We start from the raw sequence: 50,370 nt of genomic DNA, 5'->3' as shown, positions 1-50,370 counted from the left end.
CGCCCCGCCGAGGAGCTGACGCGACCCGTGACGCCCCCGGCCGCTCCCGTCCACGTGGGCATGCCCCGTCGTAGGTCGCCGGCGGGAACGGTGCGGTCGCCCGCCCGGCCCGGGACCGTCCCTCGATGCCGCGGACCGCGCCACGGCCCACCTCGACCCGTCCGAGCCACTCCCCGCCCGACAGGAAGGTCGTCATGTCACCGAACTCCGCGCTCTCGAGCCTCGTGCCCACCGCCCCGGCGGACGTCGGTCTGGGTACGGAGCACCTGGACGCGGCGCGTTCGGTGCTCGACTCCGTCTTCGCCGACCGCTGGCCACGTCTGGTCTTCGTCAGCGGCTCGCTCGCCGCAGGGCTGGGCCATGCGTGGTCGGACGTCGACGTGTACGTCGTCGACGACACCGGAGACATCGAGAGCCGCGCGTACCGGCGAGGTCCGCACACGGTGCAGATCAACCTGATGACTCCCGCCGCGGCAGCCGCGGCGGTGAGCACCTGCACGGCCTTCGTCGCCCGGTCCGACGACCGGACGCAGCTCGAGCAGACCGAGGACGCCGTGCGTGTCGCGGTGCGCCTCGCGATCGCCGAGATCCTCCACGACGCCGACGGCGTGGTGCCCCCCGTCCACCAGCGCCGGACGGCGGCCCGCCGACTCCTGCTGGGCCGGCACGCCCTCATGGTCGGTTCGTACTCCGAGGACGTCCTGGGAGCGCTCACCTCACGGGACCCGTGGACGGCGCTGCGCTCCTCGGAGCTTGCGCTGGAGCACGGCATCGAAGCGCACCTGACGGCGCACGACGACCTCTACGTCGGACCGAAGTTCCTGTACCGCCGCCTGGCGCGCACGGCGGGGGTCGGCGCGGGCGTGACGGCGGCGTGGGACCTGCTCGCGCGCGGCGGCGTGCCCACCTCTCCGGGGGACGTCACGCACGTCGCCGTCCGGCGTCTGCGGACCGCGACGCTGCTCATGGCGGACGCGATCCTCACCGGGTTCGACGAGCCGTCGTCGTCGACGCTCGACGGCACGACGACCGACGTGGAGCCGGGCACGCTCGTCACCAGCCCCTGGTTCTGCCCCATCCGCTTCTCCAACGGGTGGGGTCTGGCGGGACCTGATCGCGGCTTCCGTGTCTCCGGCCCCGTCGTCCGTATCTGGTCGGCCTTCGACGGATCGTCCACGGACGCCGTCCTCGCCCGCCTCGGCGCCGAGGACGAGGCGTTCGCGGCGATGCCCCAGGCCGACTTCCACGCTGCGGTCGAGCACCTGCGTTCCATCCAGGCGCTCACCGTGGACCCCTGGTCGCTGCTCGAGGAGAGGAGGTGATGGTGATGGACCTCGAGATCCAGGTCGACGACGAGATGGCGATGGAGAAGTGCTGACCTGAGCCCGCGGCGTGCCCGGGGCCGAGCCGAGGCTCCCCCGGGCACGCTCGCGGGAGCGTCGCGGAGGCGTCATCGACCGCCTTCGCGACGTCACGCCGTCAGGCGCCGTGCGTCAGCTCTCGACCGGATACCGCTGCCTGCAGGACGTCCGAGAGCCGAGCCCCCAGCGAGCGGGCGTCGGCGAACTCCACCTCGACCCGCGGGACGTCCCCGGCGAGACGCGCGAGCGTGCTCGCGGCCTCGTGCGCGACGTCGGTGACGGATCGGGTCCGCAGCCCGAGCCAGTCCGGGTAGGCGTCGTCGTCCGGGGTGAAGGCCTGCTCGAGCAGGAGGTCGACGGTCCGCCCCAGGCCGGCTCGCCGCGCTGCCACACCGATCGCGCGACCGTCACGCCTCGGCATCAGGAGCCCCGCGACGGGGCCCCCCGCCGCGGCCCCGCAGCCCATCGTGGCGACGAGCTCCGCGGTGGTCAGCTCGACCTTGGGCCCGTCGCGCGCCGGGATCATCTCGGCGAGGTCCGCGTCGGTGAGACCGGTCACGGGGTCCCACCCGGTCTGCGGGTACACCGGCTGCGTCGTGGGGCGCAGCCACGGCCTGAGCCGCGCCGAGTCGTGGCAGGTCCCGAGCCCGATCCGTGTCGTCATGGGCCACGCCGCGACCACGTACCCGCCGTCCCGCGCGGAGACGTGGACCCGGTCGTTCGCGACGAAGTCCGCCCCGGCGTGCTCGAGCATCGCGCACACGGTCGTGGTCTTGCCGGCGCCCTTCGCGCCCGGGATGACCCAGACCCGCCCGTCGAGGCGCACCGCTCCGGCGTGGATGGTCACCTCGCCGCGGTCCTCACCCTGGCGGCGCAGCACCTCGCGGACGAGGCGCGCGGCCTCGAACCTGGCGTCGGAGAGGTCCGGCGTCACGTAGCGCACGCGTCGGCGGGCGAGGTCGACGGCACAGACGCCTGGGCCGTCGACATAGGCGAGCGCGACGCGCGCGGGGCCGAGATCCGTGCGCCGCACGCGACGACCCTCGTAGGTCGAGGCGGTCGTCGCCGGGAGTCCGGCGAGGAGCCCGCGGAGCCGCCCGTGCAGCTCGTGGTCCACGACGCAGACGACGCCCGTCGCCGCCCGGCTCACGCCCTCCTCGAACGTGCACGCGGGAGCCAGGTACGACACCGGCCAGTCGACGACGCGGTCGTCGTTGCTCGACAGACCGACCGTCAGCTCGCCACGACGTGCCGTGAGCTCGCGGCGAGCCACGTCGTCCACCTGGCGGAGCAGCTCGAGCGTCGGCGGCACCAAGGTCTCACGCATAGACGACCCGCCCGGACGCCTCCACGGGCGTCACCTCCCCGATGCGCCACGCCGCCAGACCGTGGCCGTGGAGCGCCTGGACGACCCCCGCCACGTCGGAGGACGTCACGACGACGACGTAGCCGATGCCCATGTTGACGCTCCGGCGCAGCTCCGGGAGGGCGCAGCCGAGGTCCTGCAGCCGCGACACCCAGTCCGGCACGGGCCATCCTGCGGTGTCGATCCGGACACCGAGGTGCGCGGGCAAGCCGCGCACGACGTTCTCGGTGAGGCCGCCGTCACAGATGTTGGCCAGGGCCCCGACCACGCCCTGCTCGCACAGGTCGGCGACGGCGGTGCTGTAGATCGTCGTGGGCGCCAGGAAGTCGTCCGGCACGGCGGCGCCGGCTCGCGCGTGCGCGTGCCTGATGAGCGAGAAGCCGCTCGCGTGCGGTCCCGCCGAGCCGACGCCGACGAGGGCGTCTCCCGGCCGGCACCGGTGCCCCGTGACGAGCCGGTCGCGGGTCGTGATCCCGAACGCGAACCCGGCGAGGTCGATCTCCGAGGGCGACTGGATCCCGGGGTGCTCCGCGGTCTCTCCTCCGAGGAGGATGCAGCGCGCGTCCAGGCACGCCGTGACCATGCCCTCCAGCAGGTCCTGCGCCCACTCGAGCCCGAGCGCCCCGCACGACAGGTAGTCGAGGAAGGCCAGGGGCCGCGCACCCAGTGCGGCGACGTCGTTGACGTTGTTCGCGACGAGGTCGCGGCCCAGGTCGCGCATGCGGCCCCGCATGAGGCTGCGTTTGGTGCCGACCCCGTCGGTCGTGGCCACGATCACACGGTCCCCGATGCTCACGGCCGCCGCGAAGGGCGGCGCCTCGACCACGCGCTGCTCGGTGTCGGTCGAGGCCAGCATGGGCATGACCCTGGCGAGCAGCTCGTCCGCACGTGAGCGGCTGACGCCGGCTCCCTCGAGCGTGAGCTCGGCGGTGTCGGGCGTCATCGCGCGACCACGCTCCCCCGCTCGAGCGCCACCAGCTGCTCGGGCGTCAGCGTCACGGACCCCGCTGAGACGTTCTCGAGGATGTGCGCGGGATTCCGCGAACCGGCGATGACACCCGTCACCCCGGGCTGGGCGAGCAGCCAGGCCAGGCTCGCCTGCGCGGCCGTCAGCCCCAGCTCAGCCGCTCCGGCCTCGACCCGGGACACGGCGAGGCCGACCTCGGCGGTGACGTCGTCGGCGAAGAACCGGTGGAAGTTTTCCTCCACGAAGAAGTCGTCCATGCCGTATCCCCCGGAGCGCCAGTCCGTGTACCCCCCGCGGTGGCCCCCGAGGAGCCCGTAGGCCAGCGGTCCGTAGCAGATCACGCCCGTGCGCAGCTCCGCGCACCGCGGGAGCGCCCAGTCGAGCTCCGAGCGGTGCAGCAGCGAGCCCTGGATCTGGAGCGAGTCGACGTGCCCGATCCGCGCGCAGGCGTCGAGGTCCTCACCGGTGACGTTCGAGAGGCCGACCCACCGGGCGAGGCCACGGTCGACGAGGCCGAGCATGGCCGTCCACGTCTCCTCGATGGGCACCTCGTGGTCGCGCCAGTGGACCTGGTAGAGGTCGAGGACGTCGCGCCTCAGCCGGCGCAGGCTCCCCTCGGCGGCACGCACCACCTCGGCGGCCCGTACACCGGTGCCGTCCGGCCGCGGACCGACCTTCGTGAAGACGCGCACGTCCGGGTACGGCGCGACGGCGCGCCCGACGATCTCCTCCGACCGCCCCTGGGCGTACACCTCCGCCGTGTCGATCCAGTCGGCGCCTGCGTCGAAGCCGGTCTGCAGCGCCGAGACCACCTCGCGGTCGCTCGAGTTCGGCCCCCACGTGCGACCACCCCCGGCCTGCCAGCCGCCGAGCCCGACCGGCGAGATCGTCGGCCCGTGTGCTCCGAGTGTTCTCACGATGTACCTCCTGGCTAGAGAAGCAGCGGGACCGGGAGCGCGCCCGAACGCTCCCACGAGTCGACGGGCGCGAACGCGAGTCCCTGGGAGCCGACGTAGTCGATGTGCGACTGGTAGACGTCCCGATGGTCGTCGAGGTGGGCCCGCAGGGCGCGTGACCACTCCGCAGCGGTGGCCGCGCTGACCGGGTCCACCAGCGCGCGTTGCACGAGCCGGCGACCCCATCCGTTGAGGCGGCACTGATGCTCGCCTCCGTACGTACCGCGGAACTTGAACGCGACGGGGAACCGGTAGATGAGCTCGAGCGACTGCGCCTCCAGGAGCAGCCGGTCCAGGTGCTCCGCCGACGGCTCCTCGAGCCCGGCGTGCACGTGCAGGCGCCCGACGGCCGTCTCGGACGCGAAGTACACGCGCCCGGTCATCAGCCCTGTCTCGCGGACGAGGTCGTCCCACACGCTCATCAGGCACAGGAGCGCGAAGAGGTCGGGGGCCTGGGTGCGCAGGTTGCCGGCCTGGAGCCACGCCTCGAACGCCGTCGTCACACCACCGACGCCCACGCCCTGCGGGACGCGCAGACGCGTCGTGCGATCCCACATCACGAGGTAGGGAGGGACGGCGACGCGGGGCTCGACCGGCGCGACGACACCCAGCCCCTCGAACTCGGTCGGTGTGCCGTCCCGCAGGAGCGGGAGGCACGCGGCGCGCAGGTACGGAGGTTGGCTGTGCAGGCCGATCGTCGCGGACGGCGCAGTGCCGTGCTCCTTCTCGGAGCCGGGATCGTCCGGGGACGTCGCCGCCTCGTCGGACATCGCGGCGCACGCACGCAGCAACGCGGACAGGTCACCCGTGCCCTCCGACGAGCGGGCGCCGACGATCACCTCCAGCGAGCACTCGTGCAGGACCCGGACCTCGTCGAGCTGGTGGGCCTGCGCCGTGCTCCCCGTCTCGACGCAGTCCACGACGGCGTCGGCCAGGCTGGGCGCGAACGCCTCGGCCGAGCCGTAGACGTGCAGGATCGTGAGGTCGTCGACCAAGGGCCGCAGGTACTCCTCGGCGATCCGGGGGAACTCCGTGGCGACGCACAACCGGTCGACGGTCCCGCCGGCCAGGTCCAGACCGGCACCGGCGGGCTCGAGGAGGCTCACGCGCGCCGAGTAGCCGGAGACCGTCGCCACCGCGCGGCAACCTGCCCCCGTCTCCCGGGTCAGCTCGGACGGTGCGACTCCTGCCGTGAGTCGTCCCGACGCCACCAGCGGGGGGATGTCGCGCGCCTTGAGCAGCAGGACGTCGCACCCGGCAGCCCGGAACCGCAGCGGCGAGGAGTCGTCGCCGCTGACGCCGAGGTTCGCCATGAGCCGTCGGCTGAGGGCCTCGAAGCGCCCCTTCGGCAGACCGATCCTCATCGTCGTGACCCATCTTCTCGAAGTAGCAGGTCCAGGCCTCGTCCGGGTCGACGTGCACTGAGCCCGAGCGATGTTCCGTCCGGGACGACCGCGGTCACGCGGAGGCCGCCGGACTCGTGCGCGGCCCGGCGGGCACCGGCACCCACGCGGGGTGCGCCAGCGTCATGCGTCGCACCTCCTCGGCGAGGTCCGTGCGCAGAGCCAGCGGATGGTCCGTGCCGACGTCGACGCGGATCCCGGCGTCGAGCCACCGTTCGACGGGGACGTCACGTACCGGGCGCCCGGACCGTCGCACGAAGGCGGTGGGGCAGACCTCCACCGTCGCGTGCACGTCGGCCAGCCGGGCGTCCCACTCGACGCGGTCGACCAGGGGCGACCCGTGACCGATGCGACGGACACCGGCTGCCAGGAGAGGACCGAGATCGTCCGCGTCGTCGTACCAGCCGAGGTGGGCCGCGGCCTCCAGCCCACGATCGGTCGCCTCGCGCACGAGCCCGAGGAGCCCACGCGTCAGCGGCGCGGGTACCGGCCGCGAGCCCGAGTCCGTCACGTCGTACGACCGCGAGACGTCGATCCCCCGGAACGCGACCGCCGCGCCGGCGAGAGCCGTCTCGACGTTCTCCCGCAGCTCGCGTTCCCCGGACTCGCGCTTGAGCGTCGCGTACACGTCGAGCCGGACGCCGTGATCCCGCGCTGCCTCGTCCGCTGCGCGGCGGAGCACAGCGAGCTGGGCGTCGCGGTCCACACCACGCGACGCCCAGCGGCTGGGGTTGTACCGGAGACGGACCCGGTCGGCGCCACTCCGAGCCGACTCGGTGAACAGGTCCGTCAGCAGCGACTGGAGCACCTGCTCACCGGCGTCGCTGCCCGTCCGCTCGCGCTGGAGCCGGAGGGACGCCTCGAGATGTACGTGTGCGTCGTCGGTCACAACTCGTTGGCGCGGATGGACACCGCGACCTTCGAGCTGTCGCCCACCGCTTCCTGGATCGCCTTGGCGAGCTTCGCGTTGAAGCCCGAGCAGAGGTCGATCTTGTTCGCACCCTCGAACGCGAGCCGCTTCGCGACCGCGATCGCCTGCTCGAGGTTGGGTCCGTCCTCGTCACCGCTCACCGGGCAGACCGTCATCTTGCCGTCGGGCGTGGTGAGGGTCGTGAGGTGGAGCACGGGGTGGATCGTGCTCGAGCACCTGAAGATGAAGGCGTGGTGCCACCAGTACTTCTCGGCGTCCGGCGTGCCGAACTTGTCGTTGTTGATGTGCTCGACGATCGGATCACCCATGGAGTCGCACCTTTGCATTGTGGGGAAAGTGCATGAGAAAATCGTGAGAAGAGCGCTGCTTCCGCGGACCAGGGACAAAGATCGCCCAGGTCGGATTTCGCCCGATTTGGAAGCACCCCGAACCTAGAACCGCCGCCCTCGACGAGTCAACCCTTCTGCGACAGTTTGAGTGATTTCGATGACACCAGTCGCAGCGCCATAGCAAACGACGTTCGTGGCGCGCAAGGGTCAGGAGCGGACCGCTCCGTCGCGGTCATGAGGAGAAGGCACCGCGGCCGGTCGTCCGGCCCCGTCGGTCCATGGCGTGGTAGGTGAACGCGGCGACCAGCGCCCACCCCGCCGCCACGGCCATCTCGGCGAGCAGGTAGGCACCCCATGGCTGCCCGTCCATCGCGGCCCGGCTCCCGGCGATCGCGTGGTGGAGCGGCAGCACGCCGCCCAGGGCGTCCAGGACGCCGTGGCGGCCGGTCGGGATGAGTGCCCCCGAGAAGACCACGATGAGCGCGGTCATCGTGTTGTAGGTGAGCGCGTCGTACCGGGTGCCGATCGCCGGAGCGATGACGAACAGCCCGACCGCGCCGCCGCTCACGCACGCTGCGACCAGCAGCGGGACGCCCGGTGCCATCGCGACGAGGATGTCCAGGCGACCGGTGACCGCGCCGACCACGACACCCGCCACCACCGCGGCGACCGCACCGGCACCGACCACGGGCAGGCTCCGCACCACGAACGTCAGGTACGGCGGGCGACCCGCACGCGAGAGCTGCGGATACGTGCCCTCCATCCGGTCACGCATCGGGACGTCGGAGATCATGGACACGGTGTAGTAGGTGCTCGCGAGGAACACCGCGCCGACGAAGGAGTAGTCGCCGCCCGCCCGTCCGCCCGCCACGACGCCGAGGAGCGTGAACAGCAGGCACTCCGCCACGATGCGGAACTGGCTCGTCACCACCACCGGGCGCCAGGGGTTCTCACGCATGAACAAGAGCCATCCCACCTGCAGCGTGGCTCCGAGCCAGTCCCCAGCGGGTGCACGCCGCGCACCTGCCGGGCCGGCGGCCCCCGCGACGGGGTCCGCGACTGCCGAGCGCCGGTCAGAAGAGGTCAAGGGTCGCCTCCCTCCGCGCGCGGTCGACCATCGTCGTGAGCAGCCTCCAGCCGAGGACCGCGTACACCGTGGTCGTGACGGCGGCCCCGCCCAACGCCCACCAGGCCACGGGCCCCGTCGCCGCCGAGGCAAGGAAGTCCTGCAGCCACGACAGGCTGATGGTCCGGGAGAGCCACCTCGCCGGCGGCACGAGGAACGTCAGGGGCAGGATCGTGCCGCCCAGCAGCATCACGGGCGTGCTGATGGCGTTCGAGAGCGCGACGCCGTACCGCGTCACCACGAGCAGGGAGCCGACGAGCTGCGCGGCCGCAGTGCCCGAGACCACCGTGGCCGCGAAACCGAGCAGGAGGGCAGCCGGGTGCTCCACCTCGGGGCGGAGGCCGAGGACCAGGCTTCCTGCGGCGAGGCTCGCGAGGACCACGACGAGGTTGAGGGCGGTCGCACCGGCGACCTTTCCGAGCAGCACCCAGCGCGCGTCCTGCACCGCGGTCACCGAGCGGTAGAACGTCCCGCTCCAGCGCTCGCGGCGCAGGATCCCGACACCGCCCCAGACGCACGCGGCCCAGAACGTGGCCAAGGTCACCCCGGAGAGCACGGCCGTCACGTCGGCGCCGGCGAGGCGCTCCTCGCGCGGGACGACCACGATCGCGAGGAACATGAGCGGGTTCAGCACGCCAGCGGCGAACGTCATCGGGTGGACCAGGTTCTGCCGGACCTGCATCGCAGCCGACGCGACGACGGCGTCCGGCGCCGACGGCCTCCTCGGCACGAGCCGCTGCGCTCCATCGCCGAGATCGGGGCCGCTCACCCAGTGACCTCGCTCATCGCCGCGAACGCCTCGTCCAGGCTCGCCTCCCGCACCGTCATGTCCACGAGCTCAGCGCGGCCCAGTGCCGCACCCAGCGCGGTGAGCACGAACGGGTCCCAGCGCTCGACGAGCGCGGTCAGCACCGTCTCCCGGCCGTCGGGGGACGGCTCCCCGGATGCAGCCTTGACCCCGGGCACCGCCGAGACGGCGTCGACGAGCGACGTCGGCAGGTCGCCCGCCACCGTCATGCGCACCGTCGCCGCGTAGCCCACCGACTCGGCGAACTCGCGCACCCCCATGTCATGGGTGAGGCGTCCCGCGCTCACCATGAGGACGCGCTCCGCGAGCCGCTCGACGTCCACGAGGTAGTGGCTCGTGAGGAGGATCGTGACGCCGTCCACCCGCAGCGCGGCGATCTGCTCGCGCAGGCGGGCAGCCTCGTTGGGATCGAGACCGACCGTCGGCTCGTCGAGCAGCAGGACGCGCGGCTCGGCGATGAGGCCCGCCGCGATGTGCAGACGCTGCTTCATGCCCTTCGAGTACGTCTCGACCCGGCGGTCCGCCGCCTCGCTCAACCCGACCTCACGCAGGAGCGCGCGGACCCGGGACCGCCGCTCCTGCCGGCGGACACCGGCGAGCATCCCGCAGTACGCGAGGTTCTCCGCGCCCGTGAGCATCGAGTAGAGCCCGCGGTCACCGCCGAGCACGACGGACACCAGCCCGCGCGCCTCGGCGGTGCGGGCGACGACGTCGTGCCCGTGCACGAGCGCCCTGCCGGACGTCGGCAGAAGCAGTGTCGACAGGATCTTGGCGAGCGTCGTCTTGCCCGCACCGTTGACTCCCAGCACGGCGACGCACTGGCCCGCGGGCACCGAGAACGACACGTGGTCGAGCGCACGCACCGTCCCGCCCGCGACCGTGAAGTCACGTGTCAGATCGACGACCTCAATGGCCGGTATCGCCTGATCCGGATTTTCGCCCTGCACGCTGCCCCCTTTTTCAGCTCCGCCCGCCCTGACTTCCCGGGCGGCTATTCTCCGGCCGGTCGTCGCGACGCGGTCACAATGGCTTGAGACGTCCGGGATCGGGCCGGAGAATGGTCCGTGCACCACCATAGAGGCCGCGATACCGGTATGTGCGTGATTCTTTCTCGACCTCCCGCACGGCTGCCAGGACGTCGAGAACGGTCGCGGACCACAGGTAGCGCGCCGGCGCCTCGGCAGCATCCGCACCAGTCGTCGTGCCTCTCAGCTCGAACATCGCGGCGTCGGAGGCGACGTCGGCCACCCCGTGCAGCACCGACAGCTCGTCGACGACGAGTCCTCGACCGCGCGGGACGACGAGCCGCTCCGTCGTCGGCGACAGTCGGCAGAACGCCGTAGCCGCCGTCAGGTTCTCCCCCCGCACCGCGCTCGACGTCGACTCCTCGCCGACCGGCGACGCGCGGAGCCCGGTGCGGAACACGCCACCGGACACGAGCTCCACCACTCGTCCGGGGATGCCGAGGTCGTCGAACGCGTGCCCGTTCGGGTGGTCGCTGCTCTGGTCGTCGACGATCGCCAGACCCAGCTCGCCGACACGGGTCCCGGGCGCGACCCCGGCGTCCTCGAGCGTCGCGAGGACAGGGACCACCCACGAGAGCAACCGCGCCGCCGCGCGGGGGGCGAGGAGCACCCACTCGACCGCCTCCCCCGGGTCCGCGGACGTCGACCCCCCGGACCTGGCCGGCTCGGCGCCGCCGGCGGTGCGCCTGCGCCGGGCGTCATCGAGCGCGTCGCGCAGGGCCGAGACGTCGACCTCGGCGAGCGACCTCGTCACGGTCGCGGTCTGCGCACCGGCTGCGGCCCCCGACGTCACCACGAGATGCGTCTGGACCTCCCGCGTGGCGTACGACGCGCCGCCCTGCGCCGACAGGGTGCGGCGCACGTGGCGCGACGTCTCGCCCACCGTGACGCGCACGTCGTCGTCGGCGAGCTCGCGTGCGAGCGCGTCAAGGCGCTCGAGCTCGCTGGGCGCGTCGGTGACCGAGACGAAACCGGGGGCCGCCACCGTCGGCGAGGGCGGCGGAGCGGGCAGGTCGCACACCGTCCGCGCACGTCGGGCATCGCCGAGCACCTCCCGGAGCGCTCCGAGGTCCAGGCCGTCCGTCGAAGCGGCCCCCGCCCGTCCCTCGGCGTGGCTCACGACGTCGACGCTCGCCGTGACGAGCTCCTGGGTCGAGAGCGCCCCCGCCCCTGTCCGCACCACGACACGCATGGCCACGACGCGCGCGAACGCCTCGATCACCTCGCCGAGCCGGGCGTCGGCGACGAGGCCGTCGAGCGCGTCGAGGGCGGGGGGCCAGGCGAGGGGTCCGTCAGGCATCTGCGTCACCCACCACCGAGAGCGCTCCCAACCGCAGGGTCGGGGCGCTGTAGGACACGGGGACCCAGTGGCCGCCCCGACCGCACATCCCGCGGTCCACGGAGACGTCCGACGCGAGCGCCTCGACGTGCTCGAGCGCGGCCACGGAACCACGCAGGAAGTGCGTCCGCAGCGGCGGACCGAGCACGCCCCGGTCGATGAGCCGCGCGCGCTCGACACGAAGACTGAAGTCTCCGGCCCGCGGGTCCGCCGACGCGTAGTCCACCTCGTCGACGTAGATCCCGGTACGGACGGACGCCGTCACCTCATCCGCGTCGTCGGCACCGGGCGCCAGGATCGTGTGGCGCATCCGCGGACGGGCTCCCGACAGGCCCGGACGCCGGGCGTTGCCACCGCGGTGCGCGCCGCTCAGGGAGCGTTCGCGCGACACCGTCAGCGTGTCGACGACCGCGCCCTCCGCGACCAGGACCACAGGCCCTGTGGACGTCCCCTCGTCGTCGTACCGGGCGGGAACCCATGCCTGCGGAGAGCGCGCGTCCTCCACCACCGTGAGCTTCGGGTCGAGACGGCGACCGCCGGCCCGGCGCAGCACGTGGCCGGCGCTCGCCCGGGTCCCCTCGAGCGCGTGCCCGATCGCCTCGTGGACCAGGTAGCCCGCGGCTCGCCCGGACAGCACCACGTCGGTGCGGGTCGTCGGCACCGCCACCGCGTGGGCGAGGTCCGAACGTCGCGCGACCGCCGCAGCCCCGAGGCTCTCCGCGGTCCCGACGTCGGGGAGCCCGTCTCCGCTCCAGGACTCGACACCGCTCACGCCGCCGCCGTGGACCGTGACGCGGACCCGGCAGAACGGCGTGGTCACCGTCCTGAAGACGCGGCCCTGGATCGACCACGCGAGTGCCCGGCGCACGCCCACGAGCGTCGTGACGCGGAGCTCACCGTCGCGCCGTCCGTCCGCGCCCCTCCCGACGGCAGCCATCACGGCTGCGGTCCCCGCGACCCACGCCTCGACGACCTCGGGAACGACCGGCGGTTCCAGGTCCTGCGCGGCAGCCGCTGCCCGCACATCGGTCAGGCCCGGACCGGACGGGAGCAACCCCAGGAGCAGGTCGCACGTCAGCGGTCCGGTGCTGGTCCGCTCAGCCGTCCGCACTGCGTCGACGACCGTGCACAGGGCACCCCCCGACCGCCTGACGCGCACGCGGGAACCTCGCCCCTCGACCGTGCCCTCGACCACGACGGTCGACTCGCCGTACAGGTCGAGCCCTCGCTCGTCTGCGGTCACCTCGGACACCCTGCCAGATCTCACCCGGCCCCGGGGTCGAAGCGGACCTGTGAATCGGCTGCTCCGTCGTGCCGATGTCCCGTGTCGTGGGCGGCGACTCCGCACACGGCGTGCACGCAGCCGGCCACCGTCGACGCGGACGCACAGCAGGCCGACGCGGCTCGGCAGGGCCGGCGGCGCAGCAGCTCGGCGAGGCCCCGGCCACGCAGCGACCCGCAGGAGGGTGCGCCGCGCGAGCGAGGGGCGCCGTCAGTGGGCGTGCTGCCCGCGGGAGAACTCGAACACCCAGCCCACCAGGCCGATGACCCCGAGGATCGCGCCGATGATCGCGACCCACCAGCCGATCGCGAGGCCGAGGAACATGACGGCCGCGGCGGCACCGATGACGAGCGGCCACCAGCTCCACGGGCTGAACACGCCCTGGTCGCCCGCGCCCTGCTCGATCTCGCCGTACTCGTCGTCCTCGGGCCGCGGGTCGATGCGCCGCGCGAGGAGCGCGAAGTAGGCGCCGATCATGCCGACCAGGCCGCCGACGAGCGGGATGCCGACCGTGCCGACGGGCTCGCCGTCGCTCCAGAGCGCGTAGATCAGCCCGACCGGGATGAAGAACAGCAGGCCGTAGAGGAAGAGCTTCGCCTCGAGCCTCACCGGTCACCCTCCTTGTCGCTGCCGGGACGGTCCTGCGGACGGTCCTCGACGATCGTCGTGGACGACTGCTCGGGCTCGCCCTTGCCCTCGACGACGCGGTCGACGGCGACCTCCGTCTCGCCGCGGCGGTCCGACTCCCAGTCGAACGGACCCGGGTTCGGCTCGACGTAGTCCATCGCCGCGACCTCGGGGTGGTGCAGGTCGAACGCGGGACGCTCGGAGCGGATGCGCGGCAGCGACGTGAAGTTGTGCCGCGGCGGCGGGCAGGACGTGGCCCACTCGAGCGAGGCGCCGTAGCCCCACGGGTCGTCGACGGTCACCTTCGGCGCGTTGCGCCACGTGGTGTAGACGTTCCAGAGGAACGGCAGCGTCGACGCCGCGAGCACGGCCGCACCGATCGTGGAGAGCTGGTTCATCCACGTGAAGCCGTCGTCGGGCGAGTAGTCCGCGTACCGGCGCGGCATGCCGATGACGCCGAGCCAGTGCTGCACGAGGAACGTCGTGTGGAAGCCGATGAACAGCAGCCAGAAGTGGATCTTGCCGAGGCGCTCGTCGAGCATCCGGCCCGTCATCTTGGGCCACCAGAAGTAGAAGCCCGCGAACATCGCGAACACGACGGTGCCGAAGACGACGTAGTGGAAGTGCGCCACCACGAAGTACGAGTCGGAGAGCTGGAAGTCGAGCGCCGGGCTGGACAGGATGATGCCGGTCAGGCCACCGAAGAGGAACGTGACGAGGAAGCCGATCGTCCAGAGCATCGGCGTCTCGAACGTGAGCTTGCCGCGCCACATCGTGCCGATCCAGTTGAAGAACTTCACGCCGGTCGGCACCGCGATGAGCATCGTCATGAACGCGAAGAACGGCAGCAGGACCGAGCCGGTCACGTACATGTGGTGCGCCCACACGGTCACCGAGAGGGCGGCGATCGCGATCGTCGCGTACACCAGGCCCTTGTAGCCGAAGATCGGCTTGCGGCTGAACACCGGGAGGATCTCGGTGACGATGCCGAAGAACGGCAGCGCGATGATGTAGACCTCGGGGTGGCCGAAGAACCAGAACAGGTGCTGCCAGAGGATGGCGCCGCCGTTCTCCGGGTTGAAGACCTGCGCGCCGAGACGGCGGTCGGCACCCAGCGCGAACAGCGCGGCGGCCAGCGGCGGGAACGCCATGAGGACCAGGAGCGACGTCACCAGGGTGTTCCAGGTGAAGATCGGCATCCGGAACATCGTCATGCCGGGCGCGCGCATCGTGACGATCGTGGTGATGAAGTTGACGGCACCGAGGATCGTGCCGAAACCACCGAGCGCGAGGCCGAAGACCCACAGGTCACCGCCGACACCCGGCGAGTACACGGTGTTCGACAGCGGCGCGTAGGCGAACCAGCCGAACGACGCGGCACCCTGCGGCGTGAGGAAGCCCGCGGCGGCGATCAGTCCGCCGAAGAAGAACAGCCAGTACGCGAACATGTTGAGCCGCGGGAACGCCACGTCGGGCGCGCCGATCTGCAGCGGCATGATCACGTTGGCGAAGCCGGCGAACAGGGGCGTCGCGAACAGCAGCAGCATGATCGTGCCGTGCATGGTGAACGCCTGGTTGTACTGCTCCTTGGAGGCGAACACCTCCATGCCCGGCGTGAACAGCTCGGCGCGGATGAGCAGCGCGAGGATGCCGCCGATCGCGAACCACACGAACGACGTGATCAGGTACATGTACCCGATCGTCTTGTGGTCGGTGGAGGTGATCCACTTGATCACCGTGCGCCCGAGCGTCTGGCGCGAGGGCGCCAGTCCGGGGATCTTCTCCACGGCGGTGGCCATCAGTCGTCGCTCTCTTCCTGCGTGGTGCTGCTGCTGACGCTGTCGACGTCCTGCAGGCGGCTGTACTCGAGCCCCAGCGAGCCCTCCTGGCCCTTGTCCTTGAGCTCCTGGATGTGCGCGTCGTACTCCTCGCGGGACACGACCTTCACGTTGAACAGCATCGACGAGTGGTACTCGCCGCAGAGCTCGGCGCACTTGCCGAGGTAGGTGCCCTCCTCGGTGGGGGTCACCTGGAACGTGTTGGTCTTCCCCGGGATCATGTCCATCTTGTAGAGGAACGACGGGATCCAGAACGAGTGGATGACGTCGCGCGAGTCCAGCGTGAACTCGACCCGCTCGTCGACCGGGAGGTAGAGCGTGACCTGGTCCGCGAGGGCGCCCGAGCTGCCGCCGACGTCCTGCGCGTGCTGGCCGGTCTCGTACGCGCCGTCGTCGAGGTAGTTGAAGTCCCAGCTCCACTGCTTGCCGATCGCCTGGACGTGCAGGTCGGCCTCCGCGGAGGTGTCCTGGATCGCCGTGACGTCACGGTTCGTGTAGTAGAAGAGCACGCCGACCATGAAGATCGGCAGGATCACGTACATGACCTCGAGCGGCACGTGGTAGCGCAGCTGCACGGGCAGGACGTCGTCGCTCTTGCGCTTCCGGTAGACGGCGACGCACCAGAGGATCAGGCCCCAGGTGATGAGGCCGACGATGAGCGCGGCGATCCACGAGCCTCGCCACAGGCTGACGATGCGGGCGGTCTGGTCGGTGATCTCGGCGTCCGACGAGCCGGGCAGCCAGCCTCGCTGGACCTCATCGGAGCAACCGCTCAGGGCGACCACGACGACGGCCGCGAGACCTGCCGTCAGCAGGGCCGGGCGGCGCGTCCGGCGGGGGTGTTCCGGGTGCACGGGGGACCTCTCACTCACGTCCCGTCAGCGCTCGACCCCGCTGCTGGCGGTCGTCACCCGGGACCTTCGTCCTCGACCCGTGCAGCCTAGCGCGCCGACCACGACGTTTCGTCCTCGCGACGCCGGATGACGACACGGTGTCAGCACCGTCACACCACGCCTCCTGCGCAGGTCCGCCACGTCGGGCGGGACCGTCGACGGCGGACGACCGGGCCGGTCAGGGCTACCGTGCACCGGTGAGCCCTCGTGACGACGCCCCCGCGGCACCGACCGTCGACGACGGCGGTGTGACGCACACCACTGCTCCTGTCGGGGTCCGCCGGGTCGTGCTCGACGCGGGCGGACGTGCACCTCTGCTGCCGCAGGCCCGGGCCGCGTTCGTCGAGGCGCTCGACCAGGGCTGGGCGGACCCGCGGCGCCTGCACGCCGAGGGACGACGCGCCCGGCTGCTGCTCGACGGCGCACGCGAGGCGATCGCCGGCGTCGTCGGGGCCCGGACGGAGGACGTCGACCTCGCGCCGTCGCACACCGCGGCGCTCCACACGGCGGTCCTGACCGTCGCGCGCGGACGCCGGCGGACGGGCGCCGACGTCGTGACGCCGACCGTCGAGCGCGCCGCCGTGCTGCACGCCGCCGACACCGCGGTCGCGGCGTCGGGCGGGCGTCGCGTCGACGTGCCGGTCGACGGTCTCGGACGCGTCGACCTCGCGCGCATGGTCGAGGCCGTCGGCGCGCCCGGGGTCGCGCTGGCCGCGCTCCAGCACGCCAACGGCGAGGTCGGGACGCGGCAGCCGGTCGCAGAGGTGCACGCCGCGGCACGCCGCGCGGGCGTCCCCCTGCTGGTCGACGCGGGGTCGAGCCTCGGGCACACCGACGTCGGCGACGCGTGGGACGTCCTGGCCGCCGACGCGGGCGACTGGGGCGGCCCCGCGGGCATCGGCGTGCTCGCGACCCGACGCGGCGTGCGGCGCTCGCCCGTCGCCCCCGAGGACGAGGACCGGTGGTTCCCCGGCGGTGTCAGCGTCCCTGCTGCGCTGGCCGCCGCGGTCGCCCTGCAGGTCGCGCACGCCGGGCGGACCGCCGCCGACACCGGTCGTCGCGCGCTCGTCGACCGGGTCCGCGCACGTGTCGCGGCCGAGGTGCCCGACACCGAGGTGGTCGGCGACCCCGTCGACCGTCTTCCCCACGTCGTGACCTTCTCGTTCCTCTACGTCGACGGCGAGGCCCTCGTCACGGCGCTCGACGCCCTGGGCTTCGCGGTCGCGTCCGGATCCGCGTGCACGTCGAGCTCGCTCGAGCCGAGCCACGTGCTCGCCGCGATGGGAGTCCTCACGCACGGCAACGTGCGCCTTGCGCTCCCCCGCGGCACACGAGGCGAGGACGTCGACCGGTTCCTCGACGTGCTGCCCGGGGTCGTGGCCCGCGTGCGGGCCGCCGGCGGGGTCGACGGGCTGTGACCGACGACGCGCCCCCGCCGGTCGTCGACGCGCGCGGCCTGCGGTGCCCGGCGCCCGTCATCGCGCTCGCGAAGGCCGCGCGCACCGCGGCACCCGGCAGCGAGCTCACGGTGCTCGCGACCGACCCGGCGGCGCGCCACGACGTCCCCGCCTGGGCGCGGATGCGCGGGCACGCGATGGTGTCGAGCACCGAGGACGACGGCGTCTGGCACCTCACGGTGCGCCTCGGGGACGCGCCCGTCGCGTGAGGCACGCGGACGCCCCGCACGTGGCGTGACGCACGAGGGCGCCCCACGAGGGCGGCAGGCGCGAGGCCGCGGCACGAGCCCGTGACGCACGAGGGCCCGGCACCGGGACACGGTGCCGGGCCCTCGTCAGGCGTCGGGGATCAGCTGAACGAGCCGCCGCACGCGCAGGCCGAGCCCGCGTTCGGGTTGTCGATCGTGAAGCCCTGCTTCTCGATGGTGTCGGCGAAGTCGATCGTCGCGCCCTCGAGGTAGGGGACGCTCATGCGGTCGACGACGACCTCGACGCCGTCGTAGTCGCGCGTCACGTCGCCGTCGAGCAGGCGCTCGTCGAAGTACAGCTGGTAGATCAGGCCCGAGCAGCCACCGGGCTGGACGGCGACGCGCAGACGCAGGTCGTCGCGGCCCTCCTGCTCGAGCAGGCTGCGGACCTTGTCCGCCGCCACGTCCGTGAGCAGGACGCCGTGCGTCTGGGTCTGCGTGGTCTCGCTCATCGTCTCTCCTGGTGCCGGGGAACTCACGTCAACGGTGCGCAACAACGTCGCGCGCCGCGTTGTTCCCGACCAGGGTACGACTGTCGGACGGCCTCGTGGTACGCGGCCCGCGGGCAGCGCACGGCCGCCGCCGCCGAGGTCAGCGGGACCACGTCCGGGCGACCCGCTCGGCACGCGCCCGCAGGGTCGTGACGGGGTCCGCGAGCGCGGCCCGCACCTCCTCGGGCGTCTCCCCCACGGCGTACGCAGCCGTGATCCCCGCCGCGGAGAGCTCGCGCCGCCCCACCTGCACCTCACCTGCCAGCACGACGGTCGGGATGCCGTGGCGCAGCGCACGCTCCGCGACCCGCGCCGCGACCTTGCCGTGCAGGCTCTGCCAGTCGAAGCGGCCCTCGCCGGTGACGACGAGGTCGGCGGCGGCGAGCCGGTCGTCGAGGCCGACGTGCTCCGCGACGAACGCGGCGCCGGGGACGACACGCGCGCCCAGGAGGGCGAGCCCGAACCCGAGCCCGCCGGCGGCGCCGGCCCCCGGTGCGGAGGTGAGGCGTGCGGCGGCGGACGACGGGCGGGCGCCCGCGAGCAGGTCGGGGCGCAGGTCGTCGGCGAGCGCGGCCGTCGCGGCGTGCGCGAGGTCGCCGAGCGCGCGCTCGAGGTCCTGGGCCTGCTCGGGCGAGGCGCCCTTCTGCGGTGCGAAGCCGGCGCTCGCACCCTGCAGCCCGAGCAGCGGCACGTCGACGTCGGTCGCGGCGACGAGCTCGACGTCGACCCACGCGGCCCGCAGCGCCCGGAGGCCGGCGAGCTCGTCCGCACCGACGCCCGCGAGCGCGCCGCCGCCGGAGTCGAGCCGTCCGGGGGTCGCGGCGAGGCCCGCGCCGACGAGCATCCCCGCCCCGCCGTCGTTGGTCGACGACCCGCCGAGGCCGACGACGACGCGGCGCGCCCCGGCCTCGCGCGCGGCGACCAGGAGCTCGCCGACGCCGCGCGTCGTGGTCCGCGTGGGGTCGCGGCGCTCGGGGGGCACGAGCGGGAGGCCGATCGCGTGCGCGGACTCGACGTACGCGGTGCGACCGTGGGCGCCGTCGACCAGCAGCAGCACGGCCGGGGCGGGCTCCCCGAGCGGCCCGGTGACGGTCACGGGCACGGTCTCACCGCCCAGCGCGGCGTGGAGGGTGTCGACGAAGCCCGGGCCGCCGTCCGCGAGCGGGCACTGCGCGACGTCGTCGTGCGGAGCGCCCGCGCGCCAGCCGTCGGCGATCGTGGCCGCGACCTCGCGGGCGGTGAGGACGGAGCCGAAGGTGTCGGGGGCGACGAGGACACGCACGCGGTGCATGGTGGCACGCCGGACGTCCCGGGATCGCGCGCGCGCCCGTGTGCGAGGATCGGTCCCGTGACGCTGACGACCTCCGCCGCCTTCACGGAGCCCGCGCCCTCGGCCCTGCTGCTGCTGGGCCGCGGCGTCGACCTCGCCTCGGAGCGCGGGGTCGAGTGCGTCGGGGACCTCCCCGCCCCGAGCGACCCGGACCTCGTCGAGCGGGCGCGCGCCGCGCGAGCCGCGCTGGGCGACCGGGCGTTCGTGCTCGGCCACCACTACCAGCGCGACGAGGTCATCGCGTTCGCCGACGTCACGGGCGACTCGTTCAAGCTCGCGCGCGAGGCCGCGGCCCGGCCCGACGCCGAGTTCGTCATCTTCTGCGGCGTGCACTTCATGGCCGAGTCCGCGGACATCCTCACGTCCGACACCCAGCAGGTCGTCCTCCCGGACCTCGCGGCGGGCTGCTCGATGGCCGACATGGCCGCGATCGACCAGGTCGAGGAAGCGTGGGACGTGCTGGTCGACGCGGGCGTCGCCGAGGACACCGTCCCGGTCACGTACATGAACTCGACGGCGGCCATCAAGGCGTTCACGGGTCGCCACGGCGGCACGGTGTGCACGTCGTCGAACGCGCACGTCGCGCTGCGCTGGGCGTTCGACAAGGTCGGGGGGCTCGACGGGACCGGCAAGGTGCTGTTCATGCCGGACCAGCACCTCGGCCGCAACACCGCGGTGCTGCAGCTCGGCCTGTCGCTCGACGACTGCGTGGTGTTCGACCCGCGCAAGCCGAACGGCGGTCTGACGGCGCAGCAGCTCAAGGACGCGCGCATGATCCTGTGGCGCGGGCACTGCTCGGTGCACGGCCGGTTCTCGGCGCGCAACGTCACCGACATCCGCGCGGCGGTCCCGGACGTCACGGTGCTCGTGCACCCCGAGTGCAAGCACGAGGTCGTCACGGCCGCCGACATGGTGGGCTCGACCGAGTACATCATCAAGGCGCTCGACGCGGCCGCGCCCGGCACGTCGTGGGCGGTGGGCACGGAGCTCAACCTCGTCCGCCGCCTGGCCAACGCGCACCCGGACAAGCAGGTGCACTACCTCGACTCGACGGTGTGCTTCTGCTCGACGATGAACCGCATCGACCTGCCGCACCTCGTGTGGGCGATGGAGTCGCTCGCGGCGGGCCGCGTGCCGAACCGGATCGTCGTCGACGCCGACGACGCCCACTGGGCGCGGGTCGCGCTCGACCAGATGCTGGCGCTGCCGGGCTACTGAGTCCCGTGAACACCGGTCACCACCTGCGGGTCGGCATCTTCGTCTTCGACGGGGCCGAGGAGCTCGACGTCGTGGGGCCGTTCGACGTGCTGTCGTCGTGGGCTGCCCACTCGCCCCTGCATCCCGAGGTCGTGACCTTCTCGGTCGACGGCGCGGGCGTGCGGTGCGCCAAGGGTCTGAGCCTCGTGCCGGACACCTCCGCCGAGGAGGTCGGTCCGCTGCACGTGCTCGTCTACCCCGGCGGCGCGGGCACCCGTCCGCTGGCGGCGGACTCCGCGCACCTGGAGTGGCTGCGCGGCGTGCGCGCGACGACGCCGCTGGTCGCGAGCGTCTGCACCGGGGCGCTCGTGCTGGCCGCGGCAGGGCTGCTGGCCGGGCGGCCGGCGACGACGCACTGGGCGGCGTTCGACGAGCTCGCGGCGATCGACCCCAGCGTGCTCGCCGACACCGAGGCGCGGTTCGTCGACGACGGCGACGTCGTGACGTCCGCGGGCGTGTCGGCGGGCATCGACATGGCGCTGCACCTGGTGGCGCGCCTGGACTCGATCGAAGCGGCGCGGGGCGTCCGGCGCGGCATCCAGTACGACCCCGCTCCCCCGGTCTGACCGGCTGCCGGCACCCTCGCGGCGGTTTGCTACCCGTGAGTAACATCGCGTCGTGACCCGGACGATCCAGCTCGCCTACGCCACGTTCCGCCCCCGGCCCGCGATCCCGGGGCAGACGCTGTTCTCCCCGTCGGTGACGACGATGCGCGTGCACCCCGGCGACCTGGACCTCTACCGGCACGTCAACAACGGCGTCTACCTGCAGATGATGGACGTCGCGCGCGCCAACTTCATCGCCGACCTGGGCGGCTACCGCCTGCTCGCGGAGCACGGCTGGTACCCCGTCGTCGCCGCGTCGACCGTCAAGTACCGCCGGTCCCTCACGCTCGGGCAGCGGTTCACCATCACGACGCGCGTGCTCGGCTGGGACGAGCGCGTCTGCTACCTCGAGCAGTCCTTCGCGCGCGGCGACCAGCACATCGCGCGCGGCGTCGTCGCGGGGCGGTTCCTCGCGCGCGACGGCCGGCGGATCCCCGCACCCGACGTGGTCGAGCTGCTGGCGGGCGAGCACGTCGAGGCGCCCGAGCTGCCCGACGACGTCGCCGCCTGGGCGGCCGCGGTCGACGTCGCCCACCGCGCCTGACGCGGCACCCGCCGCGCGTCAGGACGCGCCGCGCGCCAGGTGGTCGAGGAGCAGCGCCTCCGCCAGGACGACCTTCTCGAGCTCGCCGAGGTGCACCGACTCGTTCGCGCCGTGCGCCCGGCTGTCGGGGTCCTCGACGCCGGTGACGAGGATCTGCGCGTCGGGGTAGACCTCGAGCAGGTCGGCGATGAACGGGATCGACCCGCCGACGCCGATGTCGACCGGCTCGGTGCCCCACGCCTCGCCGAAGGCCCGACGAGCGGCGCGCATGCCCGGCGTGTCGGCGGGCGCGAGGAACGGCCGGCCCTTCTCGCCGTCCGTCACCGAGACGCGCGCCCCGAACGGCGCGTGCTCCTCGAGGTGGGTGCGCAGCGCCGCCATCGCGGCAACGGGGTCCTGCCCGGGTGCGATGCGCATCGAGAGCTTCGCGGCCGCGCGCGGCGTGATGGTGTTCGACGCGGTGGCGACCGCCGGCGCGTCGAACCCGATGACGGAGATCGCGGGGCGCGTCCACAGACGCGCCGTGATCGGGCCGGTCCCGGCGAGGCGCACGCCGCCCAGCACGCCGGCGTCGGCGCGCAGCTGCTCCTCGTCGAGCTCGACCGCCGGGTCGGGCGCGTGCACCAGGCCCGCGACCGCCACGTCGCCCGCGTCGTCGTGCAGCGTCGCGACGAGACGCGCGAGGAGCGTCACCGCGTCGAGCACCGGGCCGCCGTACATGCCCGAGTGCACGGCGTGCGTGAGCACCTCGACCTCGACGGTGCAGTCGACGAGCCCGCGCAGCGACGTCGTGAGCCCCGGGACGCCGACCGACCAGTTCGTCGAGTCCGCGACCACGATGACGTCGGCCGCGAGCCGGTCGCGGTGCGCGTGCAGGAAGTCCGCGAACGTCGGCGAGCCGATCTCCTCCTCGCCCTCGACGAACACCGTCACGCCGACGCCGAGGTCGTCGCCGAGCACGCGCAGCGCGCCGACGTGCGCCACGACGCCCGCCTTGTCGTCGGCAGCGCCGCGGCCGAACAGGCGCCCGTCGCGCTCGGTGGGCTCGAACGGCTCGGTCTGCCAGGCGGCGGCGTCGCCCGGGGGCTGCACGTCGTGGTGCGCGTAGAGCAGGACCGTGGGGGCACCGGCGGGCGCGGGACGACGCGCGACGACCGCGGGGGCGCCGGTGCGGCCGTCGGCCGTCGTGACGGTGAGGACGTCCACCTCGTCGAGCCCGGCACCGCGCAGGAGCTCCGCGACCGCGTCGGCGCTCGACCGCACGTGGGCCTGGTCGAAGGCGGCGTTCGAGACGCTCCGGATGCGGACCAGCGCCTCCAGGTCCGTGCGGATCCCCGCGAACGCGGAGGAGGTGCGCGCGCGCAGCTCGTCGAGGCGGGCGGCGGGGTCGGTCGGGGTCTCGGGAACGCGCTGGTCGGTCACGGATCGCCACGGTACTCGACTACCCTGAGGGGGTGTTCGGACGCAGCAAGGAGCCCGTGAACGAGATCCCCGGCCTCGTGGAGTCGGCTCCGACCCCCGACGTCCCCGGCGGCAAGGGACGCCCGACGCCCAAGCGCAAGGAGGCGCAGGCGGCCAACAAGCGTCCCCTCGTCCCGCAGGACCGCAAGGCCGCGTCGAAGGCCGCCCGGGCGGCGCAGCGCGAGCAGCGCGACCGCGAGTACAAGGCCATGCAGACCGGCGACGAGCGCTTCATGCCCGCGAAGGACCGCGGCCCGGTCCGGCGGTACGTGCGCGACTGGGTCGACGCACGGTGGAGCCTCGGCGAGCTGTTCCTCCCCGTCGCGGCCGTCGCGCTCGTCGCGCAGTTCGCGCTCGCGCAGACCGCGCCCGTGTTCGCGTTCTACGTGATCGTCGCGCTCTACGTGTACGTGCTCGCCGCGATCGTCGACGGGTGGCTGCTGTGGCGCGGCCTCAAGAAGCGGCTGGTCGCGAAGTTCGGCGAGAAGGCCGTCGTACGCGGCACCGCGATGTACGGCGTCCTGCGCGCGTTCCAGATCCGCCCGTCGCGCATGCCGAAGCCGCAGGTCAAGCACGGGCAGAAACCCGCCTGACACGTCGTCCGGCCTGACCCGGCCCGCGCGGCGCGGTGCAGGCGCGGACGTAGGGTTGATCGCATGGTCAACTACCGCCATCTGGGCCGATCCGGCCTCAAGATCACCGAGATCACCTACGGCAACTGGCTCACGCACGGCTCGCAGGTCGAGAACGACACCGCGACGGCCTGCGTGCGCGCCGCGCTCGACGCGGGCATCACGACGTTCGACACCGCCGACGTCTACGCGAACACGGTCGCGGAGTCGGTGCTCGGCGAGGCGCTGAAGGGCGAGCGCCGTCAGAGCCTCGAGATCTTCACCAAGGTCTACTGGCCGACAGGCCCGCGCGGCGCGAACGACTCGGGTCTGTCGCGCAAGCACATCCTCGAGTCGATCGACGGCTCGCTCGAGCGGCTGCAGACCGACTACGTCGACCTGTACCAGGCGCACCGGTTCGACCACGCGACGCCGCTCGAGGAGACGATGGAGGCGTTCGCGCACGTCGTCCGTCAGGGCAAGGCGCTGTACATCGGCGTGAGCGAGTGGACCGCCGACCAGATCCGCGCCGGCCAGGCGCTCGCGCAGGACCTGGGCTTCCGCCTCGTGTCGAACCAGCCGCAGTACTCCGCGCTGTGGCGCGTCATCGAGGGCGAGGTCGTCCCGACGTCGCAGGAGCTCGGGCTGTCGCAGATCGTCTGGTCGCCGGTCGCGCAGGGCGTGCTCACCGGCAAGTACAAGCCGGGCCAGCCGGCGCCCGCGGGGTCGCGCGCGACGGACGAGAAGGGCGGCGCGCGCATGATCGGGCGCTTCCTCGAGCAGGAGCAGACGCTCGCCCGCGTGCAGGACCTGCGACCGGTCGCCGACGAGCTCGGTCTGACGATGGCGCAGCTCGCCGTCGCGTGGGTGCTGCAGAACCCGAACGTCGCGTCGGCGATCATCGGCGCGTCGCGTCCCGAGCAGGTCGCGGAGAACGTCAAGGCGTCGGGCGTCGAGATCCCCGCCGAGCTGATGGCCCGGATCGACGAGGTGCTGGGCGACTCGGTCGTCACCGACCCCGCAGAGACCGCGAAGTCGTCGCCCGCGTCGCGCTGACGCCGGCGGCCCAGACGCACAGCGGTGCCCCGTCCTGCTCGACCACCGAGCAGGGCGGGGCACCGTCGCGTCAGGCGGCGACCGGCTCCACGCTGGGCTCGGAGGCGGGGTCGTCGACGGGGACGGTGAACAGGCGCAGGAAGACCTGGGCGAGCGGACCGACGCCGAGCGCGTAGGCGAGCGTGGCCCACCCGACGGTGCCGCCGAGCAGCCAGCCGACGGAGACGACGGCCACCTCGATGGTCGTGCGGACGAGCCGGACGGACCTCCCGGTGCGGGCCACCAGCCCGGTCATGAGCCCGTCGCGCGGGCCTGGCCCGAGGCGGGCGCCCACGTAGAGACCCGTGGCCACGCCGTTGAGCGCGATGCCGGTCACCGCCATGCCGATCGCCGCGGCGAGCGGGAGCGGGTCGGGCAGGAGGTCGAGCAGCGCGAGCACCGGGTCGACGAGCAGCCCGATGACGAGCACGTTCGCGACGGTCCCGATCCCGGGTCGCTGCCGCAGGGGCCACCAGCACAGCAGGACGACGACGCTCGTGAGCAGCGTGATCGTGCCGAACGAGAGCCCGGTGCGGTGCGCGAGACCCTGCGTGAGGACGTCCCACGGCATGCTCCCCTGCCCGGCGTGCACGACGAGCGCGATCGACACCGCGTAGAGGACGACGCCGGCGAGCAGCTGGGTCAGACGACGGACCGGCCGGTGCGCGAGGTCGCGCAGCACGCCCCTCACAGGCCGGTCCGCACGCTCGACCGGACCTCGAGCATGCTCCCGGCGGCCCAGTCCTGGCGGCAGGGCGGCGGCGGGCGGTGCCCGAGGCCGTCGCCGCGCACCAGGCGGGCGAGCGCGACGACGAGGGCGGCGAGGAGACCGAGACCGACGAGACCCCACACGAGGGCGAGGCCGAGCACGTGCGACATGGCCCCATCCTCTCGATCGAGTGGCTATGCCGGACATAGCCACTTGTGAGAAAGTGGCTTCATGACGGTCTCCGACCTCCCCACGGACCGCCGCGTCGCCGGTGCCCGCGTCGCGCGCCTGCTCGGCGCCTGGCAGCAGGGCGGTCCCGCGTACACCGCCCTCGCCGACGCGCTGCGTGCCGCGATCCTCTCCGGCACGCTCCCGATCAGCACCCGCCTGCCCGGCGAGCGCGAGCTCGCCGACGCGCTCGGCGTCTCGCGCACGACCGCGACGGCCGCGTACGGCCTGCTGCGTGACGAGGGCTACCTGGTGAGCAGGCGCGGCAGCGGCACCGTCACGACGCTCCCGTCCGGTCCGGGCGCACGCCGGCCGATGCCCGTCCTCGGCGGCGTCGACGACTCGCTCACCGACCTCTCCATCGCGGCCCCGTCGGCCCCGTCGGCGCTGCACGGCGCCTACCTGGCCGCGCTCGACGCGCTCCCCCGCCACCTCGCGGGCAGCGGCTACGCGCCGCTCGGCCTGCCCGTGCTGCGCGAGGCCGTCGCCCGCTGGTACACCGAGCGCGGCACGCCGACCTCGCCCGACCAGATCCTCGTCACCACCGGCGCGCAGCAGGCGATCCACCTGCTCGTCGCCGCGCACGCCGGCCCCGGCGACCGCGTCGTCGTCGAGCAGCCCACCTACCCGCACGCGGTCGACGTCGTGCGGGCCGCCGGCGCACGACCCGTGCCCGTGCCGTCCGGCGCCGACGGCCTCGACGTCGACCTGCTCGAGTCGACCGTCCGGCAGGTCGCGCCGCGGCTCGTCTACCTGATCCCCGACCACCGCAACCCGACCGGGACGAGCCTCGACCCGGACCAGCGCGCGGCCGTGCGGGCGATCGCGCGACGGCACCGCACCACGGTCGTGGGCGACGAGGTCCTCACCGAGCTCACGATCGACGGTGCCGCGCCCGCGTCGTTCCCGGGCGACGGCAGCGCGTCCCACGTCGTGGTCGCGATCGGGTCCGCGTCGAAGTCGTTCTGGGGCGGCCTGCGCGTCGGCTGGGTGCGCGCGCACCCGGACCTCGTGTCCCGGTTGGCGTCCGTGCGTGCGCACGTCGACATCGGCACCCCGCCGCTCGAGCAGCTCGTGGTCGCGGAGCTCCTCGCCTGCGCGACCGACGTCCTCGTCGCCCGCCGCGCGGTGCTCCGGGAGCGGCGCGACCTGCTCGTCGGGCTCCTGCGCGAGCACCTGCCGACGTGGGAGGTGCCGGTCCCCGCCGGAGGGCTGTCGCTGTGGGTCGACCTCGGCGCACCCGTGTCGTCGGCGCTCGCCGCGTCGGCGCTGCGGCACGGCGTCCGCCTGGTCCCAGGACCCGCGTTCGGCGTCGACGGCGGCCTCGAGGACCACGTGCGCGTGCCGTTCGCGGAGGCGCCCGACGTGCTGCGCCGCGGCGTCGACGGCCTCGCGGCCGCGTGGGGCGACCTCGGGTCCGTCACCTGGGAGCCGGTGACCCCGGTCCGGGCCGTCGTCTGAGCCGACCGTCGGACCCCCGCGGTCAGGTCGGGCCGGTCGCGCCCGGTCAGGCCGCCGGGATCGACAGCGTCGGTGTCGCCTGGACGCCCTCGTGCACGAGCCGCGCGGCCTGGACGCCCTGTGACGACAGCAGCCGCCACGTCTCGCCCAGCCACTGCTCGGCGTCGAACTGCGTCGTGAACACCGGGCTCACCGGACGCTCGAGCGGCGCGCCGTCCGCGCCGTCGAACCGCCACTCCCACTGCGGGCGCACGACCATCACGCCGCCGTCGCCGTCTTCGAGCCGCGCCGGCCGGCGTCGGCCGCGAGCGCCCGGCCGATCCGCCCGGCCCAGCCGGGCCCCTGGTAGATCAGGCCGGTGTAGCCCTGGACGAGGGTCGCGCCGACGGCGAGGTACTCGCGGGCGTCGGCGGGCGACGTGATGCCGCCGACGCCGATGATGACGACCTCGTCGCCGAGCCGGTCACGCAGACGGGCGACGACGTCGAGGCCGCGGGCCAGCACCGGCGGGCCGGACAGGCCGCCGGGACCGAGGTCGTGCGCGATCGTCGTGTTGACCGCGACGACGCCCTCGAGCCCCAGCTCGGCGACGAGCTCCGCGACCGCGTCGACGTCGTCGTCCGACAGGTCGGGGGCGATCTTCACGAGCAGCGGGACGGGCCGCCGTCCGGCCTTCACGGTCGCCTCGTCGGCCGCGACGCGGGTCGCCTCGAGGATGGGACGCAGCGACTCGACGGCCTGGAGGTCACGCAGCCCGGGCGTGTTCGGCGACGACACGTTGACGACCAGGTAGTCCGCGTAGGGCGCGAGCCGCCCGGCGCTCGTCGCGTAGTCGGCGGGGGCCTGCTCGGCGGGCGTCGTCTTCGTCTTGCCGATGTTGACGCCGACCACGTAGCGGCGACCGGCGGGCGTCGCGCGCAGGCGGCGCAGCCGGGCGGCGACCGCGGCGGAGCCCTCGTTGTTGAAGCCCATGCGGTTGCGCAGCGCGCGCTGGTCGAGCACGCGCCACAGGCGCGGCCGCTCGTTGCCCGGCTGCCCCTGCGCCGTCACGGTGCCCACCTCGACGAAGCCGAAGCCCAGCATGGTGAGCCCGGCGACGCCCACGGCGTTCTTGTCGAAGCCGGCCGCGAGCCCGAACGCCGACGGGAACGTGCGACCCCACAGGCGCACCGCACCGGTCGACGGCGACGCGAACGCGGCGCGGACGACGTCGCGCAGCACCGGGACGGCGGCGACGACGCGGATCAGGCGGAACGCGAGCTCGTGCGCGCGCTCCGGGTCGAGCCGGCGCAGCACGAGGTCGAACAGGAGGCGGTACACGACATCACCCTAGGGGCTCGCGCGCCGACCGGCCGGGGCCGTCCACCGGCCGTCCCGGGCGCCCCGTGCGCCAGAGCCACCACAGCCCGAGCAGCGGCAGGACGAGCGGCACGTACCCGTAGCCCTGGCCGAACCCGGACCACACGGTCTCGTCGGGGAAGTCGCCGACGTCGACGAGCGACAGCGCGCCGACCGTGAGGACGCCGACGAGCTCGACGCTCACGCTCACCCACGCGAGCGTGCGCCGGCCGGAGGCCAGCGCGAACGTCGCCACGAGGTAGACGAGCCCCGCGGCGAGCGACAGGAGGTACGCGAGCGGCGCCTCGTCGAGCTTCGTCGCCACCTGGTAGACGCCGCGCGCGGTCGCGGCGAGCGCGAGCACGCCGTAGACCGCGACGACGAGGCGGCCCGGCCCGGACCCGGTCGGTCGCGGGCCGGTGCCGGTGCGGGACCCGGCCCGGTCGGCGGCGTGGTCGGTCACACGGACCCCCAGATCTGCAGCAGGCGGTACTCGAGGAACGCGACCGTGAGCGCGGCGACGAGCAGGACCACCGAGCTCCACCGCGTCCGCTCGGCGAACGCCCACGCGGCGGCGAGCGGCAGGACGATCGCCTGCGTCACGACGTACCCCCAGAAGAGCGCGGCGTCGACGTCGGGCGACCCGGTCACCGCGAGGACGCCCGCGACGACGGCCTGCAGGACGAGGAGGCCCTCGACGACGGACGCGCCCCACAGCTGGCGCAGGACCACCGCACGGTCGCGCGCGACGAACCACCCGGCCCAGCCGGCGAGGACGACGCAGCCCGCCACGACGAGCAGGGCGAGGGGCACGATCACGGTGCCCCACCGTACCGGCGACGCGGCGGCCCGCCCGACGCCCGACCGCGTGCCGGTCCCCCGACGGCGCGAGGGCGACGAACTACGATCGAGCGCGTGACCGTCACCCTCACCTCCGCTGACCCCGCCCGTCTCGCCGTCGACGCCGTCGTCGTCGGTGTCGCCCAGAAGGACGGTGCGCCGTCGCTGCTCGGCGCCGCCTGGTTGCCCAAGGACCTGCGGACGTCGCTGAGCCGGGACGCGGTCGCGCTCGGCGTCACGGGGGCGACCGACGAGGTGCGTCGCGTGCCCGGCATCGGCACCAAGGCGCCGGTCGTCGTGCTGGTCGGCGTCGGGTCCGCGGACGCCCTCACGCCCGAGGCCCTGCGGCGTGCGGCGGGCGCCGCGACGCGCGAGCTCGCCGGGACCGCGTCCGTCGCGCTGACGCTGCCGGCGGAGGACGCGGAGGACCTCGCCGCCGTCGTCGAGGGTGCGCTGCTGGGGGCGTACGCCTTCCACCGCTACCGCGCGTCGGACGCGGCGAGCAAGGCGCCCGTCGCCGACGTGCACGTCGTCACGTCTCTCGGTCGCTCGGCTGCCGCGAAGGACGCGGTCGCGCGTGCGGAGGTCGTCGCCGCCGCGGTGCACGCGACGCGCGACCTCGTGAACACGGCACCGAACGACCTGTACCCCGAGGCGTTCGCCGACGCCGCGAAGGCGGCCGTGAAGGAGGCCGGTGCCAAGGGCCTCAAGGTGTCGGTCCTGGACGAGAAGGCGCTCGCGTCCGGCGGCTACGGCGGTCTCGTGGGCGTCGGACAGGGGTCGGCCCGGGGCCCGCGCCTGGTCCGTGTCGCCTACGCGCCGTCGCGCCCGAAGGCCACCGTCGCGCTCGTCGGCAAGGGCATCACGTTCGACTCGGGCGGCATCTCGATCAAGCCCGCCGCCGGCATGGAGGCGATGAAGTCCGACATGGCCGGCGCCGCCGCGGTGCTGCACACCGTGATCGCCGCCGCCCGCCTCGGCCTGCCGGTCGCGGTGACCGGGTGGCTGTGCCTCGCCGAGAACATGCCGTCGGGGACCGCGCAGCGCCCGTCCGACGTCATCACGATCCGCGGCGGCACGACGGTCGAGGTCCTCAACACCGACGCCGAGGGCAGGCTCGTCATGGCCGACGGCCTCGTCGCGGCGGTCGAGGAGAAGCCCGACGTCGTGCTCGACATCGCGACGCTCACGGGCGCGCAGATGGTCGCGCTGGGCCACCGCGTGTCCGCCGTCATGGGCACCGACGACGTGCGCGGCGAGGTCGTCTCGGCGGCCGGCGTCGCAGGCGAGCAGTTCTGGCCCATGCCGCTGCCGGCCGACCTCAAGGCCGGCCTGCGCTCGAAGGTCGCCGACCTGGCGAACATCGGCGACCGGTTCGGCGGGATGCTCACCGCCGGGATCTTCCTGCAGGAGTTCGTCGGCGCGACGCCGTGGGCGCACCTGGACATCGCGGGTCCCGCGTTCAACGAGAAGGCCGCGCACGGGTACACGCCCGTGGGTGGCACGGGCGTGGGCGTGCGGACGCTGCTCGCGCTGATCGAGGGCCGCGCGACCGCCTGACCCGTCCGACGCCCAGTGGCGCCGCCGTGCCTCTACAGGGCGCGGCGGCGCCGCTCGCGCTCGATCCGCTGACGCGTGTTCCAGTCGCGGACGCGCTGGGGGTAGCCGGTGCGCTGCACGTCGTACACGGGGATGCCCAGCTCGCGGGCCAGGTCCCAGCCGACCTTCGGGTCCGGGACCCGTCGGCGCGTCCACTCCCCGTCCGTCGCGACCAGCATCATCGTCGTCTGCGTGACGTTCGTGGGCGGCTCGACGTACGCCTCCACGCCGACCCGCGTCGACACGAACTCCCGCAGGTGCGCCAGCGTCGCCTCGCGCGCGGCACGGTCCGTCGGCACGGCGTCGGGCGTGCGGTGGCGGCGTCGCGAGAACCAGGCCATCCGGGGAGCGTAGCGACGCACCCTGGGGGTTCGCTGGGACCCTGCCGGACGTCATTCATGGGACGACTGTTCCGAGCATCACACGCCGGGCCTGCTCGCCGAGGTCGTTCGGACCTTGACGGGATGACAAGATGGTCGGCGAGCTTCGAGACCCACACGCCTGCGCATAGGAGTCTGCACGTGGCCGACACGAACGGCACCGCTTTCGACATCGTCGTCCTGGGAGCGGGGAGCGGCGGCTACGCCGCGGCTCTGCGCGCCGCCCAGCTGGGCAAGAACGTCGCCCTCATCGAGGCCGACAAGGTGGGCGGGACCTGCCTGCACAACGGCTGCATCCCCACCAAGGCCCTGCTGCACGCCGCCGAGCTCGCGGACAACGCGCGCGAGGGTGCGCACTTCGGCGTGCACAGCACGCTCGACCGCATCGACATGGGCGGGGTGAACCAGTACAAGGACACCGTGATCGGCGGCCTGTACAAGGGCCTGCAGGGCCTCATCAAGTCCCGCAAGATCACCGTGATCGAGGGCTTCGGCAAGCTCGTCGGCCAGAACGCCGTCCAGGTCGGCGACACGACCTACACGGGCGAGCACGTCATCCTCGCGACCGGCTCCTACGCCCGCTCGCTGCCGGGCCTCGAGATCGGCGGCCGCGTCATCACGTCCGACCAGGCCCTCACGCTCGACTTCGTCCCGAAGTCGGCGATCATCCTCGGCGGCGGCGTCATCGGGTCGGAGTTCGCGAGCGTCTGGAAGTCGTTCGGCGCGGACGTCACGATCATCGAGGCGCTCCCCCACCTCGTCCCCAACGAGGACGTCGCGCTCTCCAAGGCGTTCGAGCGCGCCTTCCGCAAGCGCGGCATCGCGTTCAACCTCGGCGTCCGGTTCCAGGGCGTGACCCAGAACGACAGCGGCGTGCACGTCACGCTCGAGGACGGCAAGTCCTTCGACGCGGACCTCCTGCTCGTCGCCGTCGGCCGCGGCCCGCGCACCTCGGGCGTCGGCTACGAGGAGCAGGGCATCACGCTCGACCGCGGCTTCGTCATCACCGACGAGAAGCTGCACACCGGTGTCGGCAACATCTGGGCCGTCGGCGACATCGTCCCCGGCCTGCAGCTCGCGCACCGCGGATTCGCGCAGGGCATCTTCGTCGCCGAGCAGATCGCCGGGCTCAACCCGCAGCCGATCGTCGAGTCCGGCATCCCGCGCGTCACCTACTCGCACCCCGAGGTCGCCTCGGTCGGTCTCACGGAGGCCGCCGCCAAGGAGGTCCACGGCGAGGACGCCGTCGAGACCCTCGAGTACAACCTCGCGGGCAACGGCAAGAGCAAGATCCTCGACACCCAGGGCTTCATCAAGCTCGTGCGCCAGAAGGACGGCCCCGTCGTCGGCGTGCACATGATCGGCGACCGCGTCGGCGAGCTCATCGGCGAGGGCCAGCTCATCGTGAACTGGGAGGCGTACCCCGAGGACGTCGCCTCGCTCGTCCACGCCCACCCGACGCAGAACGAGGCGCTCGGCGAGGCCCACCTGGCGCTCGCCGGCAAGCCGCTGCACGCCCACAACTGACCCCCACGATCGAAGGAGACACGAGCGGTCATGTCCGACAACGTGCAGCTTCCCGCTCTCGGTGAGTCCGTCACCGAGGGCACCGTCACCCGCTGGCTGAAGAACGTGGGCGACCGCGTGGAGGTCGACGAGCCCCTGCTCGAGATCTCGACCGACAAGGTCGACACCGAGATCCCGTCGCCGTTCGCCGGCGTGCTCGAGCAGATCCTCGTCCAGGAGGACGAGACCGTCGAGGTCGGCGCGACGCTGGCCGTCATCGGCACCGGCGAGGGCGGCGGTGCGTCCGCGCCCGCCGAGGAGGCCCCGGCCCAGGAGGCACCCGCGCAGCAGGCGCCCGCCGAGCAGCCGGCCGCCGAGGCCCAGCCCGTGCAGCAGTCCGTCGAGCAGCACGAGGAGCCCGCCGAGGCCCCCGCGCAGGAGGCGCCCGCCGCGCAGGAGCAGTCGTCGGGCGGCCAGGGCGCCGGCGGTGGCCAGGAGGTCACGCTGCCCGCGCTCGGCGAGTCCGTCACCGAGGGCACCGTCACGCGCTGGCTCAAGCAGGTCGGCGACAGCGTCGAGGTCGACGAGCCGCTGCTCGAGATCTCGACCGACAAGGTCGACACCGAGATCCCGTCGCCGGTCGCCGGCACGGTGCAGGAGATCCGCGTCCAGGAGGACGAGACCGTCGAGGTCGGCGCCGTCCTCGCGATCGTGGGTTCCGGCGCCGCCGCTGCCCCGGCCCCTGCCGCCGCACCCGCACCCGAGGCGGCTCCGGCCGCCGCTCCCGCCGAGCAGGCGCAGCCTGCGCCGGTCCCGGCCGCGGCGCCCGCCCCCGCGCAGCAGGAGCAGGCCCCGGCCCCCGCGGCCGCGCAGCCGGGTGGCTACGAGTCGCCCGCACCCGAGGCCGAGTCCGCCCAGACGGCAGGCGAGCAGCCCGCCGCCCAGGAGGCCGCGGCCCAGCAGCCGACCGCGTCCGCCGCGGCGAACGCCGGTGGCTCGTACCTCACGCCGCTCGTGCGCAAGCTCGCCGCCGAGAAGGGCGTCGACGTGGCAACCCTCACGGGCACCGGCGTCGGCGGTCGCATCCGCAAGGAGGACGTCCTCGAGGCGGCCGCCAAGGCCGAGGCCGCGAAGGCCGCCCAGGCGGCGCCGGCCGCCGCTCCTGCGCCCGCCGCCGCCGCGAAGGCGCCGACGGTCCCGTCGGTGTCGCCGCTGCGCGGCACCACCGAGAAGGCCAGCCGCCTGCGCCAGATCATCGCCGAGCGCATGGTGGAGGCCCTCCACACGCAGGCACAGCTCACCACGGTCGTCGAGGTCGACGTCACCAAGGTCGCCCGCCTGCGTGCGCGCGCCAAGGACGACTTCAAGGCGCGCGAGGGCGTCAACCTCACGTTCCTGCCGTTCTTCGTGCAGGCCGCGGTCGAGTCCCTCAAGGCGTTCCCGAAGATCAACGGCGTGCTCGAGGGCAACCAGATCACGTACCACGGCCAGGAGAACGTGGCGATCGCCGTCGACACCGAGCGCGGCCTGCTCACGCCGGTGATCCGCGACGCGGGCGACCTCAACCTCGCCGGCATCGCGCGCAAGATCGCCGACCTCGCGGCCCGCACGCGCGCCAACAAGGTCACCCCGGACGAGCTCTCCGGCGCGACCTTCACGGTGACGAACACGGGCTCGGGCGGCGCGCTGATCGACACCCCGATCGTGCCCACCGGCACGTCGGCGATCCTCGGCACCGGCGCGATCGTCAAGCGGCCCGTCGTCATCAAGGACGCGGACGGCGAGGAGGTCATCGCGATCCGGTCGATGTGCTACCTCTGCCTCTCGTACGACCACCGCCTGGTCGACGGCGCGGACGCCTCGCGGTACCTGTCCGCGGTCAAGGCCCGTATCGAGGAGGGCGCGTTCGAGGCCGAGGTCGGTCTCTGACGCGTCACGCGTGACGACGGCCCGGGTCCCCACGAACCCGGGCCGTCGTCGTCTCCCGGTCGCGTCCGCAGGCCGCCCGTCGGTCGCCCGCACCGGGTGCGCGTCTCGTCCGGCCGGGCGGGGCGCGTACGCCTAGGGTGACCAGCATGGACGTGGTCGTGGCGGGTGCCAGCGGGTTCATCGGGAGTGCGCTCGTGCCGGCGCTGCGGGCCGACGGGCACCGCGTCCGCGTGCTCGTCCGGCGGGACGCGGGCGGCCCCGACGAGATCCCGTGGGACCCGACGGAGGGACGCCTCGACCCGCACGACCTGGCCGGGACCGATGCGGTGATCGACCTGGCCGGCGTCAACGCGGGATCCCGGCCCCTCACGCCCGCGCGCAAGCGCGCTGTCGTGCAGTCGCGTGTCGACACCGCGGGGCTGCTCGCACGGACCATGGCCGCGCACGACGACGGCCCCCGCGTGCTGCTCCAGGCGTCGGGCATCGGTGCCTACGGCGACCGGGGCGACGAGGTGCTCGACGAGCACGAGCCGCTCGGCACGACCTTCTTCGCGGGAGTCGTCCGGCAGTGGGAGGCGGCGACCCTGCCCGCGCAGGAGGCGGGGCTGCGCGTGGTCCTGCTGCGCACCGGGATCGTGCTCGCACCGCACGGCGGCGCGCTCGGCCGCCTGCTGCCGCTGGTCCGGCTCGGCGTCGGCGGCCGCCTCGGGTCCGGGCGGCAGTTCTGGCCCTGGATCACCCTGGTCGACGAGGTGCGGGCCATCGGCCACCTGCTGACGACCGACGTGCACGGTCCGGTCAACCTCGTCGCCGCCGCGGACCGCAACGTCGACGTCGTGCGCGCGCTCGCGGCGGCGGTGCACCGGCCGGCGGTCGTCCCGGTCCCCGCGTGGGCGCTGCGGCTCGCGCTGCAGGACTTCTCCTCCGAGGTGCTGGGGTCCATCCGCGCCGCACCCGCGGCGCTCACCGCGAGCGGCTTCCGTCCCGTGCACGGCGACCTGCGCACGGCTGCGGCCTGGGTCGCGGCGGGCTGACCGTCGGCGGGGTGACCGTCGGCGGGTGGCCGTCGGCGGGCCGACCCGGCACGGGCGCGGCGTCCGACGGACGCGCGCACGGACCGTGACGGGTCGAGGACGGCTGGTCACGCGTCGGCGACGTCCCACACGCGCCACCCGTCCGCCGTCCAGCGCAGCGTCAGCACGACGGTCCTCGGCGCCGACGCCGGGACGTCGGTCACCGCACCGGCAGCGTCGACCCTCGTGTAGGCCGACATCGCGGAGGTGACCCGCACCGCGGCCTCGGCGCCCGCACCGTCGGGGTGCCCGACGACGGTCGCCTCCTGCACCTCGACGTCGAGCCCGTCGACGCGGGCGCCCGCGAGCGACGCGACCAGCGCGACGTCGGCACGGTGGGCGGGCCCGTCGACGACCTCGACCTCCGCGAGCCGTGCGGCGTCGCCGGCGGCGACGTGCCGGGCCCGCGCGTGCGTCAGGTCCGCCGCGGCCGCCGCGGGGTCGACCTCCGCCGGGCCGCCGGTGAAGGCGGCGCTCCGCCGGGCGTGCGGCGGGGAGACGGACGACCCGTCGGCGGCGCGGTCGCCGGCACCGCCCGGCAGCGGGAGCAGCCCGGCGACGCCGAGCGCGACGGCCGCCATGACGAGCACCCCCGTGGCGATCCCGCCGGCCACGAGCGGCCGCGGTGCGCGCCGGGGAGCACGTCGGGGGCGGCGCAGCTCGGCGGCCGCGGTGGCGCCCGTGCGAGCGAGGTCGAGCGCCGCCCGCGCACCGGCGTCCGGGACCCGGACCGGTTCGGGCGTCACGGTCGCGAAGCACCGGTCGACCAGCTCGCCGGCCGTCACGGCGCCGCGCGTGACCAGGTCCTCGAGCGCGTCGCGCAGCGAGCCGTCCACGGGGCCCGCGAGCAGGTGCACGTCGGCGTCGGGGACCTGCGCGAGGACCGACGCGACGAGGCGCCGCACGTCGCCGTCCGGCGTCCCCGTCCCGGTCAGGACGCCCCGCAGGTCGACGAGCGCGGGGCGTCCGTCGGGGCGCACGACGACGGTGGCGGGGCTCACGGCGCCGTGCGCGAGGCCCGCGTCGTGCAGGGTCGCGAGCGCGGACGCGACCGGGACGGCGACGGTCACGGCCTCGCCGTCCGACAGCGGTGCACGCTGCGACCGGAGCTCGGCGAGGGTCGGTCCGGGGAGGTGCTCGACGAGCAGCGCGGTACGCCCGGGCCCGAGGGGCACGACGTCGTGCAGGACGGGCAGGTGGTCGTGGCGCAGCGAGCGCAGGCGCTCGACGCGTGCCGCCGTGACGTCGTCGAGCACGGTCGGGAGCACGTGCACCTCGATCGCACGGCCCGACCCGTCCGTCGCGGCGGCGAGCCAGCCGGTGCCGTCGGGTCCGGCCGCACCCACGACCCGGAAGGCACCGCCGTCGAGCAGCGCGCGCACGTCGGCGGGCACGAGGAACGTCTCCATGCGCGGCATCGAACCGTGCACGGCCCGGACGCCGCGCGGCTCGTCCACAGGCCCGGCGTCAGAGCCGGACGACGACCCCCTCGGCCGCCGAGGTGCGCGCCGCGTCGAGGACGCGCGCGGTGCGGACGGCGTCGGCCGGGTCGACGGGCGGCGGACCACCGTCGACGACCCAGCGGACCGTCTCGCGGTAGAGGTCGACGTGGCCGCCCGCGGGCAGCGGCACGGGCGTCCGCTCCGCGCCCCGGACCAGCCACCCCTCGTGCACGGGCTCCCCCGGGCGGCGCCCCTCCTCGTAGGCGTCGTCGAGCACCGCGAACGGCGTCGGCTCGCCCTCGAACGACGTCACGAGGTACGCACCGGCGTCGCCCAGCACCCGCGTGCGCGGGCCTGGTGCACCGACGACGGCCCCCGCCTGCAGGTGGCTGACGACGCCCGGCTCGCCGTGGCCGCCGTCGTGGACCAGCGCGAGGAAGACGTCGTCGACCGCGGGCGTGGACCGCGCGGCGAGCTCGGCGTACACCGACCGCACGGGTCCGAACAGCTGGACGGCCGAGTCGACGAGGTGCGCGCCCAGGTCGAGCAGGAGCCCGCCGGCGTCGGGGTCGTTCTCCTTCCAGCGGTCCTGCGGGACGGGCCGGAACCTCTCCCAGCGCCGCTCGAAGCGGTGCACGCGGCCGAGCGTCCCTGCCTCGAGGAGGCCGCGCAGCGCGAGCTGCTCGGTGTCCCATCGGCGGTTCTGGAAGACGGTGAGCCGCCCGCCGGCGTGCAGGGAGGCGTCGACGAGCCGCTCGGCGGCGGCCGTGGTCGTCGCGAGGGGCTTGTCGACGAGCACGTGCACCCCGCTCGCGAGCGCGGCGAGGACGTGCTCGACGTGGTCGCCGGTCGGGCTCGCGACCACGACGAGGTCGAGCTCGCCGACGTGCGCGAGCAGCGCGGGGACGTCGGGGACGACGACGGCACCCGGCCAGTCCTCGTGCACCTGGGCGGCGCGGTTGCGGGTGACGACGTGCGTCACGCGCTGGTGCGCCTCCCGCAGGAGGCGTGCGTGGATGCCGCGCCCCGCTCCCCCGTAGCCGACCAGACCGACGCGCAGCGAGTCCATGCCCGCCACTCTACGGTCGGGCCGACTCCGTGGCGTCGGCCGCGCCGACCGTCGCCCCGGGCTGCGCCGAAGCGGTCCGGTGCGTGCCCGGCGCGTGCGGTCGCGACAGCCGCGACGGCCACCAGGTGCGGTCGCCGAGGTCGTGCACGAGGGCCGGGACCAGCAGCGAGCGGACGACGGTCGTGTCGAGCAGCACGCCGAGTGCGACGATGACCGCGAGCTGCGCGAGGAACAGCAGCGGGATGACGCCGAGCGCCGCGAACGTCACCGCGAGCACCACGCCCGCCGACGTGATGACGCCGCCGGTCACGGCGAGGCCGCGGACCACACCGGGGCGCGTGCCCACGCGTGCCGACTCCTCCCGCACGCGTGTCATGAGGAAGATCGAGTAGTCGACGCCGAGCGCGACGAGGAACACGAACGCGTAGAGCGGCACGGCCGGGTCGGCGGGCGGCCAGTCCAGGACGTGGTTGAAGAGGATCGCCGAGACACCGAGCGTCGCCGCGAACGACAGGACGTTCGCGCCGAGGAGGAGCCCGGCCGCCACGACCGAGCGCAGCAGCAGCGTGAGGATCAGCCCGATCACGACGAGCACGACGGGCACGATGACCCGCAGGTCGTGACGGGCGGCGTCCTGCGCGTCGAGGGTCTCGGCGGCCGCGCCGCCGACGAGCGCCTCGGGGTCGGCCTCGTGCGCGGTGGTCCGCACGTCCGCGGCGACCGCGACGGCCTCCTGCGAGTCGGACGGGGCGGTCGTGACGACGTCGAGCCGCACGTCCCCGTCGACCACGACGGGCTCGCCCGTCCCGGGGGGACCGCCCGCGGCGGTGCCGGTGTACGGCGCGACGCTCTCGACGCCCTCGACGTCCTCGATCGCGGCCGCGACGTCGTCGGCGGAGTCCTGCGCGGTGATGACGGTGACGGGCTGCACGGCGCCGGCCGGGAAGTGCTCGGCGAGGACCTCCTGGCCAGCGACGGCGTCGACCGGGGTGAGGAACACGTCGGCCTGGTCGGTGCCCCCGGCGCGGAACGTCGGCAGGAACGCCGCACCGACGACCAGGACGACCGCGGTGACGGCCCACACCGGCCGTGCGTGCCCGGCGACCCAGCGCGCGAGGCGGCCCCACGCGCCGGACGCGTCGGCGGGGTCGTCGGTGGGCGCCGCGTGGTGCCCGTGGGCGACGGCGACCGCGGTGGCAGGACGCGGCACGCGCGGCCAGAACAGGACGCGCGACCACCGGCCGAGCACGATGAGGAACGCCGGCAGCAGCGTCGTCGCGGCGAGGAAGGAGCTCGCGATCCCGATCGCGGCGACGGGGCCCAGCGAGCGGTTCGAGCCGAGGTCCGAGAGCAGGAGGCACAGGACGCCCGCGGCGACCGTGCCGGCCGACGCGCCGATCGGCTCGAGGCACGCGCGCAGGGCGCGGCGCATGGCGGTCGCCGGGTGCTCGGCGTGGCGGAGCTCCTCCCGGTAGCGCGCGACCAGGAGCAGCGCGTAGTCGACGCTCGCGCCGACCACGAGGATCGACAGGATGCCCTGCGACTGCCCGTTGAGCACGAGCACGTCGTTCGCCGCGAGCTGGTAGACGACCAGCCCCGCGAGCGAGAGCGCGAACACCGCCGTGAGGATCACGACGAACGGCAGGAACGGCGAGCGGTAGACGATCACGAGGATGACGAGCACGGCGCCGAGCGCGACGAGCAGCAGCACGCCGTCGATGCCGCCGAACGCGGTGACGAGGTCGGCGACGAAGCCGGCCGGGCCGGTCACCCACGCGCGCAGCCCGACGTCGCCCGCCTCGGTCGCGGTCGCGCCGAGGTCCTGCTCGAGCGAGGCACGCAGGTCGGTGACGAGCACCTCCGCGACGGAGTCCTCGCCGATGCTCTCGTCGGCGGCGTCGGCGTCGACGGAGAAGATCGCGAGCAGCGCCTCGCCGTCCTCGGACGGGACGACGACCGGGTCGCCCACGAGGTAGTCCGCCCACGTGTCGCCGTCGCCGTCGGGTACCTCGCGGTCGGGGACGCCGGTCGCCCAGGTGGACGCCGCCTGCAGCTGCTCCGGGGTGACGTCGCCGCCGTCGTCGGGCTGCATCACGACGAGCGCGGGTAGGGTCGGCGTGTCCACGAACGCGCGGCTCGCCTCGGCGGCCCGCGTGGACTCCGCGGACGACGGCAGGAACGCCGCCGCGTCGTTCTCCTGGACCTGTCCGAGCTTGCCCTGGGCCATGCCCCCGACGGCTCCCACGGCGAGCCAGGCGACGAGCGCGACAGCGACGGCAAGGGCGCGGACCACGGTCGCCCGGCGATTACTCAGCATGCTGAGTATCATGGGCGGAGAAGCGCCGGACGGCAACCGAAGGGATCGACGAGGGTGCGCGACGGCTCGGACGACGCCGACCTGACGGGCGGCGAGGACGCGTTCGACCCGGCGTCGGACGACCCCGCGCAGTGGCCCGTCGGCCGCCTCCTGTCCGCCGCGGCGCGCCGCGTCGAGCGCGAGTGGAACACCCACCTCGGCGGCTGGGACCTCAACCACGCGAGCCTGCCCGTCCTCGTCCACCTGGCCCGTGCACCGCGGTCGCAGCGCGAGCTCGCCGCGCTGTGCGGGGTGACCGAGCAGACGATGAGCCGGGTCCTCGCGCGCATGGAGCGCACCGGCTACGTCCGCCGCGCCCCGCACGAGGAGGACCGGCGCCGGCACGTGATCTCCGCGACGCCCGAGGGTCTCGCGGCGCTCGGCGCGGCCGCCGACCCGCGCCGCGCCGAGGAGGTCGTCACGCGCGGCCTGACCGCCGCCCAGGTCGAGCAGCTGCGCGCCCTCCTCGTGCTGGTCGCCCGGCCCGACCACGTCCGCGGCGCCAGCGCGACGGACACCGACGGGGCCGGCCGGGGTTAGCCTGACGGCCATGCGGTTCGACACGCTCGACCTCGGTACGCGCCTGCTCCCCTACGAGCCCACGTGGGAGCTGCAGCGCGAGGTGCACGCCGCGGTCGCGGCCGGCGAGCGTGAGGACACCGTGCTCCTGTGCGAGCACGAGGACGTCTACACGGCGGGCAAGCGCACGGCCCGCTGGGACCGCCCGACCGACGGCACGCCGGTCGTCGACGTCGACCGCGGCGGGCGCATCACGTGGCACGGCCCGGGCCAGCTCGTCGGCTACCCGATCGTCCGCCTCGCCCAGCCGGTCGACGTCGTGCGCTACGTCCGCGCGCTCGAGGAGGCGCTCATCCGGACGTGCGCGGACCTCGACCTCGAGGCGGTGCGCGTCGAGGGGCGCAGCGGTGTGTGGTTCGCGGCCGACCCCGGCGACGACGTCCGGCCCGCACGGCGCGAGCGCAAGGTCGCCGCGATCGGCGTGCGCGTCGCCCGCGGCGTCACGATGCACGGCTTCGCGCTCAACTGCGAACCCGACCTCCACGCGTTCGACCGGATCGTGCCGTGCGGGATCGACGACGCCGACGTGACGTCGCTGTCGGCCGAGACCGGGCGGCGCGTCACGATCGCCGAGGTCACGCCGCTGGTGCGCGGGCACCTCGTCGCGACGCTCACGCCGCTGCTCGCGGCCTCCGTCGACGCGGGAGCACCCGCCGCCGCGGGCTGACGCCTCAGCCCGCCCCGACCGTCGCGAGCTCCGCGACGAGCTCGCCGGCCCACGACCGCACGTCGTCGAAGTCCCGGAAGTCGCCGGTCTCGGCACGCGTGAGCGCGACCAGCGCACGCTCGTTGAGGTTGAGCTCCGTGCGCTCGATCCGGCCGACGAAGCACCGCGGCTCGCGTGCCCCGACGTGGCGCGCGACGACGTCGACGTCGTCCGGCGCGGTCGGCGGCATCGGCGGGTCACCCACCGGCCCGGACCAGAACAGCCACACCGGCATCGACCGCAGGTGCGCGCCCTGCCGCTCGACGAGGTCCCGCAGGGAGGCCGCCAGCCGTCCGACGTACACCGCCGAGCCCAGCACGGCCGCGTCGTAGCCCGCGACGTGCTCGACCTCGTCGGGGGCGACCTCGTCCACGTCGTGGCCCGCCTCGCGCAGCACGTCGGCGACCACCGCACCGATCTCGCGCGTCGCACCGTGCCGCGACGCGACCGTCATGAGGATCTTCATCGTCCCTCCCCTCGTCGAGCCGGCGTCGCGGGGTCCCGCCGGTCCCGGTCGCCCGGGCGTCTCGCCGACGCCCTCAGCGTCGCGCCGCGCGACGGGCCACCGCGCGGGACCGAGGTCCCGACCGGCTGTGACGTGCGACTCCCCGACCACGCGGCTTGCGCGCGCGGGGTTAGTCTGACGACGTGACGATCGCTCCCGAGGGCCGCCGCATGCTCCGCGTCGAGGCGCGCAACGCCGCGACGCCGATCGAGAAGAAGCCGGAGTGGATCCGGACCCGCGCGACGATGGGCCCCGAGTACAGCGAGCTCAAGGGCCTCGTGAAGCGCGAGGGGCTCCACACGGTCTGCGAGGAGGCCGGCTGCCCCAACATCTTCGAGTGCTGGGAGGACCGCGAGGCGACGTTCCTCATCGGCGGCGACCAGTGCACCCGGCGCTGCGACTTCTGCCAGATCGACACCGGCAAGCCCGCCGACTTCGACGCCGACGAGCCGCGTCGCGTGGCCGCCTCGGTGCAGGCCATGGGCCTCAAGTACGCGACGGTCACCGGTGTCGCCCGTGACGACCTGCCCGACGGCGGCGCGTGGCTGTACGCGGAGACGGTCCGCCAGATCCACGCCGTCAACCCGGGCACGGGCGTCGAGCTGCTGATCCCCGACTTCAACGCGGTGCCCGCCCTGCTCGACGAGGTCAACGAGTCCCGCCCCGAGGTGCTCGCGCACAACGTCGAGACCGTCCCGCGCATCTTCAAGCAGATCCGCCCCGCGTTCCGGTACGAGCGGTCGCTGTCCGTCCTCACGCGGGCGCGCGAGGCCGGGCTCGTCACCAAGTCGAACCTGATCCTCGGCATGGGCGAGACGACCGACGAGGTCAAGACCGCGCTCAAGGACCTGGTCGACGCGGGCTGCGACATCGTGACGATCACGCAGTACCTGCGCCCGTCGCTGCGCCACCACCCCGTCGACCGGTGGGTGCGCCCCGAGGAGTTCGTCGAGCTGTCGGAGCACGCGCAGGAGCTCGGCTTCCTCGGCGTCATGTCCGGGCCGCTCGTCCGCTCGTCGTACCGCGCGGGCCGGCTGTGGGGCCAGGCGATGCGTCACCGCGGCATCGAGATCCCGCCCGCGCTCGCGCACCTCGGCGAGCCGACGACCGCGCGCCAGGAGGCTGCGAGCCTGCTCGCGCGGTGACGTCGACCGGGCACCCGTCCGGTGTCCGGTCCGCACCCCGCGATCGGTAGACTCCGACACCATGGCCCGCGACACGAACGCCACTCCCCCGGCCGCCGGGAAGGTCCGCAAGACCCGCTGGTACCACCAGCTGTGGCAGGCGTACCAGATGACCCGCCAGAGCGACCCGGCGGTGACGTGGCTGCTGCTCGCGGTGTTCGTCGGGATCGTCGCAGTCGGCCTCGTCATCGGCCTCCTGGTCGACTCGATCGTCTACGTGCTGCTGCTGAGCATCCCGTTCGCGCTGCTCGGCGCGATGTTCGTGCTCGCGCGCCGCGCCGAGACCGCGGCCTACACCCGGATCGCCGGCCAGCCCGGTGCGTCGCGCGCCGCGCTCGGCACGATCCGCCGCGGCTGGACGTTCACCGAGGAGCCCGTCAACGTCGACCCGCGCACGCGCGACATGGTCTTCCGCGGCCTGGGCCGCCCGGGCGTCGTGCTCATCGCCGAGGGTGGTCCCGCGCCGCGGCTCGCTCGCCTGCTGGAGGCCGAGCGCAAGCGCACCGCGCGCGTCATCTCCGGCGCCCCGATCACGCTCATCCAGGTCGGCGACGACGAGGGCCAGGTGCCGCTGCGCAAGCTGCCGCGACACGTGCAGCGCCTGCGGCCGTCGCTCACCAAGCAGGAGGTCGCCGAGGTCGGCAAGCGCCTCACCGCGCTCGGTGCCGTGCGCCTGCCGGTGCCGAAGGGCGTCGACCCGATGCGCGCCCGCCCCGACCGCAAGGGCATGCGCGGCCGCTGACCCGGCACGGTCCGGCCCGCTACGGTCCGTCCGTGCGCGACGACCGCTGGAACCACAACACGCACTACCACCCGCTCGCGCTGCGGCTCGCCCCGCAGGCACGCACCGCGCTCGACGTGGGCTCCGGCGAGGGTCTGCTCGTGCGTCGGCTGCGGGACGCCGGCGTCGCGCGCGTCACCGGGGTCGACGTCGACCCGGCCCAGGTCGCGCTCGCACGCGCGGCCTCGGCCGGTGACGGCGGCGTCACGTACGTCGTCGGCGACGCGCTCGACGCACTCGACGGCGAGCCCTTCGACCTCGTCACCTGCTACGCGACGCTCCACCACCTGCCGCTCGAGGACGGGCTGCGTCGCCTGGCGGCCCTCACCGCACCGGGTGGGCGGCTCGTCGTCGTGGGCCTCGCGGGGGTGCGCACCCCCGCCGACCTCGCGCTGAGCGCGGCCGCCGTGCCCGTCGCGGCGGTCGTCGACCGGACGCGCGGGGTGTGGGACCACGGGGCGGCCGTCACGGACCCGCGCGAGGGGTACGGCGAGGTCCGCGACGCGGCGCGCCGGCTCCTGCCGGGGGTGCGCTGGCGGCGGCACCTGTACTGGCGCAGCCTCACGTGGCAGGCGCCGGCCTGACGGCCCGGTCGCGCCGTCGGACCTCGCGTCGTCCGACCGGTCCGCCGCAGGCTCTCGTCAGCGGCGGACGATCGCCGTCCCCGCGAGCCGGTCGTGCAGCCCGCGACCGTCCGAGTCCCACACCACCGCGGGGATGACGAGGCACAGCAGCACCCCGCGGACCAGACCGGACACGAGCCCGGGCGGGCGGCCCACATCGGCGAGCGGCGGTGCCCCCGGGGGCGGGACCGCGACGCGGCGCACGCGCAGCCCGAGCAGCCGGTGGCCCAGCGTGAAGCCGACGGTCCCGACCAGCAGCACGTTCTCGAGGAGGAAGATCAGGAGCGTCGCCGTCGGGGCGCCGCGCGTCAGGTAGAAGCCCGTGCGCTCGACCGGGAAGAACGTCGCGGCGATGAGCAGGCACACCGTCCAGTCGATCGCCAGCGCGGCGACGCGTCGGCCGAGCGGCGCGAGCGCCCCCGAGCCGTCCGGTGGCAGCCCGAGCCGCGCACCGCGCGTCGACGCCCCCGCCGGGGAGCCGCCCTCGAGCCAGGAGCCCATGTCGTCGCGTGAGGTCACGCGTCCAGGGTAGGTGGCCTGTCGGGTATCCCGACGACGCACCCCGCTGCCGGACGTCCGCCCAGGAGTTCGACGGATCGTTACACGGGGGACGCCGACGTAACACGGCGGAAACAACCGCTACACCCCAGAGAAACTCCCCCGCCATAACCTCGGCGGAGCCCGACCCCAGGGTGGACACCAACCGAGGAGCAGCGGATGTTCAGCAAGCCAGAGGAAGTACTGGCCTTCATCAAGAGCGAGGACGTCAAGTTCATCGACGTGCGGTTCTGCGACCTGCCGGGCGTGATGCAGCACTTCAACGTCCCCGCCGCGTCGGTCGACGCCGCCTTCTTCACCGACGGCCAGATGTTCGACGGGTCCTCGATCCGCGGCTTCCAGGCGATCCACGAGTCGGACATGAAGCTCATCCCCGACGTCACGACCGCCTACATCGACCCCTTCCGGGTCGAGAAGACGCTGAACATCAACTTCCACATCGTCGACCCGTACACCGACGAGCCCTACAGCCGCGACCCGCGTCAGGTCGCCGCGAAGGCCGAGGCGTACCTGCGGTCGACCGGCATCGCCGACACCGCCTTCTTCGCCCCTGAGGCCGAGTTCTACGTCTTCGACGACGTGCGCTTCCAGACCCGCCAGGACGCGTCGTTCTACTACATCGACTCCATCGAGGCCGCGTGGAACACCGGTCGCAAGGAGGAGGGCGGCAACCTCGGCCACAAGACGCCCTACAAGGGCGGCTACTTCCCCGTCCCGCCGGTCGACCACTTCGCCGACCTGCGCGACAAGATCGCGCTGCAGCTCGACGCCCTCGGCCTGCAGGTCGAGCGCGCGCACCACGAGGTCGGCACGGCCGGCCAGGCTGAGATCAACTACCGCTTCGACACGCTCGCCAAGTCGGCCGACAAGGTGCAGCTGTTCAAGTACGTCGTGAAGAACGTCGCGCACGAGGCCGGCAAGACCGCGACCTTCATGCCGAAGCCGCTCTTCGGCGACAACGGCTCGGGCATGCACGTGCACCAGTCGCTCTGGAAGGACGGCCAGCCGCTGTTCTTCGACGAGAAGGGCTACGGCGGCCTGTCCGACACGGCCCGCTGGTACATCGGCGGCCTGCTCAAGCACGCGCCCGCGCTGCTCGCCTTCACGAACCCGACGGTGAACTCCTACCACCGCCTGGTCCCGGGCTTCGAGGCGCCGGTCAACCTGGTGTACTCGGCCCGCAACCGCTCCGCGTGCATCCGCATCCCCGTCACCGGCTCGAACCCGAAGGCCAAGCGCATCGAGTTCCGCGTGCCGGACCCGTCGTCGAACCCGTACCTCGCATTCGCGGCCATGCTCATGGCCGGCCTCGACGGCATCCAGAACCGCATCGAGCCGCCGGAGCCGGTCGACAAGGACCTCTACGAGCTGCCCCCCGAGGAGCACGCCCTCATCCAGCAGGTGCCGGGCTCGCTCGGCGAGGTGCTCGACAACCTCGAGGCCGACCACGACTGGCTGACCGCCGGCAACGTCTTCACGCCGGACCTCATCTCGACGTGGATCGACTACAAGCGCTCCGCCGAGGTGGACCCGATCCGTCTGCGGCCGCACCCGCACGAGTTCGAGCTCTACTTCGACGTCTAAACCCCCGTTCCAGAACGCCCCTGGTCGCTGCTCCGACCGGGGGCGTTCTGCTGTCCTGATCTGGATAAACACCGTTCCAACGCGCGTCAACGTGCGTCAGGGCATATCGGACTGTTACTGACCCGCGACTGACCGAGGACTGACCGACGCCTGACCGGTGCGAAAGGGCTAACTGTCACCGGCGCCGCGTACGGTCGGGCGCATGCACCAAGGCGGTTGATCCACACCGACCCGCCCGACCAGGAGCCCATGCCACCGGTCGGCGGCCACGTGCAGCTCGGAGGTGTACGACGGGCGCACCCGGGCGGGACGCCCTGGCGTGCCGCCCTCGCCTGAAGCACCGGCGCCCCTAACGTCGCCACCATGGACGCCGCGCTCATCGTCGCCGTTGTCGTCGCCGTCGTGGCCGCCCTTGGCAGCCTGTCCGCGGCGGTGTGGTCCTACCGCAGCGCCAACCGAATCGACCAGCGCCAGCACCAAGTCGCAGCGCTCAACGACGACCAGGCGTCCATCAACGCGGCTTACGCGGCGTTCATCGCGGCCCTGTCAGAGACAGACCCCGCCGACAAGCGGAAGTTGACGGTTCTCGGGGAGGCCCTGGCAGCCCACCCTCGCGCTACCCCCGCCCTCACCGCCGCCGTGGACCAGTTCCTGGACGTGCTCAGCCCGCAGAACCCCTGGCGCGAGGACCCCACCAGGTCGACCTCGTCGTTCGCCCACACTTTGACGGTCCGGAAAGAGGTCGCGGCCATTAACGCCAGTCTCAACGCCGAACGCGACCGCGCCACCGACAACCACCGGCGCCGGTGGTGGCGCCGAGGCTGACCGCGCCTAGGCGTCGGCGGCGTGTTTCCTGGGCCGTCCGCACGCGGCGGCTGCCATGCTCGGCGCGTGGAACTCGGCACCGTCGTCGCATGGCTGGCCCTCGGGGTGTCCCTGTTCACCGCCTGGCGTCAGCGCAGCCGCGTCCACGTCAACGTGCAGCCGTGGACGCGAGGACGACGAGGCCGTGACGGTGAGCCGTACTGGACCGTCGACCACCGGGTGCTCACGGTCGCCGTTACCGCCATCGGCCGCCCCGTCACCGTGACTGACATTCAGTGGGACACCGTGCCTCCCGGCGGGAACCGGGTTACGCAGGCACCGCCCGACTCCTGGCATCTGCGGACTAATGAACGTCGCTACGGGGACATGCCTGAGCGTCTGCAAGAGGGCGAGTCGTTGTCGTGGTTGCTCCTGGTCACCGCAGACCCCGCGCGCCTGGTCGTCGACGATGGCAGTGGGTTTGCGGACGTCATGGTCACCGTCTACCTGGCCGGGCGTCGGCCCGTACGCAAGCGCGTCAAGGCGGTGCCGCTCTCACGGCCGGAACCGCCCGCCTGACTCCGATACGTCCCGGCGGTCCCGGGCCTCTCGGATGCGGCGCACGCACGCGACCGACCCGCCCGGACACCCCTGGCGTACGACACGACACACGTGCGGCACATGCCGCACGTGCCGAACGTCGCCAGCCTGCCCACGCCAAGTGCGTCATTCGACGCACCTGAAAGGTGACTCAAATGAGTCACCTGGCGCGTCTCGCAGGTGGAACAAATGTGTCACCTGGCACCGTCGCCCGGTATGGCAGTCGCGGCACCGGCCCGGGCCTCGCGGATGCCGCGCAGGCACGCGACCGCACCACCCGGCCACCCATGCGACAACGACCACTCCTAACGCGCCCGCGCCTGACATCCGGCGGACACGCGAGCCGAACCCGGCACCGGCCAGTCACCGGGCCGCTACGTTTCGGGCATGTGGTACGCCACCGACCCTGTACGCGTCATCGTCGAAAGCGGCCCGGACAACCCGTGGGCCGACTGGATGACCCTCGTCGGCGTCATCGTCGGCGCCATCCTCGGCGGTGCCGCCCAGGCATGGGCGGGCTGGCTCAACAACCGGCACGAACGCCGCGTCGCCCTCGGCGACATGCAATATGCGGCCTACCGCGACATGATCCGGATTGCCAAAAACCTAGACTTCAAAATCACCTATTACGCGGACTGCATCGACGCCTGGCGCGGCGCGGCAACGCCCGCCGAGAGGTCCGTCGCCCTGGAGGGCCTGGACGGCGCCGCCGAGGCGCTGAACGTAACGGTCCAGGAATGGGGCGACTACTACGCGCCAACCGTCCTGTTCGGGTCCGACGCGATGTGTAACGCCCTGGCGGACATGAGTGACGCGCTCGCCACGGTCGCGGACGAGGGCCGCGAGGGCGATACCGACGTCATGAGGGCACAGGCCAGGGCAATTAATGAGCGCTACCGCCGAATGATTGTCGCCACCCGGAAAGAATTGGGTGTCGACAAATATCTGCCGGCTCGGGATGCTTTTATCAATTCCGAGGACTAAACGCGCCAACCCAATTTGTCTGAGGATTTGGCGCCCGGGGAGGTATTTCGGCCTTATGCCCGGAGGTGGCTAGGGGCTGTCTCTTATACACCTCTGACGCTGCCGACGAATTAGACGGTGTAGATCTCGGGGGTCGCCGCTTACCGAGAAAAAAAAAACACACGCCGACAGTAAACCTTGCT

General features: G+C 73.6%; 52 protein-coding genes. 23 read left to right on the top strand and 29 right to left on the bottom strand.

The window, feature by feature from the left end; translation table 11 throughout:
• Window positions 1-194 precede the first annotated feature (194 nt).
• On the top strand, window positions 195-1,322 hold the full coding sequence (locus tag OMK64_RS13405) for a hypothetical protein (RefSeq protein WP_272728880.1): 1,128 nt from the start codon (window positions 195-197) through the stop codon (window positions 1,320-1,322).
• Between the two features lie 157 nt (window positions 1,323-1,479).
• On the opposite strand, the gene OMK64_RS13400 is transcribed toward OMK64_RS13405, so the two are convergent.
• The 9 genes from OMK64_RS13400 to OMK64_RS13360 form a co-directional block, all read right to left on the bottom strand.
• Window positions 1,480-2,688 carry a phosphoenolpyruvate carboxykinase (ATP) gene (locus OMK64_RS13400; protein ID WP_272728879.1) on the bottom strand — a complete coding sequence of 403 codons (1,209 nt, stop codon included), beginning with the start codon at window positions 2,686-2,688 and terminating at the stop codon, window positions 1,480-1,482.
• Window positions 2,681-3,670 (bottom strand): phosphoribosylformylglycinamidine cyclo-ligase, encoded by a 990-nt coding sequence (gene purM, locus OMK64_RS13395; RefSeq protein ID WP_272728878.1) that lies wholly within the window; start codon window positions 3,668-3,670, stop codon window positions 2,681-2,683. Before purM ends, OMK64_RS13400 begins: the two co-directional genes overlap by 8 nt.
• Window positions 3,667-4,611: an aldo/keto reductase gene (locus OMK64_RS13390; protein ID WP_272728877.1), complete on the bottom strand. Its 945-nt coding sequence runs from the start codon at window positions 4,609-4,611 to the stop codon at window positions 3,667-3,669. Before OMK64_RS13390 ends, purM begins: the two co-directional genes overlap by 4 nt.
• A gap of 14 nt (window positions 4,612-4,625) precedes the next feature.
• Complete coding sequence (gene hisG / locus OMK64_RS13385) at window positions 4,626-6,014, bottom strand: ATP phosphoribosyltransferase (protein WP_272728876.1); 1,389 nt, start codon at window positions 6,012-6,014, stop codon at window positions 4,626-4,628.
• A gap of 94 nt (window positions 6,015-6,108) precedes the next feature.
• Window positions 6,109-6,942, bottom strand: a complete 834-nt coding sequence (locus tag OMK64_RS13380) for an amidohydrolase family protein (RefSeq protein ID WP_272728875.1) — start codon at window positions 6,940-6,942, stop codon at window positions 6,109-6,111.
• The gene (locus tag OMK64_RS13375) at window positions 6,939-7,292 is read right to left on the bottom strand and encodes a DUF6506 family protein (protein WP_272728874.1); all 354 of its coding nucleotides are present in this window, start codon (window positions 7,290-7,292) and stop codon (window positions 6,939-6,941) included. The genes OMK64_RS13380 and OMK64_RS13375 overlap by 4 nt, the downstream gene beginning before the upstream one ends.
• Window positions 7,293-7,545: 253 nt before the next feature.
• Window positions 7,546-8,271: a hypothetical protein gene (locus OMK64_RS13370; protein ID WP_272728873.1), complete on the bottom strand. Its 726-nt coding sequence runs from the start codon at window positions 8,269-8,271 to the stop codon at window positions 7,546-7,548.
• 115 nt (window positions 8,272-8,386) lie between these two features.
• Entirely contained in the window at window positions 8,387-9,208 is an 822-nt protein-coding gene (locus OMK64_RS13365) for an ABC transporter permease (protein WP_272728872.1), read from the bottom strand.
• Entirely contained in the window at window positions 9,205-10,092 is an 888-nt protein-coding gene (locus tag OMK64_RS13360; RefSeq protein ID WP_272728871.1) for an ABC transporter ATP-binding protein, read from the bottom strand. The genes OMK64_RS13365 and OMK64_RS13360 overlap by 4 nt, the downstream gene beginning before the upstream one ends.
• On the opposite strand from OMK64_RS13360, the gene OMK64_RS21100 reads away from it, so the two are divergent.
• Window positions 10,093-10,281, top strand: coding sequence for a hypothetical protein (locus OMK64_RS21100; protein WP_272728870.1), 189 nt, complete (start codon window positions 10,093-10,095; stop codon window positions 10,279-10,281). It begins immediately after the preceding gene.
• Here the strand turns inward: OMK64_RS21100 and OMK64_RS13350 are convergent.
• From OMK64_RS13350 to ctaC, 5 genes are all read right to left on the bottom strand, one after another.
• Complete coding sequence (locus OMK64_RS13350) at window positions 10,268-11,572, bottom strand: metallopeptidase TldD-related protein (protein ID WP_272728869.1); 1,305 nt, start codon at window positions 11,570-11,572, stop codon at window positions 10,268-10,270. The genes OMK64_RS21100 and OMK64_RS13350 overlap by 14 nt on opposite strands.
• Window positions 11,565-12,854 (bottom strand): TldD/PmbA family protein, encoded by a 1,290-nt coding sequence (locus OMK64_RS13345; RefSeq protein WP_272728868.1) that lies wholly within the window; start codon window positions 12,852-12,854, stop codon window positions 11,565-11,567. The genes OMK64_RS13350 and OMK64_RS13345 overlap by 8 nt, the downstream gene beginning before the upstream one ends.
• A 249-nt stretch (window positions 12,855-13,103) precedes the next feature.
• Window positions 13,104-13,502 (bottom strand): cytochrome c oxidase subunit 4, encoded by a 399-nt coding sequence (gene ctaF, locus OMK64_RS13340; protein WP_272728867.1) that lies wholly within the window; start codon window positions 13,500-13,502, stop codon window positions 13,104-13,106.
• Entirely contained in the window at window positions 13,499-15,319 is a 1,821-nt protein-coding gene (gene ctaD / locus OMK64_RS13335) for an aa3-type cytochrome oxidase subunit I (protein ID WP_272728866.1), read from the bottom strand. Before ctaD ends, ctaF begins: the two co-directional genes overlap by 4 nt.
• Complete coding sequence (gene ctaC, locus OMK64_RS13330) at window positions 15,319-16,212, bottom strand: aa3-type cytochrome oxidase subunit II (protein ID WP_272728881.1); 894 nt, start codon at window positions 16,210-16,212, stop codon at window positions 15,319-15,321. The genes ctaD and ctaC overlap by 1 nt, the downstream gene beginning before the upstream one ends.
• A gap of 287 nt (window positions 16,213-16,499) precedes the next feature.
• Between ctaC and OMK64_RS13325 the strand changes: the two genes are divergently transcribed.
• Together OMK64_RS13325 and OMK64_RS13320 are read left to right on the top strand one after the other, a co-directional pair.
• The gene (locus tag OMK64_RS13325; RefSeq protein ID WP_374694098.1) at window positions 16,500-17,669 is read left to right on the top strand and encodes a cysteine desulfurase family protein; all 1,170 of its coding nucleotides are present in this window, start codon (window positions 16,500-16,502) and stop codon (window positions 17,667-17,669) included.
• Window positions 17,666-17,917 carry a sulfurtransferase TusA family protein gene (locus tag OMK64_RS13320; protein WP_272728864.1) on the top strand — a complete coding sequence of 84 codons (252 nt, stop codon included), beginning with the start codon at window positions 17,666-17,668 and terminating at the stop codon, window positions 17,915-17,917. Before OMK64_RS13325 ends, OMK64_RS13320 begins: the two co-directional genes overlap by 4 nt.
• Before the next feature lie 140 nt (window positions 17,918-18,057).
• On the opposite strand, the gene erpA is transcribed toward OMK64_RS13320, so the two are convergent.
• Window positions 18,058-18,408, bottom strand: coding sequence for an iron-sulfur cluster insertion protein ErpA (erpA, locus tag OMK64_RS13315; RefSeq protein WP_124342487.1), 351 nt, complete (start codon window positions 18,406-18,408; stop codon window positions 18,058-18,060).
• A 139-nt stretch (window positions 18,409-18,547) separates the two neighbouring features.
• Complete coding sequence (locus tag OMK64_RS13310; protein ID WP_272728863.1) at window positions 18,548-19,738, bottom strand: glycerate kinase family protein; 1,191 nt, start codon at window positions 19,736-19,738, stop codon at window positions 18,548-18,550.
• A gap of 57 nt (window positions 19,739-19,795) precedes the next feature.
• Here OMK64_RS13310 and nadA point away from each other — a divergent pair, with 57 nt between their 5' ends.
• The 3 genes from nadA to OMK64_RS13295 are packed head-to-tail and all read left to right on the top strand — an operon-like array spanning window position 19,796 to window position 22,183.
• The gene (gene nadA / locus OMK64_RS13305; protein WP_272728862.1) at window positions 19,796-20,995 is read left to right on the top strand and encodes a quinolinate synthase NadA; all 1,200 of its coding nucleotides are present in this window, start codon (window positions 19,796-19,798) and stop codon (window positions 20,993-20,995) included.
• Window positions 20,996-21,000: 5 nt separating this feature from the next.
• Entirely contained in the window at window positions 21,001-21,600 is a 600-nt protein-coding gene (locus OMK64_RS13300) for a DJ-1/PfpI family protein (RefSeq protein ID WP_272728861.1), read from the top strand.
• A 52-nt stretch (window positions 21,601-21,652) separates the two neighbouring features.
• Window positions 21,653-22,183, top strand: a complete 531-nt coding sequence (locus OMK64_RS13295) for an acyl-CoA thioesterase (RefSeq protein ID WP_272728860.1) — start codon at window positions 21,653-21,655, stop codon at window positions 22,181-22,183.
• A gap of 18 nt (window positions 22,184-22,201) precedes the next feature.
• On the opposite strand, the gene OMK64_RS13290 is transcribed toward OMK64_RS13295, so the two are convergent.
• The gene (locus OMK64_RS13290) at window positions 22,202-23,605 is read right to left on the bottom strand and encodes a dipeptidase (RefSeq protein WP_272728859.1); all 1,404 of its coding nucleotides are present in this window, start codon (window positions 23,603-23,605) and stop codon (window positions 22,202-22,204) included.
• Window positions 23,606-23,637: 32 nt separating this feature from the next.
• Between OMK64_RS13290 and OMK64_RS13285 the strand changes: the two genes are divergently transcribed.
• Both OMK64_RS13285 and OMK64_RS13280 read left to right on the top strand, forming a co-directional pair.
• Window positions 23,638-24,237, top strand: a complete 600-nt coding sequence (locus OMK64_RS13285) for a DUF3043 domain-containing protein (protein ID WP_272728858.1) — start codon at window positions 23,638-23,640, stop codon at window positions 24,235-24,237.
• Window positions 24,238-24,300: 63 nt separating this feature from the next.
• Window positions 24,301-25,311 carry an aldo/keto reductase family protein gene (locus tag OMK64_RS13280; protein WP_272728857.1) on the top strand — a complete coding sequence of 337 codons (1,011 nt, stop codon included), beginning with the start codon at window positions 24,301-24,303 and terminating at the stop codon, window positions 25,309-25,311.
• Window positions 25,312-25,381: 70 nt separating this feature from the next.
• Here the strand turns inward: OMK64_RS13280 and yczE are convergent, their stop codons facing one another.
• Both yczE and OMK64_RS13270 read right to left on the bottom strand, forming a co-directional pair.
• Complete coding sequence (gene yczE / locus OMK64_RS13275; protein WP_272728856.1) at window positions 25,382-26,041, bottom strand: membrane protein YczE; 660 nt, start codon at window positions 26,039-26,041, stop codon at window positions 25,382-25,384.
• Complete coding sequence (locus OMK64_RS13270) at window positions 26,038-26,229, bottom strand: hypothetical protein (RefSeq protein ID WP_272728855.1); 192 nt, start codon at window positions 26,227-26,229, stop codon at window positions 26,038-26,040. Before OMK64_RS13270 ends, yczE begins: the two co-directional genes overlap by 4 nt.
• Window positions 26,230-26,290: 61 nt before the next feature.
• Here OMK64_RS13270 and yczR point away from each other — a divergent pair, with 61 nt between their 5' ends.
• Window positions 26,291-27,748 (top strand): MocR-like transcription factor YczR, encoded by a 1,458-nt coding sequence (yczR, locus tag OMK64_RS13265; RefSeq protein WP_272728854.1) that lies wholly within the window; start codon window positions 26,291-26,293, stop codon window positions 27,746-27,748.
• 46 nt (window positions 27,749-27,794) lie between these two features.
• On the opposite strand, the gene OMK64_RS13260 is transcribed toward yczR, so the two are convergent.
• From OMK64_RS13260 to OMK64_RS13245, 4 genes are read right to left on the bottom strand one after another with little or no spacing between them, the layout of a single operon-like run.
• On the bottom strand, window positions 27,795-28,007 hold the full coding sequence (locus OMK64_RS13260) for a hypothetical protein (RefSeq protein ID WP_272728853.1): 213 nt from the start codon (window positions 28,005-28,007) through the stop codon (window positions 27,795-27,797).
• Complete coding sequence (locus tag OMK64_RS13255; RefSeq protein ID WP_272728852.1) at window positions 28,007-29,068, bottom strand: quinone-dependent dihydroorotate dehydrogenase; 1,062 nt, start codon at window positions 29,066-29,068, stop codon at window positions 28,007-28,009. Before OMK64_RS13255 ends, OMK64_RS13260 begins: the two co-directional genes overlap by 1 nt.
• Before the next feature lie 4 nt (window positions 29,069-29,072).
• Window positions 29,073-29,549 carry an MDR/zinc-dependent alcohol dehydrogenase-like family protein gene (locus OMK64_RS13250; protein ID WP_272728851.1) on the bottom strand — a complete coding sequence of 159 codons (477 nt, stop codon included), beginning with the start codon at window positions 29,547-29,549 and terminating at the stop codon, window positions 29,073-29,075.
• Window positions 29,546-29,905, bottom strand: coding sequence for a hypothetical protein (locus OMK64_RS13245; protein ID WP_272728850.1), 360 nt, complete (start codon window positions 29,903-29,905; stop codon window positions 29,546-29,548). Before OMK64_RS13245 ends, OMK64_RS13250 begins: the two co-directional genes overlap by 4 nt.
• A gap of 96 nt (window positions 29,906-30,001) precedes the next feature.
• Here OMK64_RS13245 and OMK64_RS13240 point away from each other — a divergent pair, with 96 nt between their 5' ends.
• Window positions 30,002-31,486: a leucyl aminopeptidase gene (locus OMK64_RS13240; RefSeq protein ID WP_272728849.1), complete on the top strand. Its 1,485-nt coding sequence runs from the start codon at window positions 30,002-30,004 to the stop codon at window positions 31,484-31,486.
• A 32-nt stretch (window positions 31,487-31,518) separates the two neighbouring features.
• On the opposite strand, the gene OMK64_RS13235 is transcribed toward OMK64_RS13240, so the two are convergent.
• Window positions 31,519-31,866: an oxidoreductase gene (locus OMK64_RS13235; protein WP_272728848.1), complete on the bottom strand. Its 348-nt coding sequence runs from the start codon at window positions 31,864-31,866 to the stop codon at window positions 31,519-31,521.
• A 180-nt stretch (window positions 31,867-32,046) separates the two neighbouring features.
• Between OMK64_RS13235 and lpdA the strand changes: the two genes are divergently transcribed.
• From lpdA to OMK64_RS13220, 3 genes are all read left to right on the top strand, one after another.
• The gene (gene lpdA, locus OMK64_RS13230; RefSeq protein WP_272728847.1) at window positions 32,047-33,432 is read left to right on the top strand and encodes a dihydrolipoyl dehydrogenase; all 1,386 of its coding nucleotides are present in this window, start codon (window positions 32,047-32,049) and stop codon (window positions 33,430-33,432) included.
• A gap of 30 nt (window positions 33,433-33,462) precedes the next feature.
• A complete protein-coding gene (sucB, locus tag OMK64_RS13225) occupies window positions 33,463-35,340 on the top strand; it encodes a 2-oxoglutarate dehydrogenase, E2 component, dihydrolipoamide succinyltransferase (protein ID WP_272728846.1) in 1,878 nt (625 codons plus the stop codon).
• Between the two features lie 146 nt (window positions 35,341-35,486).
• Window positions 35,487-36,374, top strand: a complete 888-nt coding sequence (locus OMK64_RS13220; RefSeq protein WP_272728845.1) for a TIGR01777 family oxidoreductase — start codon at window positions 35,487-35,489, stop codon at window positions 36,372-36,374.
• Window positions 36,375-36,481: 107 nt separating this feature from the next.
• On the opposite strand, the gene OMK64_RS13215 is transcribed toward OMK64_RS13220, so the two are convergent.
• The 3 genes from OMK64_RS13215 to OMK64_RS13205 are packed head-to-tail and all read right to left on the bottom strand — an operon-like array spanning window position 36,482 to window position 41,241.
• Window positions 36,482-37,822: a protein kinase family protein gene (locus OMK64_RS13215; RefSeq protein ID WP_272728844.1), complete on the bottom strand. Its 1,341-nt coding sequence runs from the start codon at window positions 37,820-37,822 to the stop codon at window positions 36,482-36,484.
• Between the two features lie 58 nt (window positions 37,823-37,880).
• Complete coding sequence (locus tag OMK64_RS13210) at window positions 37,881-38,924, bottom strand: Gfo/Idh/MocA family protein (protein WP_272728843.1); 1,044 nt, start codon at window positions 38,922-38,924, stop codon at window positions 37,881-37,883.
• Between the two features lie 10 nt (window positions 38,925-38,934).
• Window positions 38,935-41,241, bottom strand: a complete 2,307-nt coding sequence (locus OMK64_RS13205) for an MMPL family transporter (RefSeq protein WP_272728842.1) — start codon at window positions 41,239-41,241, stop codon at window positions 38,935-38,937.
• 54 nt (window positions 41,242-41,295) lie between these two features.
• Between OMK64_RS13205 and OMK64_RS13200 the strand changes: the two genes are divergently transcribed.
• Together OMK64_RS13200 and lipB are read left to right on the top strand one after the other, a co-directional pair.
• Window positions 41,296-41,820, top strand: coding sequence for a MarR family winged helix-turn-helix transcriptional regulator (locus OMK64_RS13200; RefSeq protein WP_272728841.1), 525 nt, complete (start codon window positions 41,296-41,298; stop codon window positions 41,818-41,820).
• A 10-nt stretch (window positions 41,821-41,830) separates the two neighbouring features.
• Window positions 41,831-42,526 carry a lipoyl(octanoyl) transferase LipB gene (gene lipB, locus OMK64_RS13195; RefSeq protein ID WP_272728840.1) on the top strand — a complete coding sequence of 232 codons (696 nt, stop codon included), beginning with the start codon at window positions 41,831-41,833 and terminating at the stop codon, window positions 42,524-42,526.
• Between the two features lie 4 nt (window positions 42,527-42,530).
• Here lipB and OMK64_RS13190 read toward each other — a convergent pair whose 3' ends face one another.
• A complete protein-coding gene (locus OMK64_RS13190) occupies window positions 42,531-43,031 on the bottom strand; it encodes a flavodoxin domain-containing protein (protein WP_272728839.1) in 501 nt (166 codons plus the stop codon).
• A gap of 182 nt (window positions 43,032-43,213) precedes the next feature.
• Here OMK64_RS13190 and lipA point away from each other — a divergent pair, with 182 nt between their 5' ends.
• The 3 genes from lipA (at window position 43,214) to OMK64_RS13175 (ending at window position 45,619) form a co-directional block, all read left to right on the top strand.
• Complete coding sequence (lipA, locus tag OMK64_RS13185) at window positions 43,214-44,215, top strand: lipoyl synthase (protein ID WP_272728838.1); 1,002 nt, start codon at window positions 43,214-43,216, stop codon at window positions 44,213-44,215.
• A 61-nt stretch (window positions 44,216-44,276) separates the two neighbouring features.
• Window positions 44,277-44,996, top strand: coding sequence for a DUF4191 domain-containing protein (locus OMK64_RS13180; protein WP_272728837.1), 720 nt, complete (start codon window positions 44,277-44,279; stop codon window positions 44,994-44,996).
• 32 nt (window positions 44,997-45,028) lie between these two features.
• The gene (locus OMK64_RS13175; protein WP_272728836.1) at window positions 45,029-45,619 is read left to right on the top strand and encodes a class I SAM-dependent methyltransferase; all 591 of its coding nucleotides are present in this window, start codon (window positions 45,029-45,031) and stop codon (window positions 45,617-45,619) included.
• Between the two features lie 57 nt (window positions 45,620-45,676).
• Here OMK64_RS13175 and OMK64_RS13170 read toward each other — a convergent pair whose 3' ends face one another.
• On the bottom strand, window positions 45,677-46,177 hold the full coding sequence (locus OMK64_RS13170) for an RDD family protein (protein ID WP_272728835.1): 501 nt from the start codon (window positions 46,175-46,177) through the stop codon (window positions 45,677-45,679).
• Window positions 46,178-46,375: 198 nt separating this feature from the next.
• Between OMK64_RS13170 and glnA the strand changes: the two genes are divergently transcribed.
• The 4 genes from glnA (at window position 46,376) to OMK64_RS13150 (ending at window position 50,188) form a co-directional block, all read left to right on the top strand.
• Window positions 46,376-47,800, top strand: coding sequence for a type I glutamate--ammonia ligase (gene glnA / locus OMK64_RS13165; RefSeq protein ID WP_272728834.1), 1,425 nt, complete (start codon window positions 46,376-46,378; stop codon window positions 47,798-47,800).
• A gap of 363 nt (window positions 47,801-48,163) precedes the next feature.
• On the top strand, window positions 48,164-48,625 hold the full coding sequence (locus tag OMK64_RS13160; RefSeq protein ID WP_272728833.1) for a hypothetical protein: 462 nt from the start codon (window positions 48,164-48,166) through the stop codon (window positions 48,623-48,625).
• Between the two features lie 66 nt (window positions 48,626-48,691).
• Window positions 48,692-49,183, top strand: coding sequence for a hypothetical protein (locus OMK64_RS13155; RefSeq protein WP_272728832.1), 492 nt, complete (start codon window positions 48,692-48,694; stop codon window positions 49,181-49,183).
• Between the two features lie 408 nt (window positions 49,184-49,591).
• The gene (locus OMK64_RS13150) at window positions 49,592-50,188 is read left to right on the top strand and encodes a hypothetical protein (RefSeq protein WP_272728831.1); all 597 of its coding nucleotides are present in this window, start codon (window positions 49,592-49,594) and stop codon (window positions 50,186-50,188) included.
• Window positions 50,189-50,370: the final 182 nt, after the last annotated feature.

This window comes from Cellulomonas fimi (assembly GCF_028527925.1).
GTDB classification, from domain to species: Bacteria; Actinomycetota; Actinomycetes; order Actinomycetales; family Cellulomonadaceae; genus Cellulomonas; species Cellulomonas fimi_C.
This window is presented reverse-complemented; position numbering and strand designations above follow the sequence as displayed.

What these genes read in the sequence shown, in the direction of transcription:
- OMK64_RS13405 (WP_272728880.1), top strand. Translation starts at nt 195, where the DNA reads ATGTCACCGAACTCCGCGCTCTCGAGCCTCGTGCCCACCGCCCCGGCG.
- OMK64_RS13400 (WP_272728879.1), bottom strand. Translation starts at nt 2,688, where the DNA reads ATGCGTGAGACCTTGGTGCCGCCGACGCTCGAGCTGCTCCGCCAGGTG.
- purM (WP_272728878.1), bottom strand. Translation starts at nt 3,670, where the DNA reads ATGACGCCCGACACCGCCGAGCTCACGCTCGAGGGAGCCGGCGTCAGC.
- hisG (WP_272728876.1), bottom strand. Translation starts at nt 6,014, where the DNA reads ATGAGGATCGGTCTGCCGAAGGGGCGCTTCGAGGCCCTCAGCCGACGG.
- OMK64_RS13375 (WP_272728874.1), bottom strand. Translation starts at nt 7,292, where the DNA reads ATGGGTGATCCGATCGTCGAGCACATCAACAACGACAAGTTCGGCACG.
- OMK64_RS13370 (WP_272728873.1), bottom strand. Translation starts at nt 8,271, where the DNA reads ATGCGTGAGAACCCCTGGCGCCCGGTGGTGGTGACGAGCCAGTTCCGC.
- OMK64_RS13350 (WP_272728869.1), bottom strand. Translation starts at nt 11,572, where the DNA reads ATGCCTGACGGACCCCTCGCCTGGCCCCCCGCCCTCGACGCGCTCGAC.
- ctaD (WP_272728866.1), bottom strand. Translation starts at nt 15,319, where the DNA reads ATGGCCACCGCCGTGGAGAAGATCCCCGGACTGGCGCCCTCGCGCCAG.
- erpA (WP_124342487.1), bottom strand. Translation starts at nt 18,408, where the DNA reads ATGAGCGAGACCACGCAGACCCAGACGCACGGCGTCCTGCTCACGGAC.
- OMK64_RS13310 (WP_272728863.1), bottom strand. Translation starts at nt 19,738, where the DNA reads ATGCACCGCGTGCGTGTCCTCGTCGCCCCCGACACCTTCGGCTCCGTC.
- OMK64_RS13280 (WP_272728857.1), top strand. Translation starts at nt 24,301, where the DNA reads ATGGTCAACTACCGCCATCTGGGCCGATCCGGCCTCAAGATCACCGAG.
- OMK64_RS13270 (WP_272728855.1), bottom strand. Translation starts at nt 26,229, where the DNA reads ATGTCGCACGTGCTCGGCCTCGCCCTCGTGTGGGGTCTCGTCGGTCTC.
- yczR (WP_272728854.1), top strand. Translation starts at nt 26,291, where the DNA reads ATGACGGTCTCCGACCTCCCCACGGACCGCCGCGTCGCCGGTGCCCGC.
- OMK64_RS13260 (WP_272728853.1), bottom strand. Translation starts at nt 28,007, where the DNA reads ATGGTCGTGCGCCCGCAGTGGGAGTGGCGGTTCGACGGCGCGGACGGC.
- OMK64_RS13235 (WP_272728848.1), bottom strand. Translation starts at nt 31,866, where the DNA reads ATGGCCTGGTTCTCGCGACGCCGCCACCGCACGCCCGACGCCGTGCCG.
- sucB (WP_272728846.1), top strand. Translation starts at nt 33,463, where the DNA reads ATGTCCGACAACGTGCAGCTTCCCGCTCTCGGTGAGTCCGTCACCGAG.
- OMK64_RS13220 (WP_272728845.1), top strand. Translation starts at nt 35,487, where the DNA reads ATGGACGTGGTCGTGGCGGGTGCCAGCGGGTTCATCGGGAGTGCGCTC.
- OMK64_RS13215 (WP_272728844.1), bottom strand. Translation starts at nt 37,822, where the DNA reads ATGGAGACGTTCCTCGTGCCCGCCGACGTGCGCGCGCTGCTCGACGGC.
- OMK64_RS13210 (WP_272728843.1), bottom strand. Translation starts at nt 38,924, where the DNA reads ATGGACTCGCTGCGCGTCGGTCTGGTCGGCTACGGGGGAGCGGGGCGC.
- OMK64_RS13205 (WP_272728842.1), bottom strand. Translation starts at nt 41,241, where the DNA reads ATGCTGAGTAATCGCCGGGCGACCGTGGTCCGCGCCCTTGCCGTCGCT.
- lipB (WP_272728840.1), top strand. Translation starts at nt 41,831, where the DNA reads ATGCGGTTCGACACGCTCGACCTCGGTACGCGCCTGCTCCCCTACGAG.
- OMK64_RS13190 (WP_272728839.1), bottom strand. Translation starts at nt 43,031, where the DNA reads ATGAAGATCCTCATGACGGTCGCGTCGCGGCACGGTGCGACGCGCGAG.
- OMK64_RS13180 (WP_272728837.1), top strand. Translation starts at nt 44,277, where the DNA reads ATGGCCCGCGACACGAACGCCACTCCCCCGGCCGCCGGGAAGGTCCGC.
- glnA (WP_272728834.1), top strand. Translation starts at nt 46,376, where the DNA reads ATGTTCAGCAAGCCAGAGGAAGTACTGGCCTTCATCAAGAGCGAGGAC.
- OMK64_RS13160 (WP_272728833.1), top strand. Translation starts at nt 48,164, where the DNA reads ATGGACGCCGCGCTCATCGTCGCCGTTGTCGTCGCCGTCGTGGCCGCC.
- OMK64_RS13150 (WP_272728831.1), top strand. Translation starts at nt 49,592, where the DNA reads ATGTGGTACGCCACCGACCCTGTACGCGTCATCGTCGAAAGCGGCCCG.